Genomic DNA, 54,958 nt, shown 5'->3' on the forward strand with positions numbered 1-54,958 from the left:
ACGGTGAAGCCGTACGGATTGGCGAGCATCCGGGACGCCACGTCCTCGCCCGGCTCGACCTGCTTGGCGGTGAGCAGCGCGTACATCGACTCGGCGAGATGGCGCTGGCCCTCAAGGGCGCCCTCCCTGCCGTTGACCATGTCGTTCAGGGCGGTGACCAGGCCGGGGCCCTGCTCGTCGGCGAACCCGTAGAGCCGGGCCAGCACCCGGACCGGCAGGAGCATCGCGTACTGGCCGACGATGTCGGCGGTGGTGCCGGTGCACAGGGCGTCGATGAGCTCGTCCGCGAACCGCTCGGCGTGGCTGCGCAGTTCGAAGGGGTCGACGGCCTCCAGGGCATCGGAGACCATCGCGGCGCGCTCGCGGTGGCGCTCGCCGACCGTGTACAGGATCGACGGCTGCTTGCGCCCGATCATGGGGAGCAGCGGCCAGTCGGCGGGGATGCGGTCCCACTGGTTCCACAGGTCGGAGTCGCGTGAGAACAGCATCGGGTCGCTGGTGACCTGGTGCAGCTCGCGGTAGCCGAGGACCAGCCAGGCCGGGACGTCACCGTCGAGGACGACGGGTGCCACGGCGCCGTGGTCGCGCCGCATGTCCCGGTACAGCGCGTTCGGTTCGGTCTGGAACCGGGGCCCGCTCAGCGGGACGGGGGCGGGAATGGGGCACGTCACGGTATGAGCTCCGGTGCCTTCTGCAGGCGTGCGAGATGTTCTACGAGGGTGATGAGGACGGACTTGCTGGACTGGCGGGACCGGGCGTCGCATCGCATCAGCGGCACCTCGGGGGGCAGGTCGAGCGCCTCGCGGACCTGGGCCTCGGTGTGCGGGGGCCCACCGAAGTCGTTGCAGGCCACGACGAACGGCGTGCCGTGGTGTTCCAGGCGGTCGATGGCGTACCAGGAGTCCGCGAGGCGGCGCGTGTCGACGAGGACGACCGCGCCGAGCGTGCCCGCGAACAGCCGGTCCCACAGGAACCAGAACCGCTCCTGGCCGGGCGCGCCGAACAGGTACAGGACGTTGTGCGCGTCCAGCGTGATGCGGCCGAAGTCGAAGGCGACGGTGGTGGCCGACTTCGTGCCGACGCCGTCGAGGTCGTCCACCGCCTCGCCGGCCTTGGTCATGGTCTCCTCGGTGTTCAGCGGACGTATCTCGCTGACCGAGCGCACCATGGTCGTCTTTCCGACGCCGAAACCACCGACGACGACGATTTTCAGGCCGTTGTCCGCGGTTCTCGCCAGGGCGGGCCGTTCAGAGATTTCGGAGGCCAACGAGCACCTGCTCCAGGATGTCGGAATCGGGAAGGCGGTGGGCCGAGCGTGGATGGCGGGCGCTGATCGCGCCGGTGGCGTGCAGGTCGGCGAGCAGGATGCGCGCCACCGTGACGGGCAGGCCCAGCTCGGCCGCGATCTCCACGACCGCCGTGGGGAAGCGGCACATGCGCAGGATCGCCACGTGCTCGGACTGCATGCCGGGCGCCGGATCTGACTCGGTGACCACCAGGGTGACCAGGTCGAAGGCGTCCGAGCCGGAGCGGCTGCGGCCGCCGGTGAGGGTGTAGAGCCGGTCCGGCGAGTCGTCCCGGCCCGGCCTGCTCATGCCCGCGGCTCGGCGCTGAGGTATTCGCCGAGCTGCTCCACCAGCTCGGACATGTTGTGTCCGACGAGCCCGGCGTCCGCGTCCTCGGCGGCGACCACCGCGAGGTGCGCGCCCTCGCCGGCCTCGACGATGAAGAGGATGCCGCCGTAGAACTCGGCCATCGCGGAGCGCACCCCGCCACTCCCGTCGCCGAACTCCATCGACGCCCCGTGCGACAGGCTCTGGATGCCCGCGGCGATCGCGGCGAGCTGGTCGGCCTGGTCGACGGAGAGCTCCGGCGTGCGGCACAGCTTGAGGCCGTCGCGGGACAGGACGAGCGCGTGGCGTGCGCCGGGCGTGCGCTGGAGCAGGTTCTCCAGGAGCCAGTTGAGCTTCTCGTCGGTGGTGGTGCCGGTCATTCGGGGGTGCCTTCCGGGGTGGGTGATTTCGCGCGTACGGCCTGGCGGAAGCTGCTGAAGCGGGCGGCCGCCCGGGATGCGGCGTCCGATGCGGGGGCCGGGGCCGCCAGGGCGTCGGGACCCTCGGGGTGGGCGGCGGCCAGCGCCCGGCCGCGCTTGCGCTTGGGCAGCCCGCTCTCGCCGAACTGCGGGAATTCGCCACTGGTTTCGGCGCTGGGTTCGGCGGGGGACCCGGAGCGCGTCGCGGCGGCGCCCTGGGCATCGGACGCCGGTTCGTGGGCGGCCTCCGGCTCGGGTGCCGCCTGCGGTGCCTGCGACTCGCGCGGTGCCTGCGGCGCCTGTGGCTCGTGCGGTACGACGGTGGCGGGCGCGGCCGGAGTGGTGGCGACGTGGGTGATCAGTTCGTGCGGGAGCAGCATCAGCGCGCCGGTGCCGCCGCGCGCGGACGGCCGGAACGACACCGTGAGGCCGTGCTTGCGCGCCAGGCGGCCGACGACCGCGAGGCCGAGCCGTGTTCCGGAGAGCCCGGCCAGGTCCGTGGACTGGCCGGAAACAGCCTGCTCGGCGCGGCGCTGCTGCACCTCGCTCATCACCAGACCGCTGTCCTCGACCGTGATGATCACCCCGGCCGGGACGTCCTCCACGTACACGTGGACCTCGGCGCTCGGCGGCGAGAAGTTGGCCGCGTTGTCGAGGAGTTCGGCCAGGGCGTGCATGACGCCCTCGGCGGCGTGCCCGGCGACGGCCGCGTCGCTGGTGGAGTGCAGCCGGACGCGCTGATAGCCGCCGATGCGCCCCATGGCGCCGCGCAGGATGGATTCCATGACGATGGGCTTGGCCCAGCGGCGCCCCGAACGCGCCCCGGTCAGTACGGCGATGGAGTCCGCGAGGCGGCCCGCCTGGGCGGTGCGGTGGTCGAGGTGGAGGAGGTCGCCGAGCACGTCCTCGTCGGCGTGCCGGTGCTCCATCTCGCGCAGGTCGGCGAGCATGCCGGTGGCCAGCGCCTGCATGCGGCCCGCCGCGTTGGCGGTGGCGGCGAGGGCGGCGGCCCGCGCCGACTCGGCGCGGCGCAGCTCGGCGGCGTGGGCGGCGAGCATGGCCTTGCGCTCGGCGGCCTGCGCGGCGTCCAGGCGTACCGCGTCGGCGCTGCGCCGGGCGGCGTTGGCCTCCTGGGCGCTGATCTGGTGGTTGAGGTCGGCGAGCCGGGAGCGCAGGACGCGGTTGCGCAGCACGGTGTGCGTCACGGCATAGGCGCCGGCGCTCAGCAGTGCCGCCGCACCGCCGAGGCTCCAGCCGAGTACGGCGCGGGAGCCGGGCGCGGCCGCGACCACCGCCACCGTGCAGAACACGCCGGTGACCACCGCCGTGATCAGCAGGGCCAGCGTGGAGGGGCGGGTGGTGGAGGGCGACGCCGTCATCGATCAATGCCTTACAGCGCTAATGGCGGGCGAAACGGAAGGAAGTGTTCCTGGAGGGGGCCGGTAATGAGGGGTAACTATAGGAGAGTTGGTGAGCGAAATGGATAGTTCTTGGTGAAGATTGCGGCTCATTGTGGTCGCTGAAGGGCCTCGGAGAGCCATATTCCGGCCATCTGAGGCTGTATCAGGACAGGGCGGCAGCGCCGCGCCCGGCTCGCGAGCGGCCGGTCTCGGGCCCGGAACCGGCCCGCGCCGGGGCATCCTGGGCCCATGGAGGATGGCGCGCAGAACACCGGACCCGAACGCGAGCTGGAGCGGGAGCTGTTGCGGGTGGTGCGCGGCCGGGTGGACTTCACGGCCACCGCCCGCGCCCTGACGACGATGGACGCCTCGAACTACCGCCGGGTACCCCTGGGCGTGGTCGCCCCGCGCGACGCGGACGACGTGGCGGCCGTCCTTGAGGTCTGCCGGACGTACGGGGTGCCGGTGGTGTCGCGCGGTGGCGGCACCTCGATCGCGGGCCAGGCGACCGGCACCGGGGTCGTGCTCGACTTCACCCGCTTCATGCGCTCACTCGTCTCGGTCAATGCCGAGGAGCGGACTGCCGTGGTGCAGCCGGGAGTTGTGCTCGACGTACTGCGCGAGGCGGTCGCCCCGTACGGGCTCACCTTCGGGCCCGATCCCTCGACGCACAGCCGGTGCACGCTGGGCGGGATGATCGGCAACAACGCGTGCGGATCGCACTCGGTGGCCTGGGGGACGACGGCCGACAACATCCGTGACCTCGGCGTCGTCGGCGCCCAGGGCACGTTTCACCACCTTGCGCAGGGCTGGCGGAACTCGACGGCGCCTGCCGGACTGAGCGATTTCGTCAGCCGTCATCTGTCGATCCTGCGCACCGGCTACCCCCAGGATCTGCCGCGCCGCATCTCCGGCTACGCCCTGGACGCCCTGCTCCCCGAGCGCGGCGCCGATCTCGCGCGGGCGTTCTGCGGCAGTGAGGGCACGCTGGGGGTGGTCACCGAGGCGACCGTCCGCCTGGTGGAGCCACCGCCCGCCCTCGCCCTCGCCGTGCTCGGCTACGCGGATGAGAGCGCGGCGGCCGAGGCGGCCCCCGGGCTCCTCCGGTACCGCCCGCTGACCGTGGAGGGCATGGCCGCCGACCTCGTACGGGTGCGCGGCGAGGTCGGACTGCCGCGCGGCGGGGCCTGGCTGTTCGTGGAGAGCGGTGGGGCGACGGAGAGCGAAGCGCGGGCGCGCGCCGCGGAGCTGGCGCGCGCGGGAGACGCGCTCGCGACCGCCGTGGTGAGCGACCCGGCCGGGATGCGCGCGCTGTGGCGGATCCGCGAGGACGCCGCGGGCACCGCGACCCGGATGCCCGACGGCACCGAGGCCTGGCCCGGCTGGGAGGACTGCGCGGTGCCGCCCGCCCGACTGGGCACGTATCTGAAGGAGTTCCGCAACCTCCTCTCATCCCACGAGCTGCGCGGCGCCCCGTACGGGCACTTCGGGGACGGCTGCATTCATGTCCGCATCGACTTCGACCTGTTGACGCCCGCCGGTATTGCGCGCTTCAGGGACTTCTCCGAGGACCTGGCCGGCCTGGTCGTCGCGCACGGCGGCTCGCTCAGCGGCGAACACGGCGACGGGCAGGCCCGCGCCGAGCTGCTCCCGAAGATGTACGGGAGTGAACTGGTCGGCGTCTTCGGCGAGTTCAAGGACCTCTGGGACCCGGCCGGGATCCTCAACCCAGGCATCCTCGCCCGGCCCGCCCGGCTCGACGAGAACCTGCGCTTCGAGGTGCTGCCGCGGCGGCCGGTGGACGTGGCGTTCGGCTACCCGCACGACGGGGGCGACTTCACGGCGGCGGTCCGCAGATGTGTGGGCGTCGCCAAATGCCGTACGGAGAAGGGGAGTTCAGCCGATGTGATGTGCCCGTCCTTCCGGGCCACCGGGGAGGAGCAGCATTCGACGCGGGGCCGGGCCCGGCTGCTGCACGAGATGCTCGCGGGGGAGGTGGTCACGGACGGCTGGCGCTCCGAGGAGGTGCGCGACGCGCTCGATCTGTGCCTGTCCTGCAAGGGCTGCCGCAGCGACTGCCCGGTCGGCGTGGACATGGCCACGTACAAGGCGGAGTTCCTGCACCAGCACTACCAGGGGCGCCGCCGTCCCGCCGCCCACTACGCGATGGGCCGGCTCCCCGAGTGGCTGCGGGTGGCCGCGCCGCTGGCCCGCCCGCTGAACGCGGCGGCCCGCGTCCGCCCGCTGGCCGCCCTCGCCAAACAGCTCGCCGGGATCGCGCCGGAGCGGACGCTCCCGGCTCTCGCGCCGCGCACCTTCCTGCGCGCCGTGCGGAGCAGGCCGGCACCGCCGGACCCGGACGTGATCCTGTGGCCGGACACCTTCACCAACCACCTCTCCCCGCAGGTGGGCCGGGCGGCTCTGCGCGTCCTGGCGGACGCGGGGGTGGACGCGGCACTCCCGGCGGGCCGCGTCTGCTGCGGCCTCACCTACGTCTCCACCGGACAGCTCGACCGCGCGCGGACGGTCATGCGCCGCACCCTGGACGTCATGGACCCGCTCCTGGGCGAGGCGGGCCTGTCCGTCGTCGTACTCGAACCGAGCTGCGCGGCCGCCCTGCGTACGGACCTGCCCGAGCTGCTCCCCGCCGATCCGCGGGCCGCCCGCCTCGCGGCCGCGGTGCGCACCTTCGCGCAGGCCGTCGAGGAGCGCGCGCCGTACTGGGACCCGCCGCGGGTCGACCGCCCGGTCGTGGGGCAGACCCACTGCCATCAGCACGCGGTGCTGGGGGACGCCGCCGAGCGCCGGCTGCGCGAGAAGGCGGGCCTGACGGGCGGGCTGAGCGGGGGCTGCTGCGGGCTCGCCGGGAACTTCGGGTTCGAACGCGGCCACTGGGAGGTGTCGGTGGCCTGCGCGGAGGAACAGCTGCTCCCCGCGGTACGGGACGCTCCGCCCGGCACCGAAGTGCTGGCCGACGGCTACTCCTGCCGTACGCAGCTGGCCCAGTTGGCCGGTCGCAGGGCCCGGCACCTCGCCGAGGTGCTCGCGGAGCGGCTGGACGGTGAGGGGTAGGAAGCCGAAGCGCCGCTTACATTAGATGGAGGGCACCCTTCCGTTTGATCCGGGAAGGCTGTTGCGCTCGCGAGGTGCAGTGCAACATAGTGGATGCGATAGTTCATCAAGATGGACTGCCGTTCCCGGGGGCTCTCCCGCGGCCGCTTTCGTTGCCGCGGAACCTTCGAGCCCTGGGCTGATCTGTGAGGGGAGTGCCGGTGAATCCGGTCAACAGCGCACGTGCGGCGGAGCCGGTCGCGGCGGCCGCCGTCGCCGTGCCGGAGGCGGCCGGTGCGCTGAAGCGTGGCGGGGGCGGCCGGCGGGCCGGGCTCGGGCCGGTCGCGCTCGTGGTGGCGGGCGGCATATCCGTGCAGTTCGGCGCCGCCGTGGCGGTGACCCTGATGCCGAGGGCGGGCGCCGCGGGAGTCGTCACACTGCGCCTCGCCGCCGCGGCGATCGTGCTCATGCTGATCTGCCGTCCGAAACTGCGTGGACACTCGCGGGCCGACTGGGGCACGGTCGTCGCGTTCGGCACCGTGATGGCCGGCATGAACGGGCTGTTCTACCAGGCCGTCGACCGCATCCCCCTCGGCGTCGCCGTCACCCTTGAGGTGCTCGGCCCGCTCACCCTCTCCGTGATCGCCTCCCGCCGCCTCGTCAACCTCCTGTGGGCGGGTCTCGCGCTCGCCGGGGTCGTCCTGCTCGGCGGCGGCGGCTTCGACGCCCTGGACCCGGTGGGCGCCGCCTACGCGCTGGGGGCGGGTGCGTGCTGGGCGGTGTACATCCTGTTCAGCGCGCGCACCGGGCGGCGTTTCCCGCAGGCCGACGGGCTGGCACTCGCGATGGCGGTGGCGGCGGTGCTCTTCCTGCCGATCGGCATCGCGCAGGCGGGAAGCACGCTGCTCGTCCCGTCGACCATGGCGCTCGGCGCGGCCGTGGCGGTGCTGTCCTCGGTGCTTCCGTACACCCTCGAACTCCTCGCCCTGCGCCGCCTGCCCGCGTCCACCTTCGCGGTCCTGATGAGTCTCGAACCGGCGATCGCGGCGACGGCGGGTTTCCTCATCCTGGGCCAGGCGCTGTCCTGGCTTCAGGCGCTGGCGATCGCGCTCGTGATCGGGGCGAGCATGGGGGCGGTGCGGACGCAGGTCGGGGCGGTCTCGGGATAGCGCCGAGCGGCCCCGGCCCGGCCGTGTCGGGGTCAGCCGCCCTGGCCGGCGCTGCCGATCGGGCCGACCTTCACCGGGGAGTCGCCGCCCTCCGTGACGGGCAGCGTGGCGGCGCCCGGCCAGGCGAGGGTGACCGACTTCGTCTCGCCCGGCGGGGTCACCACGAGCCCGGTGACGCGGACGCCGGAGCCGCCCGAGTTGTTGGCCGGGTAGTTGATGCCGAAGAAGACCGACTTCCCGTTCTTGAGGGTGTACGGGCTGGCCGACTGCCCCGTGCGCTTCGCCGACAGCGACCCCGAGTTCGTCTTCAGGTCGACCCCCGCGAACCCGGAAACCGAGCAGTCGTGACCGCTGACGTTCTTGAACTCCACCGCGACGGTGCGATCCGCGTCGCCACCGACGGTGCTGTCCGTCGCCGTGATCTTCAGGTCGCCGGTGCGGCACTTGCCGCCCTTGGCGCTCCCGGCGGAGCCGCCGGAGCCGGTCCCGGCGGTCGTGCCCTTCCCGCCGCCCTGATCCGAACCGGAGGAGCCCGAACCGCCGCCCGAGGCGGACGCGCTGGACGCGGCCGACGGGTCGCTCGGCGCCGGGGAGCCGTCGTCGCTCTGGCAGGCCGTGAGCGAGAGACCCGCGGTAACGGCCAGGGCTGCGAAGGTGAGACTGCGAAGGCGCATCGGTTCTTCCTCGGTATCGGTTGGCGGTACGGGCCGCTCGGTACGGGTCGGTACGAGCGAACGTTGTGACCATCAGGACCGGTCCGGCCTGGTGAATCGTTCCGCCCAACCACCGCCCAGGACATTCCTGTTACACGCACAGCCGACGCACAGCGCGCACCTGCCACCGGGCGCACCCCGCCGGGCCATGCCGCAGGCTGGTCGGGACGGCGGTCCGCGCCCCCGCTCCGCACCGGTTCGCGGCCGCCGCCGCTGGGACAGACCCGTAACCCGGCGGATCTTGACGGCGATTGGTGGCGTGCTCTCCCCAACCCTTCCCCACCCCTCCCGTCCCGCCCGGTCGGGCTGGCGAGAAACAAGGCCGGAAATAAATGCAAGCACGCTTGCTTGTTTCTGGTGCCGGTGCCATGCTCCACCGCACACCCGCTGTCCCGGAGGGGAGCGCACCGTGTCCCAAGCGTCCGGCCCGACCGACGCCGTTCTTGCCGTACTTGACGATCTGCGCGCCGAAGGCGGTGAACTCGACGTCCTGATTGGCGAGTTGAGTCCGGCCCGGTGGGCCACGCCCACCGCCGCCCCCGGGTGGACCATCGCCCACCAGATCGCGCACCTCGCCTGGACCGACACCGCGGCGCTGCTCGCCGTCACCGACCCGGACGCGTTCGCGGCGGAGGTCGAGAAGGCCGTCGAGTCGCCGGACACCTTCGTGGATGACGGCGCCGAGGCGGGGGCCCTGCTTCCGCCCGCCGAGCTGCTCTCCTGGTGGCGCGACAGCCGCGTACAGCTGCAAGACGCGCTGCGGGCGGCCCCGGCCGGGGCGCGGTTCCCCTGGTACGGGCCGCCGATGTCCACCGCGTCGATGGCCACCGGCCGCCTCATGGAGACCTGGGCGCACGGCCAGGACGTGTTCGACGCGCTGGGCCGCACCCGCAGGCCCACCGACCGGTTGCGCCACGTCGCCCACATCGGCGTCCGGGCCCGCGACTACGCGTTCTCCGTACGGGGGTTGACGCCGCCCGCCGAGGAGATCCGGGTCGAGCTGACCGCCCCGGACGGCGCCGGGCTGTGGACGTACGGACCCGAGGGCGCCCAACAGCGCGTCACCGGGCCCGCGTTGGACTTCTGTCTGCTGGTCACCCAGCGCCTGCACCGCAGCGACACCGCCGTGCGCGCCGAGGGCGCCGATGCCGACCGCTGGCTCGACATCGCCCAGGCCTTCGCCGGGCCGGCGGGACCCGGCCGCCCGCCCCGTACGCCCGAGGGCACCTGATGGACCGGGCCGGACGAATACTGCGCATCGGCAATGCCTCCGGCTTCTACGGCGACCGCTTCGACGCGATGCGGGAGATGCTGACCGGCGGCCCGCTCGACGTGCTCACCGGTGACTACCTCGCCGAACTCACCCTGCTGATCCTCGGCCGGGACCGGCTGCGCGATGCCCGGCTCGGCTATGCCAAGACGTTCCTGCGCCAGCTGGAGGAGTGCCTCGGCCTCGCCCACGAGCGCGGGGTGCGGATCGTCGCCAACGCGGGCGGCCTCAACCCGGCCGGACTCGCCGGTGCGGTGCGGGAGTTGGCGGACCGGGTGGGCGTACCGGTACGGGTCGCCCACGTCGAGGGCGACGGGCTTTCGCTGCCCGAGGGCGTGCTCACCGCCAACGCCTACCTGGGCGGCGGCGGCATCGCGGCCTGTCTGCGCGGTGGAGCCGACATCGTCGTAACGGGGCGGGTGACGGACGCGGCCCTGGTCACCGGGCCGGCCGCGTGGTGGTTCGGCTGGGGCCCCGAGGAGTACGACGCGCTCGCGGGCGCGGTCGTCGCCGGGCACGTCCTGGAGTGCGGAACCCAGGCCACCGGCGGGAACTACTCCTTCTTCACGGAATTCACGGGTCAAGGCCTGCGAAGGCCCGGCTTTCCCCTCGCCGAGCTCCACGCCGACGGGACGGCCGTCATCACCAAGCACCCCGGCACCGGCGGAGCCGTCGACACCGGCACGGTGACCGCGCAGCTCCTGTACGAGACGTCCGGCGCCCGGTACGCGGGACCCGACGTCACCGCGCGGCTCGACACCGTACGCCTCGAACCGGACGGTCCCGACCGGGTGCGCGTCACCGGCGTACGGGGTGAGGCGCCGCCGCCCACGCTCAAGGCCGGGCTCACCCGCATCGGAGGCTGGCGCAACGAGGTCGTGTTCGTACTGACCGGCCTTGACATCGAGGCGAAGGCCCAGCTGGTGCGGGAGCAGATCGAGGACGCCTTCGCCCGCGCCGAGCAGCGTCCCGCACACGTGGGATGGGAGCTGTCCCGCACCGAACGGCCCGACGCCGACACCGAGGAGTGCGCGAGCGCGCTACTGCGGCTGGTCGTCCGCGACCCGGACCCGGACGCGGTGGGCCGGGTGGTCAGCGGCGCCGCCGTCGAACTCGCGCTCGCCAGCTACCCCGGCTTCCACGTCACGGCCCCGCCCGGCAAGGGCGCGCCGTACGGGGTGTTCGAGGCGGCGTACGTGGCCGCGGGCTCGGTGGAGCACGCGGCTGTCCATGCGGACGGCGTACGGGAGTCGATTCCCCCGCCCGCGCGTACGGCGGTCCTCGCGCCGGTTGTGGAGCCGGGGCTGCCGCCGTTCGATCCCGTGGAGGCGACTCGGCGGGTGCCGCTCGGGCTGGTGGCGGGGGCGCGGAGCGGGGACAAGGGCGGGGACGCGAATGTGGGGGTGTGGGCGCGGTCGGATGCGGCGTGGGGGTGGTTGGCGCATGTTCTGACCGTCGACCGGTTCCGTCAACTGCTGCCTGAGACAGGCGAGTTGAAGGTCACCCGGCACCTTCTGCCGAATCTGCGGGCGCTGAACTTCGTGGTGGAGGGGCTGCTCGGGGAGGGGGTCGCGTCCCAGGCCCGTTTCGACCCCCAGGCGAAGGGACTGGGGGAGTGGCTGCGGAGCCGGGAGGTGGCGGTGCCGGTGTCGTTGCTGGAGTGACCTTCGCCCCTGCCCGCCCCTTCCGAACCGGCGGCACTGCCCCGGCCCCCGGTCCTCAAGCACCGGACGGGCCTGACTGCGGGCTGAGGTCCGCCGCAGGCGCCCACCCTCAGGAGCCTCCCATGCCCACCCTCCCCACCGCCCTCGATCCCGCCGCCCCCGAGTACCGCGCCGCCCGCGCGGCGATGCTCACCAAGCTCGCCGAGCTGGACGCCGAGCACGGCAAGGCGCTTGCCGGCGGCGGTGCCAAGTACAGCGAACGCCACCGCGGGCGCGGCAAACTCCTGCCCCGCGAGCGCATCGAGCTGCTGCTCGACCCGGACACCCCCTTCCTGGAGCTGTCCCCCCTCGCCGCATGGGGCAGCGACTACCCGGTGGGCGCCTCCATGGTCACCGGCATCGGCACCGTCGAGGGCGTCGAATGCCTGATCACCGCCAACGACCCCACCGTGCGCGGCGGCGCGTCCAACCCCTGGACCCTCAAGAAGGCGCTGCGCGCGAACGAGATCGCGTACACCAACCGGCTGCCGTGCATCAGCCTCGTCGAGTCCGGCGGCGCGGACCTGCCCAGCCAGAAGGACATCTTCATCCCGGGCGGCGCGATCTTCCGGGACATCACGCGGCTGTCCGCCGCCGGGATACCCACGATCGCCGTCGTCTTCGGGAACTCCACGGCGGGCGGCGCGTACGTCCCCGGCATGTCCGACCACACGGTCATGATCAAGGACCGGTCGAAGGTGTTCCTCGGCGGGCCGCCGCTCGTCAAGATGGCGACCGGTGAGGAGAGCGACGACGAGTCGCTCGGCGGCGCCGAGATGCACGCCCGCACCTCGGGTCTCGCCGACCACTTCGCCGTGGACGAACAGGACGCGATCCGTCAGGCGCGCCGCATCGTCGCCCGCCTCAACCACCGCAAGGCGCACCCGGATCCGGTGACGATCGCGGCGCCGCCCAAGTACTCCGAGGACGAGCTGCTCGGCATCGTGGCCGAGGACCTGAAGACCCCCTTCGACCCGCGCGAGGTCATCGCCCGGATCGTGGACGCCTCCGACTTCGACGAGTTCAAACCGCTGTACGGGCCGAGCCTGGTCACCGGCTGGGCCGAGCTGCACGGCTACCCCGTCGGGATCCTCGCCAACGCCCAGGGCGTGCTCTTCTCCGCCGAGTCCCAGAAGGCCGCCCAGTTCATCCAGCTCGCCAACCAGCGCGACATACCGCTGCTCTTCCTGCACAACACCACCGGCTACATGGTCGGCAAGGAGTACGAGCAGGGCGGCATCATCAAGCACGGCGCGATGATGATCAACGCGGTGTCCAACTCCCGCGTACCGCACCTCTCCGTCCTCCTCGGCGCCTCCTACGGCGCCGGTCACTACGGCATGTGCGGCCGCGCCTACGACCCGCGCTTCCTGTTCGCCTGGCCGAGCGCCAAGTCCGCCGTCATGGGCCCCCAGCAGCTCGCCGGCGTCCTGTCGATCGTGGCCCGCGCCTCCGCCGAGGCCAAGGGCCGGCCGTACGACGATGACGCGGACGCCGCCCTGCGCGCGATGGTGGAGCAGCAGATCGAGGCCGAGTCGCTGCCGATGTTCCTGTCCGGGCGGCTGTACGACGACGGGGTCATCGACCCCCGCGACACCCGGACCGTCCTCGGGCTCTGCCTGTCCGCGATCCACACCGCCCCCGTCGAAGGCGCCCGCGGCGGCTTCGGCATCTTCCGGATGTGAGGGCCATGATCAAGTCCGTACTCGTCGCCAACCGGGGCGAGATAGCCTGCCGGGTCTTTCGCACCTGCCGAGACCTGGGCATCGCCACCGTCGCCGTGTTCTCCGACCCCGACGCGGGCGCGCTGCACGTACGCGAGGCCGACACCGCCGTACGGCTGCCCGGGGCGACGCCCGCCGAGACGTATCTGCGCGGCGACCTCATCGTGCGGGCCGCGCTCGCGGCGGGGGCCGACGCCGTGCACCCCGGGTACGGCTTCCTCTCCGAGAACGCCGACTTCGCGCGGGCCGTCGCCGACGCCGGACTCACCTGGATCGGCCCGCCCCCCGCGGCCATCGAGGCCATGGCCTCCAAGACCCGCGCCAAGGAGCTCATGGGCCTGCCACCCCTGAACCTGGCCGACGTCACCCCCGCCGACCTCCCCCTGCTGATCAAGGCGGCGGCGGGCGGCGGCGGGCGCGGCATGCGCGTCGTACGCCAACTGGGCTATCTGGACGACGAGTTGACGACAGCCCGCGCCGAAGCGCTTGGCGCGTTCGGTGACGGCGACGTCTTCGTCGAGCCCTACATCGAGGGCGGGCGCCACATCGAGGTGCAGATCCTCGCCGACGCCCACGGCACCGTCTGGGCGCTCGGCACCCGCGACTGCTCGCTCCAGCGCCGCCACCAGAAGGTCATCGAGGAGGCCCCGGCGCCCGGTCTCGGCCCGGATGCGACCGCGGAACTCCACGCCCTGGCCGTCCGCGCCGCGAAGGCGACCGACTACCGGGGCGCGGGCACCGTCGAGTTCCTGGTCGCCGACGGGAAGGTCCACTTCCTGGAGATGAACACCCGCCTACAGGTCGAACACCCCGTCACCGAGGCCGTGTTCGGCATCGACCTGGTGGCCCTCCAGATCCGCGTCGCCGAGGGCGACGCCCTCCCGCACGATCCGCCCGCCCCGCAGGGTCACGCCATCGAGGCCCGGCTCTACGCGGAGGACCCGGCGGCCGACTGGGCCCCGCAGACCGGAACCGTCCACCAACTGGACGTGCCCGGCGTCCGGCTGGACAGCGGCTTCCGTACCGGCGACACCGTCGGCGTCCACTACGACCCGCTGCTCGCCAAGGCCATCGCGCACGCTCCGACCCGCGCCGAGGCCGCCCGCAAACTCGCCCGCGCCCTCCAGCGCGCCCGCATCCACGGCCCGGCGACCAACCGCGACCTGCTCGTACGTTCGCTGCGCCACCCGGACTTCACCGAAGCCCGTCTCGACACCGGCTTCTACGACCGCCACCTCGCCGAGCTCACCGAACCCGGCCCCGGCGCGCACCACGCGGCCCTCGCCGCCGCCCTCGCCGACGCGGCCTCCCGAGCCGGCCGATTCGGCGGCGGCTGGCGCAACGTACCCTCGCAGCCACAGGTCAAGCGGTACGGCGAGCACGAGGTCCGCTACCGCCTCACCCGCCACGGCCTCGAAGTCGACGGCTGTCCCGAGGTACGTGTCGAACGAGCCGATCCCGGCCGGGTACGGCTCGAAGTGGACGGCGTACAGCGGGAGTTCACCGTCACGCGGCACGGCGACACCGTGTATGTCGACACCCCGTCGGCGGGATACGCCCTCACCGCCCACCCCCGCTTCACCGACCCCAGCGACCTCGTCGCACCCGGTTCGCTGCTCGCCCCCATGCCGGGGGTGGTCGCGCGGGTCGCCGACGGCGTCGAGGAAGGCTGCCGCGTCCGCGCGGGACAGCCGCTGCTCTGGCTGGAGGCCATGAAGATGGAGCACCGCATCACCGCTCCCGCCTCCGGCACGCTCACCGCGCTCCACGCCGCCCCCGGCCGCCAGGTCGAGGTCGGCGCCCTGCTCGCCGTCGTCCAGGAGGCTGACCAAGCATGACCAGCGTCATCGAGAGCCAGGAGAACAAGGATCTGCGCGCCGCCGTCGCCGCGCTCGGCGCCCGCCACGGGCGCGGATTCGACCGCGCGGCGCTGTGGGCGGAAGCCGCCAAGCTCGGCTACCTCGGCGTCAACCTGCCCGAGCAGTACGGGGGCGGGGGCGGTGGAATGGCCGAACTGTCCATTGTTCTTGAGGAGTTGGGGGCGGCGGGCTGCCCGCTCCTGATGATGGTCGTCTCGCCCGCCATCTGCGGCACGGTCATCGCCCGCTTCGGCACCGAGCTCCAGCGGCGAAAGTGGCTGCCGGGCCTCGCCGACGGCACGCTCACCATGGCCTTCGGCATCACCGAACCCGACGCGGGCTCCAACTCGCACCGCATCACCACCACCGCGCGGCGCGAGGGCGACGGCTGGGTCCTGAGCGGCCGCAAGGTGTTCATCTCCGGCGTGGACATAGCCGACGCCACGCTCATCGTCGGCCGCACCGAGGACGCGCGGACCGGCAGCCTCAAGCCCTGCCTGTTCATCGTCCCGCGCGACGCCCCCGGCTTCCGGCGCTCGCAGATCGACATGGAACTCCAGGCCGCGGAGAAGCAGTTCGAGCTCGTCCTCGACGATGTGCGGCTGCCCGCCGAGTCCCTCGTCGGCGACGAGGACGCCGGTCTGCTCCAGCTCTTCGCCGGGCTCAACCCCGAGCGCATCATGACGGCCGCGTTCGCGATCGGCATGGGCCGCTACGCGCTCGCCAAGGCCGTCGACTACGCGACGACCCGGCAGGTGTGGAAGCACCCCATCGGTGGTCACCAGGCCATCGCGCACCCCCTCGCCCAGGCCCACATCGAACTCGAACTGGCCCGGCTGATGATGCAGAGGGCCGCCGCGCTGTACGACGCGGGCGACGACGCCGGGGCGGGCGAGGCGGCCAACATGGCCAAGTACGCGGCCGCCGAAGCCTGTGTGAAGTCGGTCGACCAGGCCGTCCACACCCTCGGCGGCAACGGCCTGACCCGCGAGTACGGGCTCGCATCGCTCATCACCGCCGCCAGGGTGGCCCGGATCGCGCCGGTCAGCCGCGAAATGATCCTCAACTACGTGTCCCACCAGTCCCTTGGGCTGCCCAAGTCGTACTAGGCGCTTCGCTGGAGGTGCGGTTGTTCGGCCGCGGGCCCGGCGTGGCTGGTCGCGCAGTTCCCCGCGCCCCTGAAGGGGCTGCGGCCCCCGGGACCTCGACAAATCCGCTCAGTCGTACTAGGAGACCCCTCCATGGACTCCCCTTCCGTTCCCGCACCCCGCGTCCACCGCAGCGAGTACGCCGACGTGGCCGTCGTCGACGAGCCCATCCACGAGGCGGTCCTCGGCCGCTCCACCGCCACGCACCCGGACGCCGTCGCGCTCATCGACGGCACGGACCCGAGCGGAGCCACCTCCATCACCTACGGCCAACTGGACGTCCGCCACCGCAAGTTGGCGGCGTCCCTGGCCGCGGCCGGAGTGCGCAAGGGGGACGTGCTCGCGCTGCACAGCCCCAACTCCATCCTCTACCCCGTCGTGTTCTACGGAGCCACCCGGGCCGGCGCCGCCGTCACCACCGTCCACCCGCTGTGCACCGCCGAGGAGTTCGCCAAGCAGCTCGCGGACTCCTCGGCGCGCTGGATCGTCACCCTCTCGCCACTCCTGGAGACCGCCCGCCGCGCCGCCGAACTCGTCGGCTGCATCGAGGAGATCTTCGTCTGCGACCGGGCTGAAGGACACCGCTCGATCGTCCACGACCTGCTGACGGCCGACGCGCCCGAACCGGCCGTGGCCATCGACCCCGGCGAGGACATCGCCGTACTGCCGTACTCCTCCGGCACCACCGGCGTCCCCAAGGGCGTCATGCTCACCCACCGCAGCATCGCCACCAACCTGGCCCAACTGCACCCGCTGATACCGATGGTGCCCGGCGAACGCATCCTCGCGGTGCTGCCCTTCTTCCACATCTACGGCATGACGGCCCTCCTGAACGCGCCGCTGCGCAGCGGCGCCACGGTCGTCGTGCTGCCGCGCTTCGACCTCGGCCAGTTCCTCGGCGCGATCGAGAAGCACCGCATCACCGGCCTGTACGTCGCCCCGCCGATCGTCCTCGCCCTCGCCAAGCACCCGGCGGTCGCGCAGTACGACCTGTCGTCCCTGGAGTACGTCGTCAGCGCCGCAGCCCCCCTCGACTCCCGCCTGGCAGCGGCCTGTTCGGCCCGCCTGAAGCTGCCGCCGGTGCGGCAGGCGTACGGCATGACGGAGCTCTCGCCGGGCACCCACACCGTGCCGCTGGCCGCTGTGGATCCACCCGCGGGCGCGGTCGGCAAGCTCCTGCCGTCCACCGAGATGCGCATCCTGCGCCTGGACGATCCGGCCCGCGACGCGGAGCCCGGCGAGGAGGGCGAGATCGCGATCCGCGGCCCGCAGGTCATGAAGGGCTACCTCGGCCGCCCCGACGCCACCGCCGCCCTGATCGACGCCGACGGCTGGGTCCACACCGGCGACGTCGGCCGCGTCGACGAGAACGGCTGGCTCTACGTCGTCGACCGGGTGAAGGAACTCATCAAGTACAAGGGCTTCCAGGTCGCCCCCGCCGACCTGGAGGCCCTGCTGCTCACTCACCCCGCCATCGCGGACGCCGCCGTCATCGGCGTGTACGACGCGGACGGCAACGAGGTGCCCAAGGCCTTCGTCGTACGCCAGCCGTCCGCGCCCGACCTCGGTGCGGACGAGGTGATGGCGTATGTCGCCGAACGCGTCGCCCCGTACAAGAAGCTCCGCAGGGTGGAGTTCGTCGGGCGGGTGCCCCGGGCCGCGTCCGGCAAGATCCTGCGGCGCGAGCTGCGCCAACGAGAGAAGGACGAGGCGTGACACACATCCGGACGGCCCACGAGCGGGGCATCACCACCATCGCCCTCGACTCGCCCGCCAACCGCAACGCGCTGTCCGCGGCCCTGGTGGCCGAACTGGGAGCCGAACTGTCGCGGTGCGGCGGCGACCCCGGGGTGCGGGCCGTGCTGCTCACCCACACCGGCGGCACGTTCTGTGCGGGCGCCGACCTGAAGTCGCCGCCCGACCCGGCGGGCTTCGTGACGCTGATGCGCACCGTGGTGGAGCTCCCCAAGCCCGTCGTGGCGCGGGTCACCGGACACGTCCGCGCGGGCGGCCTAGGCCTGCTCGCCGCGTGCGACATCGCGGTGGCCGGCCCCGCGTCGTCGTACGCGTTCACCGAGACCCGGCTCGGCCTGGCACCGGCGGTGATCTCCATGCCGGTGCTCGCCCGCATGGAACCGCGCGCCGCGAGCCGGTACTTCCTGACGGGCGAGCGGTTCGACGCGGCGGAGGCGGCCCGCACGGGACTGGTGACGCTGGCCGCGGACGACGTGGACGAGGCCCTCGGGCCGGTCCTCGACGGACTGCGCAGGTCGGCGCCGGGGGGCCTGGCCGCGTCGAAGGCTCTGCTGACGGCTACCGTGGCGGAGGCATTCGACCGCTGGTCGAAGGAGCTGACCGCCCGCTCGGCGTCCCTCTTCGCCTCCGCCGAGGCGCGGGAGGGAGTGACGGCCTTCCTCGAACGACGGGACCCCGCATGGGTGTTGTGACCCCACCGAAGACCCCGAAGCAGGACCGCAGCCGGGCCACCCGGCAGCGCCTGCTGGAAGCGGCCGTCGCCTGCCTGGCCGAGCACGGCTGGGCGGGGTCCACCGTGTCGGTGGTCGCCGAGCGCGCCGGGGTCTCACGGGGCGCCGCCCAGCACCACTTCCGGACCCGGGAGGACCTGTTCACGGCGGCCGTCGAGTACGTCGCCGAACAGCGCTCCTCGGCCCTGCGGGCACTGGACCGCACGGACCGCAAGGAGGTCGTCCGCGCGCTGGTCGGGCTCTACACCGGACCGCTGTTCCGGGCCGCGCTGCACCTGTGGGTCGCCGCGTCCAACGAAGCGCAGCTACACGCCCGGGTGACCGAACTGGAGGCCAGGGTGGGCCGCGAATCCCACCGCATCGCGGTGGACCTGCTCGCCGCCGACGAAGCCGTGCCGGGGGTACGTGAGACGGTGCAGGGCTTCCTCGACATGGCCCGGGGGCTGGGCCTGGCGAACCTGCTCACCGACGACGCGGCGCGCCGGGAGCGGGTCGTGGCGCAGTGGGCGGTGCTGCTCGACGAGGCCCTGCGCTGAGCGACGGCCCAGCGCGGTGGGCACCGCCGCGGTGAGCGTGCCCACCGCGCCCCGACAGCGGAAGGCCGGCCCCGGGTGACCGGGGCCGGCCGTCGTTCAGGCAGCTCAGCTGCTGTCGGCGCCGTTGTTCGAGAGGACCGGGATCTGGTCCAGGGAGTGCGAGAGCGGCTCGTCGCCCTTGGCCTGGGTCGAGTTCTCGGTGCACTGCTGGTTCTGCGGCGCGGACAGGACCGGCACGTCCTGGAGCACGGAGACGGGCACGACGCCGACGATGGACGCGGCGTTGACCTTGACCGGAACACCGGCGCAGAGCTTGTTCAGGGAGCCCTGGACCAGGGTCATCTGGGGGCTCATGTCGCCCTCGGTCTTCGAGTTGCCGAAGGCCTGCTTGGCCCCGTTGCCGCTGAGCGACGTCGGGCCGCTGTGGTTGCCGATCGCCATCGCGTGCGGTGCGGCCATCATCGCGACCCCGGACACGGCTGCGGCGACGGCTGCGGCCGACCACAACTTCTGCATGTCTACTCCTGTTGGTCTGATTCCACTGACGGGTATCTGTGAAGACAAACGGTAAGAATCTCTTTTGGTTCCGCTCTGTCCCCCGTACAGAGCATTTACGGAATCGACTCCGCCCGGCCGTGGTATTAGGCAGTAACCGCGAACCGATGGTGAGGAAACATGACGGAGACGCACGGTGCCTGGCACCGGCAGACTTTCATCCCGATCACCCGGCAGCGATTCGAGAGCGAGGCGGCGGCCGAACCCGTATATGCGGCTCTGGTGCGTTCCTGGGCCGCCGAGGGCCGAACGCTTCCGGGGCGGCCCGACTGGGAATGGAACCAGCTCGTCAACGGCCCCTCCTGGCCTTCTTGATTTGCCGGACTTTCTGATTCCGCCGCCCGGTTCCGGGCACGGAAAAGCCGGACCGCCGGGGGAAGCCCGGTGATCCGGCCGGTGGAAAACAGGATGCCGGACCGCCGAAGGGATGGGCAGAGGTCCGGCTGTCCTGGCGAAAGCTTGGCTCAGCGCTTGTCGGCACCGTTGCTGGAGAGGATCGGGATCTGGTCCAGGATGTGCGAGAGCGGCTCGTCGCCCTTGGCCTGAGTCGAGTTCTCGGTGCACTGCTGGTTCTGCGGCGCCGAGAGAACGGGCACGTCCTGGAGCACGGAGACCGGCACGACGCCGACGAGGGACGCGAGGTTGGCCTTGGCGGGCAGGGCGATGCAGGGCTTGTTGAACGAGCCCTGGATCAGCGCGATCTGCGGGCTCATGTTGCCGTACGTTGCGGAGTTCCCGTACGACTGCATCGCACCGTTGCCGCTGACCGAGGTCGCGCCGTCGTGGTTGCCGATCGCCATCGCCTGCGGCGCCATCGCCGCGGACACGCCGACGACGGACACGCCGACGGCTGCTGCCGCCATAGCCTTCTTGATCACGCTGGTCCCTTTCTGGTGAATGCCCCATACGTGGCTGCCCCATACGGAGCCACCTGACCAACGGGCTCCCTTGCGGATTGGTTTCTGCCCTTCACTCCTTCGGCCGTACGAAAATGAGACCTACGGCCTGTTCCGTCGACTGGGCGTCCAACTCCCTTTTATCGGTTTGGATTATATGGAGATCCGATGCCACCTTTCGGGGGCCCTTGAAACGTGGCGTTCGGTATCTCTTTCGAATCGCTGGGGAACCATTCGGGTGAAGCGCCGGAACCAATCCGGTGTGGCGAAGTTGACAAGTCAGTAGTACGGCGCGGTGGATTTTGAGCGCGGTACTGCACATGCTCTCCACCAAGAAAAGGGAAGACCATGCTCAAGAAGGTTATGGCCGCTTCCGCTGCCACCGTTTCGCTGGTCGGCGCCTCGGCCATGCTGGCCCCCCAGGCCATGGCCATCGGCAACCACGACGGCTCGACCTCGTTCAGTGGCAACGGCGCGAAGCAGGCCTTCGGCAATTCGAAGACCGAGGGCGACATGAGCCCCCAGCTCTCCCTGGTCCAGGGCAGCCTGAACAAGCCCTGCCTCGGCGTTCCGGTCAAGGGCAACGCCGCGGCCATCGTCGGTTTCGTGCCGGTCTCCGTGCTCCAGGACGTGCCGGTCCTGTCCGCGCCGCAGAACCAGCAGTGCACCGAGAACTCGACTCAGGCCAAGGGCGACGAGCCGCTCTCGCACATCCTGAACCAGATCCCGATCCTCTCCAGCAACGGTGCCGGCAGCAGGTGATTCGGGTCAGCCGGCAGCTCGGGCTGCCGCGGTCCCTTCGGGCCGCGGCAGCCCGAGTTCTTTTGTTCGCCAAATGCCCCGTGGGCGTGGTGTCTGGACGCAGGGCTGCCTTTCTGGCGTATGGGTGAGGAACTCGGGACGGCTCTTCCCATTCGGTTTCCTTTCCCTGACTCATTCGTTACCCAGTCGTCAGCGGCACCTTGGGCGAAAGCTCTGGCAACACGCCGTGAGCAACGACTGGTTGCGTGACGTTTTGACTGAGGGAAGGAAAACCACGTGAAGTACATGAAGACTGCGACGGTTCTGGCCGGTCTGGTCGTCGCCGCTGGTGGTGCCGCTCCTGCGTTCGCCGACGCCGGGGCCGAGGGTGCCGCGGTCGGCAGCCCGGGTGTTCTGTCGGGCAACCTGCTCCAGGTTCCGGTCCACGTTCCGATCAACGTGTGCGGCAACACCGTTAACGTCATCGCGCTGCTGAACCCGGCGTTCGGCAGCGCCTGCGTCAACAAGTGACGTAGCCGCCAGACCCTCCACTCCGATTTTGGGGCGTGCCGTCCGCACGCCCCAAATTCGGTTTCCCCGCTTTTTCACCGCGATACGGAAGACAGCCCATTGCGCCAGGTCATCAGCAAGTCCCTTTTCACTGCCGTGGCAGCCACGAGCGTGATTTCGATGAGCGGTAATTACGCTCAGGCGGCCGGCACCGACGCCGAGAGCACGGGGTCGCCGGGCCTGCTGTCGGGGAACACGATCTCTGCGCCGCTGGACATCCCGGTCCAGGCCTGCGGGAACACGGTGGACCCGGCCGGAGCCCTCAACCCGACCTTCGGCAACCGCTGCGCCACCGTCTCGCCGAAGAAGGGGAAGGGGAAAGGGAAGGGAAAGGGGGAGCAGGAGAGCGGCGGACAGGACGCGGGCCGATACGGGGAGGAGCACGGCTCCGAGGTCGGATACGGGTCCGAGGACGTTTCTCGGGACGAGCGTGAGTACGCCGCCGAGTACGGGTTCGGCCCCCACCCCCGCGGCGCGGCCGGCCAGGCGCACTCCGTGACGAGCGACTCCCCGGGAGCCCTGGCGGGCAACTCGGCCGCCGCACCGCTGGACGTCCCGGCACAGGTGTGCGGGATCACGGCGAACGTCGTGGGCCTGCTCAACCCGGTGATGGGAAACCACTGCACCACCGGGCCGACGGGCCCCTCGCACCACGCAGCCCACCACGCGCCTCCGGCCCACCACGCACCGCCCGCGCACCACGCGCCTGCTGCCCACCACGCGCCTCCTGCACATCACATGCCTCCCATGCACCACGTGCCTTCGAGCCACCACACACCCCCTGCGCACCACGGTCCGTCGGTTCACCACGCTCCGCCCGTGCATCACGCACCCCACGTGCACGAGGCCCCGCCGGTCCACCACATGCCGCCGGTTCATCACGCGCCTCCGGTGCACCAGAGCCCTCCCATGCACCATGTACCTCCCGCCCATCACGCGCCGCCTGCGCACCACGTGCCGCCCATGCACGAGGTTCCGCCGATGCGCCACGTACCTCCGGTGCACGAGGTCCCGCCCATGCGCCACGTGTCCCCGGTGCACGAGGCTCCGCCTGTCCGCCGCGTGCCGTCGGTGCACGGGGCCCCGCCCTTGCACCACGTACCTCCGGTCCATCACATGCCGCCCGTGTACGAGGCTCCGCCCGCGCGCCACATGCCCCACGACGTCCCGCACGCTCCCGTGGTGCCGCGCGTTCCGCAGGCCCGGAACGCCATGCCCGCCCCGCACGCGCAGTCCGCGCCCCGGGTCGTCATGCCGGCCACGCAGGCTCCCGCGGCCGCTCACCTCGCCGAGACCGGGGCCGACCCGGCGCTGCTCGCGATCGCCGGCGGGGCCGCCGCCGGGCTCGTGTTCGGCGGGGGCGTCCTCTACCGGCGTGGCAGGGCGCTGGCCCAGGCCTGACCCGGCGGGTCCGCCGACGCCCCCACTCGCGGCAAGTGACGGCCGAGGCGGGCACCCGGGGAAGCCGAGATGGCCGGACAACTCCCGTAATAGTGCGGTCAGTTGAGGGTGCTCGCCGAGAGGCCATCAAGAAGCAGACAGGGCAGGACTCGCCCGCGTCGCCAAGGGCCCGGTTCCTTTTCAGGAGCCGGGCCCTTCGGCGTGCCGTGCGGCGTGGCGTGCTCGACTGGCCCTGCCGCGTACGCCCGTTCGGGGGTCTTGGGGCGCAGGGCTGCTTATCCTCCCGATCGGCGTAATAAGAATATTTTCCAACCGGGAACCCGGGGAGAGGCCTCAGAACCAGGGAGCGCACATGCGTCAGCGGCGTCATCGGGCGGCCACCTTCACCGCGAGTGTTCTGACAGCCGGTGCACTCTTCAGTCTGGCCCTGGCACCGGGCATCGAAGTCAAGCCACCCGGCAAAGGCGATGACCCCCCGGCGCGGCAGCCCTCCGCGCTGAATTTCGGCGCCTTCCTGGATTCCGGCGCCCTCGGCGTCAAACAGATCGCCGGGCTGGAGAAATGGCTCGGCGGGACCGACATCAAAGTGGGGCACACCTATCTGCCCGGGGACAGCTGGTTGGACATCGAGGGGGGCGCGGGCTTCCTCGACCCCTGGGCCGCCTGGCGCAGGGAGCGGCCCGACCGCACCCTCGTCCTGAACGTCCCGATGCAGGCCCTCAACGAGGTCGAGGTACCGGACAACAGGGTGCGCAGACTGTTGGCGCGGGGCGCCCGGGGCCAGTACGACGAGCACTTCAAGAAGCTGGCCGAGCGGCTGGTCGAGCTCAAGATCCCGGACACGATCATCGTGCTCGGCTGGGAGATGAACGGCACCACGTACACCCACCGCTGCGGACCGGACCCGGCCGCGTGGAAGAAGTACTGGCAGAACGCGGTCGCCGCGATGCGTTCCGTCCCGGGGCAGAAATTCCGTTTCGATTTCGCGCCGAGTCGCGGGCGGGACGCCGTGCCCTGGACCGAGTGCTATCCGGGCGACGACGTGGTCGACATCATCGGAATGGATTCCTACGACCAGCCACCGGCCCGGAATTTCGACGAGGAGGTCAAGGAGCCGTACGGACTTCAGCAGCAGGTGGACTTCGCCGCCGCGCACAAGAAGCCGATCTCATATCCGGAGTGGGGGCTTTTCCGCAACGGGGACAATCCCGAATACATGCGGCGCATGCTGGCCTGGATGGATCTGCACAAGCCGGTCTACAACACCATCACCGACTACTGCCCGCACGGTGTGTGGGGCTGTGCCGAGAACCCCCGCTCCTCCGAGGTCTACCGCTCGCTCCTGCACGGTCAGACCGTGCCCACCCCGCAGCAGCCCACCCCGACTTCGCCCGCGCCGGCCACCCCGGTGAGCCCGCAGCCCGCCACATCCCCACAACCCTCCACGCCCCCGAAGCCCGCCACACCCCCACTGCCCGCTACGCCCCCGCTGCCCTCCATGTTGACCAAACCGGTCGCGCCCGTCGCGCCGAAGCCGCCCGAGAACTGCTCTCCGGTCGACCTCGGCTCGTGGGTCGAGTACTGGATGGGCGGCAAGCTCTGCGTCCGGTTGGACTGGTACTCACGCCGGTCCTGACGGCTCAGGGGCGGGGCGGCTTCGGCCGTCCCGCCACTGCCGCAGCGACCGCAGCGCGGCGCCCGCCCTGCGGCGCAGCCGCGCGTGCAGCGCGCTGGCCCACAGCAGCGGGGCGGTGCGCCGCCTGGCCAGCAGGAACCGCTGGTTGACCCGTACCTCGGGGCGCCAGTGCTGTTTGTACGGTTCGTTGCCGCGCAGCATGCTCAGCGCGGCCCGGCCGCTGCCGTCGATGCGCTGCGCGCAGGACCGCAGCAGCATCGTGGCCACGTCCACCTTGCGGCCGCGCAGGCCCGGATGCGCCCCGTACAGATAGCCGCCGGCCAGCGCGGGGGAGAGCAGGGTGAGGTCGGCCGCAACCACCTCCCCGTCGAGCCGGAACTCGGTGACCACCGCCTCGCCCTGCCGGGTCATCTCGCCCACCGCGCGCGCCAGGTGCTCCTCGAACCGGCTGCGCAGGTGCTCGCGCGTCACCCCGCGCCCCTGCCACTGGAGCCCGTGCAGGTCGAGCAGCGTACGCAGCGCGCCCGGCACCTCCTCGGGCGGCACGTCGCGCTGCTCGATGCCCAGCGCGTCGATCTTCCGGAGCTTGGCGCGGGCCCGCTGGGCGCGGTTGGAGGGGAGGCGCCCGAGGAGTACGTCCATCCCCTCGGCGGGCAGTTCGAGGCAGCGCGAGTCCGCCAACTGCCGCCGCTGGCCGGGCCAGTTGGCGTGCAGGCGCTCGGCGCCACCGCCGGGCCTGACCTCCCCGAGGTCGATCAGCGCGCCGCGCGCCGAGCTCATCAGCGCGCCGGTGAGCGCGTCCGCGGCTTCCTGGGCACAGGAGTCGTCCAGGAGTACGTCCGCGAAGTCGCTGATCGTGCCGCCGAGCGGGACCAGCGCCGGAAGCGGCCGCAGCACCCGCATCAGCGGGGCGGCCCCGATCAACTCGCCGTCCCGGTACACCACATGGACCCGCAGCCGCCCCGGCATCCCGTACGAGAGCCACCACGAATGCAGCCAGGCGTGACTCTGGAAGGGGGTCGCGGTTCGGCAACGGCTGTGCAGGCGGCGCCAGTCGGGGGCCAGCTCCGCGAAGCGGGCCTCGTCCGTGCAGACCTCGACGATCACCCCGGTCTTCACCCGACCTCCTGCGGCGCGGGCACCGCCGAGGCGGGGGCCGGCACCGCGACCCCGGCCCCGGCGTCGGTTCGGCGGCGCGGGCGGGCCAGCAGGGCGAGCCCGCCGATCAGTCCGCCCGCGCAGCCGCCCACCAGGGAGGTCAGCGATGCGGAGGGGGAGGCGGGGGCCAGGGGTTTGGCCGCCCGCGAGAACTGCACCACCCGCACCCCGGTGTCGGCCTGGGTGTGCGTGCCGTTGAGGGTGAGGGCCCGTGCCACCGCGTTGGCGATGCCCGCCGCGTCCCCGGCGCGCGCCGAGGTGGCGGTGATCGCGATCATCGGTGCGTCGGGCGAGGTCGCCGTCTGCACGCTGCGCCGCAGGGTGTCCGCGCTCACCCCCGCCCACACCTGGGCGTCGCCGATGACGGCGACCTCGGTGGCGACCCGGCCGTACGCCTGCGCGAAGCCCAGGGCGACCGACGGATCGGACTTCACGGTGGGGGTGACCACCACGTAGCTGGTCGCGCTGTACTCCGGGGTTCTGACCTCGCCGTACGCACCGCCCGCCGCCGCGCCGAGCAGCGCGCACACCGGCAGCGGCCACCAGCGGGGCAGCGGACGGCGGATGCCCTGACGCCGCCGCTGGACGGAGAATCTGCTCATCGGGACTCTTCTTTCTCCGAGATGTTCGTGTTCGTGAGGGAGCGCGGCCGGGCCGTGACCGAGCGGGGAGCCGAGCCGGGAGCCGGGACAGGCGCCGGGACAGGCGTGCTGCCCGAGGCCCGGCGGGGCAGCGTTGTGCGGGCCGCGGCCGCCTCGTACACCCGGACCAGTTGGGCCGAGGTCGCGGTGACGCAGTAACGGCGCACCGCGTCGGGGACGGGGTGCCGGACGGGGCCCGCCTGCCGAAGCGCCCGCAGGGCGTCGGTGAACGCGGCGGCCGGCCGGCCCGTGCGCAGCGCGCCCGGCGCCGCCGCGGGCGGCAGGTCGTCAATGGCCGGGCAGGTCACGTACGCCACCGGTAGCCCGGCCGCCAGGGCCTCCACGACGGCCAGGCCGAAGGCCTCCTCGTCCGACGGCGAGGCCAGGCAGTCCACCGCCGAAAGCAGGCCCGGCAGGGTGGGGTGGTCGCCCAAGGCGGCCGGGCCTTCCTGGGCGCACTCGCCCGCGAAGACCACCCGCCCGGCCACGCCGAGCCGCTCGGCGAGCGCCCGCAGGGGCTGTTCCTGCGCGCCGGTACCCGCGAACACCAGCCAGCTGTCCGGGAGTTGGGCGATCGCCTCGACGAGTACCCGAAACCGCTTGCCCGCCGCCAGTCTGCCGACCGCGCCGACGACGAACGCGCCCGGCGGGAGGCCGAGTTGACGGCGTACCCGATCGCGGGCGCGGGGGCTGAAGGCGAACTGTGCGGCATCGATCCCGTTCGGGACGACCTGGATGCGGCGCTCCGGTACGCCCCAGCGGGCCAGCCGCCCGGCGATGGTGGCGGACACCGCGACGGTCGTGGTGCCGAGCCGCTCGCTCGCCAGGTAGAGGCCGCGTACGCCGGGACCGAGCGGCCGTCCCTCCATGCGGGACTCGCCCAGGGAGTGCTCGGTGGCGACGACGGTGCGCACCCCGGCGAGCCGGGCGGCCAGGCGCCCGTACAGGCAGGCCCGGTACAGATGGGTGTGGACCACGTCGTAGCGGCCGCGGGAGATCAGCCGGGTGAGGCGGGGCAGCGCGGACAGGTCCCGATTGCCCGCCATGGCGAGGCAGCGCACCCGGCCGCCGTCGCGCTCGATGGCGCGGGCCACGGCGCCGGGGTTGGTGAGGGTGACGACGTCGGACGGATAGGGCAAGTGCAGCAGCAGCAGCCGCAGTTGCTGCTCGGCGCCGCCGACGCCGAGCCCGGTGATGACGTGCAGGACCTTCACGGGCCCTCCGGGAGGTCGGCGGGCTCGTACCGGCGCCAGCGGTGCAGGCCCCGTTTGAGGTGCAGCCGCCAGCTGGTGTCGCGCTCCCCGATGTGGACGCGCGGCAGCGCGAAGCGGCCGGTCAACGGGCCCGCGTCGATGGCGCAGGCGTACTGGTACCCGGCCGCGCGCACCGCGTCGATGGCGCGCAGGTCGACGGCCCCGTACGGATAGCAGAAGCCCGCCACCTCGTGGCCGGTGAGGTCGAGGAGCAGCTGCCTGCTCTCGCGCACCTCGCGGTGCAGGGTGTCCTCGTCGGCGTGGGTCAGGTCGAGGTGGCGCAGGCCGTGCGAGGCGATCTCCATGCCCCAGGTGGCGGCCTGCTGGATGCCGCGTTCGTCCAGGAGCGGCTTGCGCGGGCCCAGCGGGTCCCAGTCGTTGGCGGCGCCGAGCAGTCCGGGCAGGACGAACACCGTCGCCGTGCACTCGTAGCGGTGCAGCAGCGCGAGGGCTTCGGCGGTGAAGTCCGCGTACCCGTCGTCGAAGGTCAGGCCCACCAGGCCGCGCCTGGTCCCGGCCGCGCGGGCCCGCAGGAGTTCGGCGACGCCCACCCCCTTCAGGCCGCGTCTTCGCAGCCAGCGCAGCTGCCGTTCGAAGCGTTGCGGGGAGACGGTGACGTGGTAGGGGTCGTGGGTGGTGTGGGTCACCGAGTGGTACATCGCCATCCACAGCGGTGCGGCGGGGCGCGGTCTCGAACCAGTCAGTGGACCCCGTGGGTCGCCGACTGCCGTGTCAACGGGCATGCCAGAGCTTTCGGGTGAGGGGACGGAACAGCAGACAGAACTCCCGGACGCGCAGCAGACGGGCGACCATGGCGAAGGTGACGCAGGCGGCAACGGCGCCAACTGCCAGCGCTGATACGGAATGTGATGAAACCTCAGCTGCCCAGCGGCAGGCGGCGGTCGCGCCGCAGGCAGCCACGCCGAGCCGGGCGAGCTGGCCGCACACCCAGCGGGTGGGCAGTGCCATGCGGCGCCGTCCGCTGCCCCACAGGAGCAGGAGCGCGGTCAGGGTGATGCCGAGCGCGTTGGCGGCGGCGATGCCGGGCGCGCCCCACACGGGTACGGCGAAGACCCCGGCCGTCGCGGTCGTGGCGAGGCCGGCCAGCATCGCGCAGGCCGGGAACCACAGGGGCCGGGCCTCGGAGAAGTACGAGCGGGCGAGCACCCCGACCAGGGTCTGGCCGAGCAGCCCGAGCGCGTACACGCGCATCACCTCCGCCGTCGCCGCGGTGTCGGCCGCGGTGAACGCGCCGCGCTGGAACAGGACGGCGATGATCTGCGGGGCGCACGCCACCACCACCGAGGCGCCGACGAGCACGATGGTGCCCGCCACGATGAGATCGCTCTCCACCCGGCGCCTGGCCCGCTCGGTGTCGCCGGCGGCCAGGGCCCGCGCGATCACCGGGAAGGTGACCGTGCACAGCATGAGCGAGAGCACCATCGGCATCTGCGCCACCTTCTGGGCGTAGTTCAGATGCGAGATGGCCCCGGCGGGCAGCGGCGCCGCCAGGAAGCGTTCGACCAGGACCTGCGTCTGGCGGCTCAGCGCGAACACCACGACCGGCGCGACCAGGGCGAGCCGCAGCGCGTGTGAGGTGCCCCGGTCCGGGTGGCGCGCGGGCGGCAGCGCGGCGGCCGGAACCGGGCTGCGCCGACTGCGCCACAGGGCGGGCAGCTGGACGAGCACCATGAGCGCGCCGCCGAGCGCGACCCCGGCCGCCGCGGCCCGCACCCCCCACGCCCGGCCGAGCAGCACGAGCAGGGCGATGATGCCCACGTTGTACGCCACGTAGATCGACGCGGGCGCCAGGAACCGGCCGTGCCCGCGCAGGGCGGCGCTGCAGTAGCCCGCGAGGCCGAAGGTCAGGGCGCAGGTCGCGGTCAGCCGGGTGCAGTCGACGGCGAGGTCCGCGCGGGGCAGTCCCGGGGCGAGCACCGCGACCACCGCGGGCGCGGCGGCGATCAGTACCGCGGCGCCCGTGGCCAGCGCCAGCATCAGCCGGGGCAGCGTGGCCGCCACCAGGGCGCGTACCGGATCGGGATCCGGACGCCGGGCGCGCTCGACCAGGGCGAGACTGAACGCGGGCACCAGGACGAAGGCGAGCCCGTCCTCGATCAGCAGGGTCGCGGCGACCTCCGGGACCGTCCAGGCGACCAGGAAGGCATCGGTGTCGGTGTCGGCGCCGAAGAAGTGCGCGAAGGCCTGGTCGCGCAGCAGCCCGAGGAGCGCCCCGGCGACGGTGAGGACGGCCGTGAGCAGTGCGGCGCGCGCCAACAGCCGCCCGGACGGGGCGGGGTCGGGGAGGGCGGCGGCCGCCGGGAGGAGGGGGGCGGTGGTCTTCGTCATGGCCGGACCGCCTCCCGCCCGCCGATCGCGAACCAGGCGGCGAGGCCGAGGACGAGCGCGGTCACCAGCGTCGAGGGCCCGCCGATGTCGCCGTAGCAGAAGTCCACGAGCTGCCAGATGAGGAGCCCGTTGGCGACCAGCGCGCAGTCCACGCCCCGGCCCCGCTCGCGCGCGAGGCGCAGCCCACGCAGTCCGGCGGTCAGCAGCGCGGCCCAGCCGCCGACGAGGGTGACCACCCCGAGCAGGCCCTGCTCGCTCAGGACGAGGAGGTACATGTTGTGCGGGGAGAGCAGCGGCTCGCGCTTGAACGCGGCGCCCGCGCCCGCCGTGTCGCTGCCGGAGGACAGCGCGAGCGAGGAGTTCGCGTCGCGGTGCGCCGGGAATCCCTTCAACCCGACGCCGGTGAGCGGAGTGTGACGCCACATCAGACCGGCCGCCGCCCACATCGTGTACCGGTCGGTGACGGACTGGTCGGGGGCGTCGGCGACCTGGGTGATGCTGTCGAGGCGCTCCTGGAGCAGTTGGGTGCCGGCACCGGTCCCGCCGACCACGACCACGGTGAGCGCCGCCGCGGCCGCGGTGACGGCCAGCGCGCGCCGCACCCCGGAGAGCAGCAGCAGCGCGCAGGCCGCGACCGCCGTCGCGATCCAGGCGCCCCGGCTGAACGACAGCGCCAGCGGTACGAGCAGGAGCGCGGCGCAGCAGAGCGCGGCCCGGCGCCGGCCGCGGCCCGCCTCGGGCGCGGGGTCCAGGGCGAGGCCGACCGAGCAGAGCAGCCCGCAGGACACCACGGTCGACATGCCCATGATGTCCACGGCGCCGAAGGTGCCCACCGCGCGGATGTCCTCGCCCATGTAGGAGGCGCCGGTGGCGGTCAGGTACTGGTGGACGCCGACCCCGCCCTCGACCAGGGCGAGCGCCACCACGGCCGCCGCCGCGAGCCGGAAGTCGTCGCGGTCGCGCAGCAGCAGCACCACGGCGAGCGGCACCAGGACGAAGATCTGCAGGTAGCGGCCGAGCCCAGCCACCGCGGTGCCCGGGTCGACGGCGCCCATCGCCGCCACGCAGATCCCGGCCACCAAAAGCCCCATGGCGACCGCCGCCGTACGGGTCAGCGGCCGCGCTCCCGAGCGCAGGACCCGTACCAGCGCCCAGACGACGAGCAGCCCGGAGGCGGCGTCGGCGGCCGTCACCGAGCCCTCGCCGCCCAGTGGGGGAGTGGCGAGCAGGGCGATCACGGCGAGCAGTGGGAACAGGTGCGATGCCCGGCGCAGCGGGGCCGGCAGGGCGACCGGCGGCGTGCGCGGCAGGGCCGCGGCGGCGGACGCCATCAGCTGCCCGTGGGGCGCAGCAGGGAGGCCGCGGTGCGCAGCAGGATGCACAGGTCCTGCCACAGCGACCAGTGGTCGATGTAGTAGTTGTCGTAGCGGGCCCGGTCCTCGATCGAGGTGTCCCCGCGCAGCCCCTGCACCTGGGCGAGCCCGGTGATGCCGACGGGCATCCGGTGCCGGGCCGCGTACCCGGGGTGTGCCTGGCTGAACTGGGCCACGAAATAGGGCCGTTCGGGCCGCGGGCCGACGAGGCTTATGTCGCCCCGGATCACGTTCCACAGCTGGGGCAGCTCGTCGAGCGAGGTACGCCGCATGAAGTGCCCGGCCCGGCTCATCCGCTGGTCGTCCGCGATGTTCCAGCGGGTGGCTGCCTCGTGCGCGGTGTCGGGGCGCAGCGTACGGAACTTGAGCAGGGTGAACGCCTGCCCCCGCAGCCCGATGCGCTCCTGCCGGAACAACACCCCGGGCCCGTCGCTCCAGCGCAGCACCAGCGCGCACACCAGCAGCACGGGCGCCGCGGCGACCAGGGCGGCCACCGTGACGAGCAGGTCGATGAGCCGCTTGAAGAGCAGCCCGGGGCCGCTGGCGACGGCGCTGGTGAGCGGGCGGCAGGGGAAGGCGGCCAGCTCGTCCGGCGCCGGCTGCGGGGCGACGAAGCCGGGCGCGCGCGTGTCGAGCTGCCACAGGGCGCAGCCCAGGGACTCAAGTAGCGGTGGCAATACGGCAGTTGGGGCCGCGGCGTCGTCCGCGTGCGTGAACAGGCAGTCGCGCACCCCGTTCTGGATGACCGCGCGCTGGACGTCCTCCAGGCTGCGCAGCACCGGCACCGGCGAGGTCTCTACGGGCCCCTCGGACGGTGGGACGACGACGCCGACGGGGCGGATGCCGCCGCTCGACTGCCGCGAAAGCGCCGCGCTGACCCGCACCGCCGTGGCCGCCGGGCCCACCACCAGCGTGGGCCGGGGCCTGCGCACCGCCTGCTGGCGCCGCAGCCACAGCGCAGCGCTGCGTCCCGCGCAGCTGACCAGCGTCTGCACGGCGCAGCCGGTCGCGACCGCCGACACCGCGAGCGGCACATCGGCCGACTCGTGGACGAGGGCGGTGCGGTGGGCCAGCACCGTCGACACGACGCACCAGCCGATCAGTGCCCGGAAGAACAGCGCGGGCACGTCGCCGAGCATGCCCCGCACCAGCGTCGGCCGGTAGAGCCCGGCCTGGGTGTTGAGGACCAGCACCGTGGCGACGAGCAGCGCGGCGGGCCCGGCGGGCAGCCCGGCGTACGGCAGCGCGAGCATGCCGAGCAGCGCCGCGGTGCAGTCCACTGCGAGCAGCAGGAACACGAACGGGCGCCCGGGGCGGGGCCGGTGGGCCGACAGAGCGAAGTGGTCCGGCGCCTCGCGGGGCGTGACCACCGAAACGGTTCCCGATGACATCCCGGTGCCGGGGGTCGGCCCCCCGGCCGAAGGGACGATGCTTTCCGCGGTCACTGGCTGATGCGTTCCCTGTGCTCGGAGCGCTGCAGAGCGGCCACGTCGCGGTACACCTCCGCGATGCTTCGGGCCGTCTGCCGCACGTCATGGGTGGTGGATACGTGCGCGTGCCCCTGGCGGGCCAGCGCGGAGCGCAGCGACGCGTCCCCGAGCAGCCCCGCCATGGCGCGCGCCAACTCGCCCGGACTGTCGGGCGGTACGAGACAGGGGCGGGCGTGACCGGGTGCCAGGCTCTCGGCCGAGCCGCCCACGTCGGTGACGACCACGGCCGTGCCGCACGCCATCGCCTCCAGCGGGGCGAGCGCCATGCCCTCCCAGCGCGAGGGCAGCACGACCAGGTCCGCCGCCCGGTACCAGGCGGCGGTGTCGCGAACCGCGCCGACGAAGGACACCGAGGGAGGCGCCGCCGCGCGCAGCGCCGCCAGGTCGGGCCCGTCGCCGACCAGCACCAGGTGCGCGCCGGGCACCTTCGCGCGCACCTCGGGCCAGGCCCGCAGCAGCACGTCCTGGCCCTTTTGGCGGCACAGCCGTCCGACGCAGACCACCAGGGGCGCGTCCCGGGCGGCCGGTGTCTCCTCACCCGCGCGGTAGTGGTCGAGGTCGACGCCGTTGGGGATCACGGAACACTCCGCGAAGACGCCGGCCCGTCGTCCGGTGGCCCGCTCGCCCTCGCTGACGCACACGAGGCGCGAGGTCCAGCGCACGGCCGTGCGCTCCCAGGCCCGGGAGAGGAGCGCGGTGACCCCGCCGACCGCCTCGAACGACCAGGCGTGCGGCTGGAAGACGGTGGGTACCCGGCCGCGTACGGCGAGCCGGGCGGCGACCCCGGCCTTGGCGCTGTGCGCGTGGACCACATCGGGGCGCACCCGCCGGATCAGCCGGGCCGCCCGCAGCGTCTCGCCGAGCAGCGCGGGACTGGGCGAGCGGGTGGCCGGCCAGGGACACACCCGCGCCCCCAGGCCTCTCAGATCGCCGCTCAACGGCCCGTTCTCGGGGCACGCGACGGTGACCCGGAAACCGCTGCGCAGCTGGTCCCGCACCAGGTCCGTGACGACTCTGGCCACGCCCCCCTCAGCGGGCTGGACCAGGTGCAGGACACTCAACTCCCGCGCGGACTCCGGTCCACCGGGCCCGACGGGGATTCTGGCTGGCGACGGCATACGCGGTCACTCCGGTCCTAGCGCTCGAAATGAAAGCTGAATAAAAGCATCCGAGTCGTCTTCAAGGCTGTTCGTACGACCGGCCCGCGCGGCGAATTCCCATTACTGGCGCTCCGGCTGCCGGAGGCCCCCGCATTTTGACGGCCCGGGGACGGGGAGCACTGTAACCGTATTTACGACCCGGTTCCGTCATGAATGCGTACGCCGGAGTGTCCCTTCGAGCGACGGTCCGTATCTCCTTGACACCGGGCTCGTTGTATCGGTGGCCTCATCTTCACTCGAAAGGAAAAGCGATGAATCGAATTGCCAAGTCCGTCGTGTCGGCCGGGGCCGGTGTTGCGGTCGCGATGCTGGGCGTCGGCGTGGCGTCGGCCACGGGCCATGGCGACGGCGCGAGCGCCGAGGGCGTCGCCAAGGGCTCGCCGGGGGTCCTGTCCGGCAACCTGATCCAGGTGCCGATCCACGTGCCGGTAAACGTCTGCGGCAACACGGTGAACGTCATCGGCCTGCTGAACCCCGTCTTCGGCAACGCCTGCGTCAACGAGTAAGTCGCCGGCGCGACGCCCACGGCCCGTGCTCACCAGCCGCGTCCACGGCCCACGGGCGCCCCGGAACCATCCTGTACGGCCACGAAACGCCGGTTCACCCGTTAGGGGCAAAACCGTGTGCTCGGGGCCGCGTTGACCGTAGGTCGAGTGACAACACCCGGTCAGTCAATCTTCTCAACTAGGAGTGCTTCTCCAATGTCGCGTACCGCGAAGGCCATGGTCCTTTCCACCGCTGCCGTTGCCGCCATCGCCGGCGGAGCGGGCGTCGCCGCCGCCGACGCCGACGCGCACGGCGCGGCCGCCCACTCGCCCGGCGTCGTGTCCGGCAACATGGCCCAGATCCCGGTCCACGTGCCGGTCAACGTCTGCGGCAACACGGTGAACGTCATCGCCCTGCTGAACCCGTCCTTCGGCAACACCTGCGTCAACAAGTAGTTCCCGGCCCAAGGCCCCGGCCGCTCCCGCCCAAGGAGTCGCCGGGGCTTCGTGCTGCCCCGGATGGCGGAAACCCGCGTGTGGGCGAGACATCTGGAGTCGTGCCAGCTGGGCGCGCTGCGGCGGGGGCGCCGAACTCACCTGAGGTGAGCACGCGGTTGCGGGGGTTACCAGGCCCGCGCACGGTGAGGGAATCGGCATGTCCCACCGAAGGAGAATCGTTTCATGCGCGTACGCACGCCGCGGCGGCTGGCCGCAGTGGCCCTATCGACCGCGTTGGTCCTCGGTTCCGCCGGAACCACGATGGCCGCCGACTTCCCTCACCAGAGACCCGTACGCGCCGAGGCTCCGGTACCCGGCGCCGACGCCGTGCTCGCGCAGGTCAAGACGCTGGGCGACCTCGGGGGTGCCATCACGCCCGTGACCGACCTGCTGACCGCGGTGCTCAAGGCGGACAACGGCCAGCTGCCCGCGGCCGATCTCCAGTCCCAGGTCGCCAAGATCACGACCGCTCTGGACAAGCTGAAGTCGGCCGCCCCCGCGGCCCCGGCCCTCCCCACCCCGCCCGCCCCGGCGCTGCCCGCCCCGCCCTATCCGTCGTCGGGCGGCTCCGAGACGTCCGCCGCGCCGCTGGACATCAGGGACGACGCCGTCGCCGCGCTCAAGAAGGCCATCGACACCCTGGTCAAGGACGTCACCACGCTCAACGTCGCGGGCCTCGTGCCCCACGCGACCGCGGTGGTCACCGGCCTCGTCGGTGTCGTCGTGGCCACGGTGCTGGGCGGCGGACTGCCGGCGCCGAGCCTGCCGGGTCTGCCGCCACTGCCCAAGCCGCCCGTCTGAGCCGTACCCCGAGGCTGTCCCGCAGCGGTATTCCTGGAAAGCGCCGGCCCCGATCGGGACCGGCGCTTCGGACTGTCCGGCGCCGGGGCCCGGTCACCCTCAACTGTCCGCAGCCGTACCGGAATTCATGGAATGTAATACGAGTATCGGCGGCGCTTCCGCGTTGTGCGCGCGGCCCATAAACCCGCGCCCGAGGAGTTTCCCAACCATCCGGGAGTCGTTACCCAAGGCGACGCAGCGCAATGCATTCAGCGGAAGGAATGATGATGAAGTCGATGAAGGTTGCCGCGGCAGTAGCCGGTTCCCTCGCGGTCGTGGGTGCCGCGGCCCCGGCCTTCGCGGCGGGTGACCTCACTCCTCCCCCCATGAGCCTGAACGCAGGGGTCGACACGCTGGCCCAGCACCTGACCACGTCGCCGATGGCCGATGCCATGCCCCTCCAGACCCACCTGCTCGACCCCAAGTCGAACGACTCGCTGCGCCACACGATGGTGAGCACCGCCCGGGGTCTCCACAAGGTCAAGGGGGCCGCCCCGGCGGGCCAGCACCTCGGCGGCCTTCCGGTGGGGCAGCGGCCGGGTAAGTGAACAGAGCGGTGCGGACGGTGAATTGACGCGTCGTTCGCCCAAGTTCTGCGCTGTACGAGGGAAAGACAATCAACCCGGCGTGTTCGCTTCCGGCGGCTCCCGGTCATTTGCCTACGCTGAGGCAACTCCCCCGAGTGGAAGGTTTCACCATGAACACCGCAAAGAAGACCGCTCTCGCCTTCGCCGCCGCCGGTCTCGCCGCCGGTGCCGCGTCCGGCTCCGCCTTCGCCGACGCCGGTGCGGAGGGCGTCGCGGCGAAGTCGCCCGGCGTTCTGTCCGGCAACCTGGCCCAGGTTCCCGTGCACGTGCCGATCAACGTCTGCGGCAACTCGGTCAACGTCATCGGCGCCCTGAACCCGGCGTTCGGCACCCCCTGCACCAACTCGGACTGACCCACCGCCCGCACAGGGCGATCGAGCGGCTCCGGGGACGGGGGATCCCGGGGCCGCTCCGGCGTGTCCGGGCGCGCCTCGGGTCCGGGGTGCCGGTGAAGGACCGGTTCATCCCCCTGGGTGACAACTGCGCCGGGCTCGGCCCGGAATGTGGCTAGAGTCCCGCCATGACTTCAGCCGCCAGTTCCGTACAGCCCTCCAGGGCCGCCCTGTTGGGCTCGCTCGTCGTCATCGCGTGGAGCGGCGAACACCCCGACGAGTCCGGCGATGTGCCCTTCCTCATGGCGTACTCGCTCGGTGACGGAATCGAAGGGCCCGAGGGCGCCGAAGCCGCCGCGCGGGCGCTCCTCGAAGAGCTGGGCATGCCGGCCGGCAGCGTTCTCGACGAGGCGGCCGGGAGCGCGCTCGCCGTGACCCTCATCGTCCAGGGCGGCCAGGCCGTCCTGACCATGCCGGCTCTGACCGCCCAGTGCCCGGTGCCGCCCGAGTGGCTCGCCGCCGCCGAGCGGCGCGGCAGCGTCCAGTTCGTCTTCGCCACCTGCTCCTGGCCCGGCGGGCGGCCCGGAATCGCCGTCACCGACGAGCAGTTGAGGGCGTTCGCGGGCGACCCGGGCACCATCTCCACCGCCGGTCACTGCGTGCTCCCCGTCAGCCGCCTGCGCGGCTGACCACCCCCGCCGGACGAGAACGGAGACAGCCATGCCCACCCCCGGGACGCTCCAGCCGCCCGCGCCGGTCACCGCCTGCGCCCCGCCAGGAGCGGACGCCACCGGGCTCGACGGCAGCCGGGCCCTGGCCTGGCTGCTCGTGCTCACCGGGGTGGCCGGGCTGGTGGCCTCGTGGGTCATCACCCTCGACGAGTTCGCGCTCCTGAAGGACCCGCACTTCGTACCGGCGTGCAGCCTCAACCCGGTGGTGTCCTGCGGCAACGTCATGAAGAGCGCCCAGGCCTCCGTCTTCGGGTTCCCCAACCCGATGCTCGGCCTGGTCGCGTACGGCCTGGTCGTCTGCGCGGGAGCGAGCCTGCTCGCGGGCGGGCGCTTCGGGCGCTGGTACTGGCTGACGCTGAACGCGGGCGGCCTGTTCGGGGTCTGCTTCGTCAGCTGGCTACAGTTCGAGTCGCTGTACCGGATCAACTCGCTGTGCCTGTGGTGCTGTCTGGCGTGGGCCGCCACGATCGTCATGTTCTGGTACGTCACCTCCTTCACCCTGCGCAACGGGCCGCTGCCCGCGCCCGGTTGGGTCCGGAGCCTGCTGTCCGAGTTCACCTGGGTGCTGCCGGTGCTGCACGCGGGAGCGATCGGGATGCTGATCCTGACCCGCTGGTGGGAGTTCTGGACGGGCTGAAGGCGACCGTGCGGGCACGTTGGGCCGACCGTGTGAATCACCAGCGGGCCGCGACACGTGCCGCATCCGGATGCGTTGACTCCACTGACCAGTCGCATGGTTGAGGACTCCCCGGGCCGTGCAACCAGTACCGGCCCGGGGAGACCACGTCACGGCCACGGCCGTTTCCTGTGGCACCGGGCGTCGTTGAACCCGGCATCGGACAAGGAGAGCGGACGCTTGGACGGGCCCCGGAAACACGCTGGTTTCCGGGGCCTACGCATGTGCCGGACCGGTCCGCGCGAGCGAGCACGAGGGAGACGCCCATGAACGAAGCGACATACTTCTGGCACGCACGGCGGCCGGGCCGCACCCGCCCGCGGGGCCGCGCCCCCGAGCCCACCAGGCCCGGCACGCCCCCGCCCCGCACCAGCTGGCGCATCGCCCGGCGCGGCCTGCTGCGCGCCCTGTTCGCCTCGGCCTCCGTGGCCTTCACCGCAACCGCGCTGTCCCGCATCCGCTCCGCCGAGCCCTACGGCGAGCCCACGGGCGCCTTCGCGCCGCACCCGCCGGCTCCGGGAGCCACCTTCGACGAGATGCACGCCGGACACCGCATCCAGGGCTGGCCGGTCGAGGCGGGCGGCGCCGAGGTCACCGTGTTCGTGGACGGGCGCCAGCTCACCCTGATGCGGCGCGCCGACGGCAGCTACCTCAGCTCCGTCGACCACTACGAGTCGTTCGCCACCGCACAGGAGGCCGCCCGCGCGGCGGCGGTGGCGCTGGGCCCCGCCCGGCTCGCCTCCGTACCCGTGCACGGCGGCCACCGGGGAGGGGGAGCCCGTGGTGTACACGCGTAAGAACCAGCGCGATCTCACGAGTGCCGAGCGCAGGGCGTTCGTCAACGCGGTGCTCGAATTCAAACGGCGCGGCGGATACGACGAGTTGGTGCGCACGCACATCGGCTTCTACGTCTCGGACGGCGACGACGGGCTGCGGGTGGCGCACATGGCGCCGTCGTTCCTGCCGTGGCACCGCCAGTTCCTGCTCCAGTTCGAACGGTCCCTCCAGCAGATCAACCCCCGTGTCACGGTGCCCTATTGGGACTGGACGCGGGACAACTCGCCCGCATCCTCCCTCTGGAGCGACGACTTCATGGGCGGCAACGGGCGCCGCGGCGACCTCCAGGTCATGACCGGTCCCTTCGCGTACGCGAACGGGCACTGGGAGATCCAGGTCAATGTGAGCGAAGGCCGGTTCCTGACCCGGGACATGGGCCGGCCCAACGACCCCATCCGCCTCCCCACGCCCGCCGACGTCAATTACGCGCTCGCCGATCCGGTGTACGACGTAGCGCCGTGGAACTCCACCAGCAGGACCGGCTTCCGCAACAAGATCGAGGGCTGGACCCCGGCGTCGGGCAACGCCAAGTTCCGCAACCACAACCAGGTGCACCGCTGGGTCAACGGCCTCATGCTCGGCGCGGCCGCCGTCAACGACCCGGTGTTCTGGCTCCACCACGCGTTCATCGACTGTCTCTGGTCGCGCTGGCAGGCCGCCCACCCCGGCTCGGCGCGCTACCTCCCGGCCGTACCCCCGTCGCCGGGCGACCCGCAGTACCGCCGGGTGGCCGCGCTCGACGAGCCGATGCCGCCGTTCGACGTGCGGCCGTCGGCCCTGCTCGACCACCGCGGCATCTACCGGTACGCCTGACACGACGACGGCCTCCCGGAGGGAGAAGACCGGGAGGCCGTACGTGCGAACAATGTCGGCCGGGCCGTCGCGAGGACGCCCGGCCGGATGCGGGGGGACTAGTCCCCGTAACCGCCGTTGTTGCCGTGCTGCTCGTGGTCGTCGGCGTTGACGCACTTGTTGCCGAAGGCCGGGTTCAGCGCGCCGATGACGTTGACCGAGTTGCCGCAGAGGTTGACCGGGACGTGCACCGGAACCTGCAGCAGGTTGCCGGAGAGAACTCCGGGAGAGTGCGCCGCGACGCCCTCGGCGCCGGCGTCGGCAGCAGCCATACCCGCACCGGCGAGCGCCACGGCACCTGCACCGGCGACGACGGCGGCCGTCTTCGCGATACGAGACATCAAAGTTCTCCTTGAATGGACATGCGACCACAGACTCGCAGTCGTCATTTCACTTCAACGTGCCGCACCGCCATAAGTAACGGACACCTGCTCCCAAAACGGTTCTGCACTGGTGCCCGGTTTCAGTCCGCGGCTACTTTCCGCGCGAGGACCGACGGGACAGCGCGACCGCCGCGGCCCCCGTGACGACCGCGCCGACACTCAGCGCGCCGAGCAGCGAGGCGTTGGCGTCGGCGCCGGCGCCGGTCTGCGCGAGGTGCGGCGGCGCGGACGGCGGCGCGCTCTCGCCGGGCGTCCAGGGCGGCGGGGTACTCGGCGGGGTGCTCTCCGGGTACGTCGGCGTGGGCGACGGCGTCCAGGTGTCCGGGGGCGAGGACGGGGGCGAGGACGGTTGCTGGGAGGGCGGCTGGGTCGGCGGCGTCCACGTGCTGGTCGACGGGGTCGGCGCGGGCCACGTCGGAGTGCCGGTCGGCGCCGACGAGGTGGGGCTTGCGGACCAGGTGGGGCTCACGGACGAGGTGGGGCCGTGCTCCGGCGGGGTGTCGCACGGTGGGGGCGAGCCAGGGGTTTCGCCGCCGTAGCCGTACTGCTGCTCGGTGCTTCCGTAGCCGGCCGGCCGCTGCTCATCGCCCCCCATGTCCACGCCGGGACGCGGGGCGCGGCCCGTTGCGGCGTGCGGCCGGGGAGCGGGCGCGGGCCCGGCGTGCGAGCCGTCCCCCATCCCCTCCCCGGAGCGGGTGGGCTGCTCGCACGTGCCGTGCGGCGCCGCCGACGCGGGGTGGCCCGCGGCGTACGCCGTGTAGCCCGTGCCCAGCGCGGAGAGCAGACCCGCGACGATGGCGGCCCGCGCTGCGGGACCCGAGAACTTGTACATGCCTGCGACCCTTCAACAGGAAATCCGGAGGGGATCAGATGCTGATACGCATAATTGGGACCCGCCTCCCTGTCGCCGCCCGACCACGCGAGCCGCGCGGGACAGACAACCCGTCCGGCGCAGCCCGCGCCCCCGGACAGCCCAGCACCCGGCGGGCAATCGCCGCACGGCCTCTTCACGGCACGCGAAAGGCCCGCGCCGCCTCGGGATGGCCGCCGCACTCCCACACCCCGTGCGGGCAGTAGTCGGTCAGCGTCTGGTAGACCGGCCGGTGCCTGCGGAACCAGGCGGTCATGCCGCGGACGTACGCCGCGTCGTCCCCGTTGCTGAACAGTCCCCACTCCGGGTACGAGACCGGCTTGCGGTGCCGGCCGGCGAACTCCACCTGGGCGCGCATCCCGTACGGCTCCTCCACCTGCGTACGGAAGGACATGCCCGCGGGCTGGTCGTAGGCGTCCATGCCGATGATGTCCACGAAACGGTCGCCGGGGTAGCAGCGGGTCCACGCGACCGCGTCCCGGCCCCGGTTCGGCGCGAAGTCGAACCGGAAGCGCTGACCCGCCACCGAACGCATCGCCCCGACGACGCGGCGCCAGTACGCCTGCCAGGCGGCGGGGTCGGGGCCGCACCGGTGGGTGTAGGTCGTGCCGTTCATCTCCCAGCCCAACACCACGACGGTGTCCGGGAGTTGGAGGCTCACCAGGCGCTTCGCCAGGAGGAGGAAGTGGCCGTCGAAGTCGCCGCGGGCGCCCTGGCGGAGCAGGCCGCGGACCTCCTCGTCGGGCAGGTGGTCCTCGTTGCGGTCCAGCATCGGCACGTTGAGGACGAACACCCGGTCCAGGCGGCGGTGTTGCCAGTCGGACCAGGGCCCGAGGAGGCCGGGCGGCCCCTCGATCCCGCTCCAGGTGCGGCCCGACAGATAGGTGTGCCCCGCGCGCAGCGGCCCCTGGCCCCGCCACCGCTCCACCGCCGCGAGCCGGCCGATGCCCGCCTCGTCGGAGCCGGTGAACACCCCCGCAGCGGTGACGGCCGGGACCGGTTCGGGGCCGCGGTCCTCGAACGAGGGCCACGGGACCAGCGCCGAGACCAGCAGGGCCAGCGCACACAGCGCGGCCTTCCACGAGAGCGGCGCGGGCCGGGGCGGCAGAGCCATCGGGGACCTCCAGGGTCGGCCCGCTCGAATGTCGGCGCGGCTCGGCGGCGAGCGGCGCACCGGGCCGTCAGCGGCGCTGGAGCGCCCCGCCCAGCGAGGCGACGCCGGAGGTGAGCGTCTCGGCGACCTTCCCCTGGCCCCCCAGGACCCTGGGCTGCCCGAATGCGCTGACGCTGCCTTGCCCCGCGGTGCCGTCGGCGGCCGCGACCCCCGGAGCGGCCAGGAGCAGGAGCGATGCCGTAGCGGTGGCGGCCCTGAGGCGGTGACGAGAATTCATGCCCGGTACAACGCGGTTTTCCCGGTGAAGGTACGCGCCGGAGGACGCCCGGGAATTCAGCCCTTGGTCACATCGAAAGCGAAGTGCTGCCTGCGTACGCGGTGGTCGAAATTGGAGGTGCCGAGTTCGGGTGCGCCGAGCGTGCGCAGGACCAGCGGCCGGGTCAGCAGTTCGCACAGAATGGCCTTGATCTCCAGTCGCGCCAAGTGCGCACCCAGGCAATAATGCGGGCCGCCGCCCCCGTACCCCAGATGCGGATTGGGGCTGCGGGTGATGTCGAAGGCGTCCGGGTCGTCGAATACGGACGCGTCGCGATTGGCGGCTGCGTACAGGAGCATCACCTTGTCGCCCGGCAGGAAGGTGTGGCCGCTCATCGTGTAGCGGGCGGTGACGGTGCGGCGGAACTGGATGATGGGCGTCGAATGGCGCACGATCTCGTCCACGGCGCCGTCCGCGTACCGCTCGAAGTCCGAGACCAGCAGGGCGAGTTGGTCCGGATGGCCGGTCAGCAGCGCCAGGGCGTGGGCGATGGCGTTGCGCGTCGTCTCCACCCCGGCGACGAGCAGCAGTGAGAAGAACGAGCCGAGCTGGCGGTAGTTCAGCGCCTGGCCCTCCAGGTCGGCGCACACCAGCGCCGAGATGAGGTCGCCGGTCGGGTGGCGGCGCCGCTCACGGCCCAGCCGGGCCACCGTCAGCTGCATGCGGGCCAGGGCGCGCAGTCCCTTGCCGGGGCTGCGCAGGCGGGCGCCGAGGCCGCGGCTGACGCCGGCGTGCTCGGAGGCCCGGTCGATCTGCCGGGCGATCCTGCGCCGGTAGGCGTCGGGCACGCCGAGCATCGCGCAGATGACCTCGAACGACATCCGGGAGGCCACCGCCGACACGAACTCGCCGGGCCGCTCGGCGACCATGTCGTCGACGATGCGTACCGCCAGCTCGCGGATGCTCAGCTCGGTGGCGGCGAGCAGGCGCGGGGTGAAGGCCTGCGAGACGATGCGCCGCAGCCGGGCGTGGTCGGCGCCGTCCAGGTTGACCATCGAGTCGCCGAACACCGCGCGCACCCAGCGCGCCGGCTCGGGCGAGGTGACCCCGGGGGCGCTGGCGAACACCTGCGGCAGCCGGCTCGCCTTCAGGACGTCGGCGTGCCGGACCAGGGCGTAGAAGCCCCGCTCGGGGCGGCGGCCGGTGGCCCCGCGTTCCACGAAGTACGCCGGGCGCGGCTGCTCGCGCAATCGGGCGAAGCCCGCCAGGCGCTCTGCCGGAGGAAGCTTCCAGAACTCCGGGTCAGCGAGGTCGGGGGCAGGGTGGTGCCGGGGGTCTGTCACGCTCGCACCGTCCTGGCCGCCGTGGGGAGATCGGGGTGGGGAATGCGCTGCCGGGGCGGTCAGCTCACCAGGGCGCGGCCGGCCCGCACCGCGTCATTGGCGGCCGTCACCGCTTCGGTCCCGGCCTTGACGCCGTTCTTCACGGCGGCCACCTTCTGGCTCACCTTGTCCCCGACGACGGTCTCGGCGGCGGGCTTGACCTGGGTGCCCGCGGCGGTCGTGGTCCGGGCCGCACCGCTCAGGGCGTTACCGAGGTCGAGAGCGTGCGCGGAAGGGGACAGGGCGGCGGCGAGCGCGGTTCCGGCTGCTGCGGCGGCAAGGTATCGACGTACGTTCATAACGCCTACAACGCACGAGCCGCGCGGAGGGCACGCCCGGTCGATACGCGCACCCCGTATTGACTTCGCGTTGCTGCAAGCAGGGGAACTTTGCAGTGATCCAGGTCCCGGGGTCGTTCTTCAGGCGACACGGCCGAATCGGCCGGGGAAGGAACAGAACATCCATGGGAATCACCTCACGTGCGGGACTGGCGAGCGTCATGGCGTGCATGGCGACCGCGGCGGCGGTGGCGCCGGCCGTGGCGGCCCCGACCGTTCCGGTCACCGTCCCCCTCTACGGCCTGAACGCGGTCCTTCCGTTCGACGCACCCACCCTGGACTCGGGCGTGCCGCTCCCCATTCCGGGGGCGCCGAAGGGCCCGCGCTATGTGAAGGGCAACATTCTGCCGAAGAACATGGTCCCGACCATCCCGGTCGACTCCGCGCTGCCGGCCACCGAGATCGGTGCGCCGCTGCCCAACCCGCTGAGCCCGGACCTGATCGGCACCGCCCGGCTCGCCAGCCCCAGCTCCCCGCTGCACGCCACGACTCCGGGCGCCGACATCGGTGCCCCGATCAGCCGACCGCGCTCGCCGGGGCTGCCCTCCCTCGTGATGCCGGAGGCCGGCCTGGCCGCGCCCGCGCTCCAGGGCGACCCCGCCACCATCGCCAGCCTCTGAACCCCGGCGGGCGCCACGGAAGGTCAACTACCGCTCCAGGGATGTCAGTTGACGCGCTGATCCGGTGCGGCGCCCGTACCGTCGGCCCATCCTCTTCGTACGTCCAGGAGTCCGCATGCCCCGTACGCCCAGGAACGTCCTCGCCGCTCTGCTCGCCGTCGCCGCCGTCGCGGTGCTCGGGGCCGGGGGTGCGGCGGCGGCGCCGGATCCGCGCGACCTGGGCGGCGAGCAGAGCGGTCCGCCGCCGTGGCCCGCGCCCGCGGACCCGTCGGCCGCGGTGCGCGAGGCCGGGCTGGAGATGCTGACCGCAGAGGGCGTGGTGCAGCACACCCACACCCACCTGGACATCCTGGTTGACCGGCGGCCCGTCACCGTCCCCGCCTCGATCGGCATCGACGAGCCGGGCGGCCGCATCAGTCCCGTGCACACCCATGACACCAGTGGCGTGATCCACGTCGAGTCGCCGCGCACGGCGGTGTTCACGCTCGGCCAGTTCATGGCCGAGTGGCGGGTGCCGCTCACCGCGGACCGGATCGGCGGCCTGCGGGCCGGCAAGGGCAGTCGTCTGACGGCGTACGTCAACGGCCGCAAGGTCGGTGGGAATCCCGGGGCGATCGTGCTGCGCGGGCACGACGAGATCGCCCTGGTCTTCACCCGGGGCGCCGCCACCGGGCCCGTACCGAGCGGCTACGACTGGCCGCAGGGTCTCTGACGGGGTGGCCGGGGCTGGGGGCAGCACCGGCAGAACGTTTCTCCGCACGGATCGTTGGACCGCGCGGAACAGAATCCGTGTCCCGGCACGGACCGCGGACCGCAGCTCCCCCCGGGGTTCTACTCCCCCCGGGCGGGAGCTGCGCTCTGTTCCGGCGCCGCCGGGTAGGCCTGTCGGGTGAGAGCGGGGGGCGGCCGTGTCCGTCCGCGGCGCGCCACGTTGTGCAGGCGTGATCTCAACACGACGAATCGCCACAGTCCTTGCCGTCGCAGCCGGCCTCTCGGGTCTCGGCGCCTCGGCGGCGAGCGCCGCCGGGCCGCTCGACCACCTGGTCAAGCCGGTGAGCCCGATGAGCGAGCTCGACGCCATCGCCACCAGCGGCATCCCGGCCGAGCACCGCGCCGAGATCCCCACCGTCAAGAGCCAGCTCAGCGGGCTCAACCACCTCAACGACCTGGGCCAGCTGCACCAGCTCACCGACCAGGGCGCCCCGGTGCTCAACCTGGTTCCCGCGGTGGACTGACGTAGACCGGTTCTGTACGTGGCAAGGGCGCGCGCCCGGAACACATCGTTCCGGGCGCGCGCCCATACCGTACGGATCGGCCCTCGGTCAGAGGATGCCCAGACCCAGGCCCAGCAGGCCGTGGCGGTGGTGCCATCGGTGGTGCCAGCCGCCTCCGTGGTCCTTGTCGAGGTGGCTCGGAGTCGCCGCGACGCGCGGTACTGCCTGTGCGGTCGCGGCGGCGGGAACTATCACTGCGGCGGATAGCGCGACCACAAGGGCGACGCGTCGGACGATGCTCACGGTCGACTCCACTTTTCGGTGGACGGATCTGACAATCCGACGCTAGGCCGACCGTGCGGAGCTGTCGCGCCGAGCGAGGGCGCGGTACTCCACGCGAGTGCGCCGGGCCGCCCCGGTCAGCCCGCGAGGTCCGAGATGTCTGAGTAGCCCTCAATCTCGTGCGGGTTGCGCGAACCCGGGCCCACATAGCGGGCCGACGGGCGCACCAGGCGGCCCGTGCGCTTCTGCTCCAGGATGTGCGCCGACCAGCCCGCGGTGCGCGCGCAGGTGAACATCGACGTGAACATGTGCGCCGGGACCTCCGCGAAGTCCAGCACGATCGCCGCCCAGAACTCCACGTTCGTCGCCAGTACGCGATCGGGCCGCCGCGCGTGCAGCTCGTCCAGGGCCGCCTTCTCCAGGGCCTCGGCCACCTCGAAGCGCGGCGCGCCCAGCTCCTTCGCGGTGCGGCGCAGCACCCGGGCGCGCGGGTCCTCGGCGCGGTAGACGCGGTGCCCGAAGCCCATCAGGCGCTCGCCGTTGTCGAGGGCCTGTTTCACGTACGCCGTCGCGTCGCCGGTCCGCTCGATCTCCTCGATCATGCCGAGCACCCGCGAGGGGGCGCCGCCGTGCAGCGGGCCGGACATCGCGCCGACCGCGCCGGACAGCGCGGCCGCCACGTCGGCGCCGGTGGAGGCGATGACGCGGGCGGTGAACGTCGAGGCATTCATGCCGTGTTCGGCGGCGCTCGTCCAGTACGCGTCCACCGCCTTGACGTGCTTGGGGTCCGGCTCGCCGCGCCAGCGGATCATGAAGCGCTCCACCACCGACTGCGCCTTGTCGATCTCCCGCTGCGGCACCATCGGCAGGCCCTGCCCGCGCGCCGACTGGGCGACGTACGACAGCGCCATGACGGCGGCCCGCGCGAGGTTGTCGCGGGCGGTCTGCTCGTCGATGTCCAGGAGCGGCTTGAGCCCCCACACGGGCGCCAGCATGGCGAGGGCGGACTGCACGTCCACCCGGATGTCGCCGGAGTGGACGGGGATCGGGAACGGCTCGGCCGGCGGCAGGCCGGGGTTGAACGCCCCGTCGACCAGCAGTCCCCACACGTTCCCGAAGGAGACGTGACCGACCAGGTCCTCGATGTCGACGCCCCGGTAGCGAAGGGCGCCGCCCTCCTTGTCCGGTTCGGCGATCTCCGTCTCGAACGCGACGACTCCCTCAAGTCCGGGTACGAAGTCGGACATCAGGCGGCTCCTCATGATGGGTACGACGGGCTGCGGGCGGGCGGTGCCGCCCCGGGTCCCTCGGTGATGCCCCGTACGGCAGGTGGAAACCCACCGCGGGTCCACCGCGTGTGTATGGAGGCCACAGTGGCCCAGCGGAGAGTTTGGCGGGTCCCGACGACGCGGGGAAGCGTGACATCCGGCACACTGCCCCAATTCGTCGCCGGACGGTTAGTGCCCCGCCGCCGCGGGCAGACTGCACCCCCGCCGGGCGGGGGACCGAGGTGCGGCAGGATGGTCGCCGTGACCGACCTGGACCCCGCAGCGATGCGCGAGCAGTACCGCACGACCCTCCTGGCCGAGGAGGAGCTGGCCGCCACGCCCATGGAGCAGTTCGGCCGCTGGTTCAAGGAGGCCGTGGCCGGCGGGCTGCACGAGCCCAACGCGATGGTCGTCGCCACCGCCGACGCGGACGGCCGCCCCTCCACCCGTACGGTGCTCCTGAAGTCCTACGACGAGCGCGGGTTCGTCTTCTTCACCAACTACGCCTCGCGCAAGGCGGCCGAACTGATGGCGAACCCGCAGGCCTCCCTGCTCTTCCCCTGGCACCAGCTGGCCCGCCAGGTCATCGTCACGGGCGGCGCGTCCCGCGTCGCGCGCGAGGAGACCGAGGCCTACTTCCGCACCCGCCCGCACGGCTCCCAGCTCGGCGCCTGGGCCAGCGCCCAGTCGACGGTGATCGCCTCGCGGGCCGAACTGACCGCGCGCTACGAGGAGTTGGCGGCCCGCTACCCCGAGGGCAGCGAGGTCCCGGTGCCCGAGCGGTGGGGCGGCTTCCGGGTCGCGCCGGAAGCCGTCGAGTTCTGGCAGGGCCACGAGAACCGGCTCCACGACCGGCTGCGGTACGTGGTGGACGGGCGCGGCTGGCGCGTGGAGCGACTCGCGCCCTGAGGGCGGCGGGTGCGCGACGCGGACGGCGGCCGTGCCCCGGAGGCAGCGGCCGGGGGCGCCGAAACCCGCGGAACGCAGAAACCTGCGGAACGCAGAAACCTGCGGAACGCAGAAACCTGCGGAACGCAGAAACCCGCGGGCTCGGGTTCCTCCGGAGAGGAGCCGGCCGGACGTACCGGCGAGCCCGCGGGTCGGTGACTGCTTGGGAATTCGGCCGACGACATGCCGGCCGGCACAGAGTGCGACGGCAGGCCGTTAGCCCGCAGTCACCTCACGCGTCCGGTTTGCATACATCTGTCAAACCACCTCCCTTCTCGTGTGCACCACACACTAGGAGGCCGCCCGGGGGCCCTCAAGCGAATTAATTCCGGATGCGCGCCCGCTCCTCGGCGCTGCGCTCCACGCAGAACTCGTTGCCCTCGATGTCGGCCATCGTGGCCCACCCCGTGCCGTCCGGGCGGCGGTGGTCGCCGACGAGGGTGGCGCCGAGCGACAGGAGGCGCTCGACCTCCTCGTCGCGGGAGCGGTCCTGCGGCTGGAGGTCGAGGTGCACGCGGTTCTTCACCGTCTTGGCGTCGGGCACCTTGATGAAGAGCAGCGAGACCCCGCCCGCAGTGACGGTCGCCTCCGGGTCGCCGTCCTCGTCGTCCTCGGCGAGGGTGCCGCCCAGGACCTGTGCCCAGAAGGTCGCGAGCCGGTAGGCGTCGGCGCAGTCGATCGTCAGATGGCGCACGAGAGATGTCATGGACGCCACTATGCACGCCCCGCGGAAGGTGCGTCCGGCGGCTGGTAACTGCCGTAGGGGACAGGAGATTTCGGGGAACCAGGTGTGTGCTGCGTCACGTTCGAGTTGAATGATCCGACGTGCGTAGTCCGCGCGTCAGCCGTGTGATGCGGCGACCACGTCCTGCAGGGGGTCCAGGATGACTGCTTCCCGGAGCGAGACCGCCAGTGCGCCGGTTCCGGACGGGTCCGGTACCGGGCCCGCGGACCCGGCTGCCCCGGAACCCGGCGGGGACCTCCTCGCCGCGCTGCTCGACGGGATGGACGCCGCGCTGTGCGCGTTCGACGCCGAGGGCGTGGTCACCCACTGGAACCGCGAGGCCGAGCGCATCCTCGGCTGGGGTGCCGACGAGGCCGTCGGGCGGCGGGGGTTCGCGGGCTGGGCGGTGCGCGCCGCCGACGCCGACGAGGTGCAGGGCCGGCTGATGGCGGTGATGGCCGCGCCGGGCCGCCAGGTGCACGAGTTCGCCCTGCTCAGGAAGGACGGCAGCCGCGTCCTGGTCCGTACGCAGTCGGCGGGCGTGCGGGGAGCGGACGGCGCCGCGGCCGGGGTGTACTGCGCGTTCAGCGAGGTGCACGCGCAGATCGACCTGGAGCGGTCCATCGCGCTGAGCGAGGCCCTGTCCGAGGACGGCTCCTGGGGGGTGATCCTGGTCGACGTGGACCTGCGGCCCACCGTCGTCAATTCCTACGCGGCCCGCGCGCTCGGCACCGGGCGGGCGGCCCTGCTCGGACGGCCGCTGGGCGACCTGGTCGTCCAGGGCGTCGAGGAACTGGAGGGCGCCCTCCACCACGTACTCGCCGAAGGGACGCCGACCAGTCCCGCCGAACTGTGGGTGACGCTGCGCACCGCGGAGGGCGAACGGCGGCGCTGCTGGCGCAGCGGCTTCCTGCGCCTGTCGTCACCGCTCGCGGAGGAACCGGTTCCGCTCGGGGTCGGCTGGCTGTTCCGGGACGTGACCGACGCGAAGCTCGCCGAACAGGACGCGGACCGGCTCCGGTTCCGCTCCAACCAGCTGCACCGCGCCTCGCGGACCGCCGCCGAGTGCGAGGACCCGATGGAGGCGGCGACCTCCCACCTGGACTTCGCCCTGGCCGGTTTCGCCGACCACGCGCTGGTGGACCTGTTGGTGGGGGAGCGCCTGGTGCGGGCCGCGGCCACCCCCTCCGGCGCGCCGGGCCCAGTCGCGCCGGTGACGGGCGGCGGCATCCCGGTCCGCTATCCGGCGGGCCACCCGGCGCTGCTCGCGGTGGACCGGACCGGCCCCGTACGGGACAGCGCGGGAGCGGCGGGCGCGCCCTGGGCGCGCGAACGCCAGTGGCCCCCGGACGCGGCGCACGCCTTGTGCACGGTGCTGCGCAGCCGCGGCAGGACCCTGGGGGTCCTCACCTTCCTGCGCGGCCCGTCCCGCCCGGCCTTCGAGCGCCCGGACGCGGAGTACGCGGAGAGCGTGGCGGTACGGGTGGCGGCGGCGCTGGATCTGGCGCAGCAGTGCCGGACCAGCCCCTGGGGCGGCTGAGCGGCGGGGACCCGGGCGGAGCCTCAGTACGTCGGCGCCGGCGCCCGCCCCCGGCTCAGTGCCGGAAGAAGATCCGGTCCCGGTTCTCGTTCATCACGCGCCCGTTCCACTCGTGGCCCCCGTCCACGTTCCCCGAACGAAGCAGCGGCGGCTCGACGCCACGGGAGACCAGCGCCTCGACGGCCGCGGCCATCGTCGCCTGCATCAACGCGCTGGTCACCACGGTGGACGCGGGAGCGAACGGCGCCTCGATCCCCTCGTGGGAGAGCTCCGCGTCCCCCACCGCGATCTTGCTGTCGAGCACGACGTCGCAGTGGTCCCGCAGGAACGTCCCCGAGACGTGCCGGGATTTCATCCCTTCGGCGTAGGCCACCGAGGTGACCCCGATGACCTTGAGTCCGAGCGCCCGCGCGTTCATCGCCATCTCCACGGGCAGCGCGTTGCGCCCGGAAAGCGAGATGATCACGAGTACGTCACCAGGCCTGGCGGGGCTGGAATCGAGGACCGCCCCGGCGAGGCCGTCCACCCGCTCCAGGGCCGAGCCGAGCGTGGCGGGCATGACGTCGACGCCGACCACTCCGGGCACCGCGAGCAGGTTCATCAGGGCGAACCCGCCGGCCCGGTAGACCACGTCCTGGGCGGCGAGGGAGGAGTGCCCGGCGCCGAAGGCGAAGAGCCGGCCGTCCGCCTCGACGGTGTCGGCGACGAGGGCCCCGGCGGCCGCGATGCTGAGCGCCTCCTCGTCCCGTACCCGCTGGAGAAGGCCGATCGCCGCGTCGAAGAACTGACCGGCCAGCTTGCTCTCGCTCATCGCCGAGGACCCTTTCCGGGGTGGGGTAACGACCGTGCGCGCTCACGGTGCGGTCCGGACCTTTCCCCTGTCAATACGCGGCCGGGGGCGCTCGGTCAAGATGGGGCCCGGCCGCCGCGGGACGGTTGTCAGTGGCATGCGTCAGAATTGGGTCAGGGCCAGCGGTACGACGTTTTTTGTCAGAGCATCGAGGGGCACGAATGTCCGGACTGATCGACACCACGGAGATGTATCTCCGCACCATCCTCGAGCTTGAGGAGGAGGGTGTGGTCCCCATGCGCGCCCGCATCGCCGAGCGCCTGGACCAGAGCGGGCCGACGGTGAGCCAGACGGTGGCGCGCATGGAGCGCGACGGCCTGGTGCAGGTCGCGGGCGACCGTCACCTGGAACTGACCGACGAGGGGCGCCGCCTCGCCACCCGCGTCATGCGCAAGCACCGCCTCGCGGAGTGCCTGCTCGTCGACGTCATCGGCCTGGAATGGGAGCAGGTGCACGCCGAGGCGTGCCGCTGGGAGCACGTGATGAGCGAGGCGGTCGAGCGCCGCGTCCTGGAGCTGCTCCGCCACCCGACCGAGTCCCCGTACGGAAACCCGATCCCGGGTCTTGAGGAGCTGGGCGAGAAGGCCGAGGCGGATGCCTTCCTGGAGGACGGCATCATCAGCCTCGGCGAGCTCGACCCGGGCCCCGAGGGCAAGACGGTGGTCGTGCGCCGGATCGGTGAGCCGATCCAGACCGACGCCCAGCTGATGTACACGCTGCGCAGGGCGGGCGTGCAGCCCGGCTCGGTGGTCAGCGTGACGCAGTCGCCGGGCGGGGTGCTGGTGGGCAGCAGCGGCGAGGCCGCCGAGCTCGGTGCGGACGTCGCCTCGCACGTCTTCGTCGCCAAGCGCTGACCGCGCACCGGGCAAGGGCGGTGACGTTCCGTCATCGCCCTTGTCTGTCAAGGCAGTTGGCGCCAGTCCGTGATGGTGTGGAGATGCTTGCGGGGAAGGCCGGTTTCCGGCTGGAATGGCAGCGGCCGGGCGGATCGCGTGCGAGGCTGTGGCTTGAGGCTTATGACCCGAGAGGCGCGGGCAGGGGAGGGGGGCGGCGGCATGAGGCCGTTCGGACCACTCGCACCACCTTCGGCGCCCCGGCCTGCCCGTACGCCTGCGGACTTTCGCCTTCGTCGCAAAGACCAGGGCCCCGGCGCCTCGCGGCGCCGGGGCCTGTCCTCCCCGGTGTCGACCCGGAGCCCCGAGCTCCCAGGGTCGACCCCCGCAGACCGTCTTCCCCGAGCGGCCCGCCTCCCGGAGAAGATCTCCCCTCGGCAGAGGGCATCAATCCTTGAGCGTGGTCACTCGAACGAGGGGTGTTGCGCAAGAGACGCGAGTTTTCGAATAGAGGTTCGATACTCTGCCGGGAACTGACCACTCGGGAGCTGTCGGGGGCTGAAGGGGGTGCCAGACACATGGTGCGGCGCATCGATGTGACAGGGACCGGCGGGGTGCGCCTCGCCGCCTGGGAGTTCGCGGAGCAGCCCAAGGCCCGCGCGGAGAGCGATCCGGCTCCCGGGGTGTTATTGCTCCACGGGCTGATGGGCCGGGCCTCGCACTGGGCCGCCACCGCCCGCTGGCTCGCCGAGAAGCACCGGCCGGTCGCCATCGACCAGCGCGGCCACGGCCGCAGCGACAAGCCCGCCGACGGTCCGTACACCCGCGAGGCCTACGTGGCCGACGCCGAGGCCGCCGTCGAGCAGCTGGGCCTGGCCCCCGTCACCCTCATCGGCCACTCGATGGGCGCCCTCACCGCCTGGCAGCTCGCCGCCAAACGTCCCGACCTGGTCCGCGCCCTGGTCATCTGCGACATGCGGGCCTCGGCGCTCGGCGCTGCCTCGCAGCGCGAGTGGGTCGACTGGTTCAAGTCCTGGCCGGTGCCGTTCGCCACGCTCGCCGACGTCCGCAAGTGGTTCGGCGAGGACGACCCCTGGGTTGAGCGGCCCAGCCCCGCGCGGGGCGAGTTCTTCGCCGAGGTGATGGCCGAGCGGGCCGACGGCTGGCGCCCGGTGTTCTCCCGCCGCCAGATGCTGACCTCCCGCGAGACCTGGGTGTACGACGCGCACTGGGAGGAGCTCGCCCAGGTCGACTGCCCCTCCCTCGTGGTGCGGGGGCTGGACGGCGAGCTGGGCCGCGCGGAGGCCCAGGAGATGGTCCGGGTCCTGCCGCGCGGCCAGTACGCCGAGGTGGCCGACGCCGGCCACCTCGTCCACTACGACCAGCCGGAGGGCTGGCGCACCGCGATCGAGCCGTTCCTCGACGGGGTGCTCACACCATGAGCGCACCGCTCACGCCGTGAGGGCGAGCTCGCTCACCCCGTGCTGACCGCCGTGAGGATCTCCGGCAGCCGGGACGCCGCGCGGGGCGCCGCCACCTTCAGCCCCGCCCAGCCGATGAGCACCCCGTACACCGCCCCCAGCGGCAGCAGCAGCCACAGCGCACCGTGGGTTCCGGACACATGCAGCCAGATCGCCAGCGCGATCACCGGCGCGCACAGCACCGCGCTCACCACCATCCCGCCCAGGATCGACAGGAACGCGATGCCGCCCTGTCCCGGCGCCACGTTCTTGCGGCTGTCCTGCGGAATCGAGTACGCCAGCGTCGCCGACGCCACCGAGCCGGTCGCCATCATCGCGCCGAGCAGCGCGAGCGCGAGCCCCATGACCTCGGGCAGCTTCGGCCAGTCGCCGAGCATGGCGGCCGTCACCCCGGTCACGAGCAGCGTGTACGGAAGCGTCACAAGGAGCAATGCCAACGCCCGTGCGCGCAGCTCCAGATAGGCGTCCCGGGTCGAGGAGATGGTCAGGAGCACCATCCAGAACGCCGAGGTGTCCTGTCCGAACTGGTTGTACATCTGCATGCCGAGCATGCCGGTCGCGAAGCACGCGAAATAGACGGTGCCGGCGCCCTGGAGGGCGTTGAAGACCGGCACGATCAGACCGATGGCGAGCGAAGTGATCCACGCCGCCTTGGTCTTGGGGTCCCGCCAGGCGTAGCGCAGCGTACGCAGCATGACGGTG

The 54,958-nt window shown here is 72.4% G+C and carries 58 protein-coding genes (2 of these 58 cut by a window edge); 31 read left to right on the forward strand and 27 right to left on the reverse strand.

Annotated elements, in window-relative coordinates; translation table 11 throughout:
- The 5 genes in view from OG522_RS21100 to OG522_RS21120 are tightly spaced (each overlapping or abutting the next) and all read right to left on the reverse strand, a layout consistent with a single transcriptional unit that may run on beyond the window.
- Nucleotides 1-764, reverse strand: the 5' portion of a protein-coding gene (locus tag OG522_RS21100) for a cytochrome P450 (protein ID WP_443074724.1). 559 nt of this gene lie to the left of the window's left edge; only the first 764 of its 1,323 coding nucleotides appear in the window; the start codon lies at nt 762-764; the stop codon falls past the left edge of the window.
- Nucleotides 668-1,267 (reverse strand): GTP-binding protein, encoded by a 600-nt coding sequence (locus OG522_RS21105; RefSeq protein WP_329464546.1) that lies wholly within the window; start codon nt 1,265-1,267, stop codon nt 668-670. The genes OG522_RS21100 and OG522_RS21105 overlap by 97 nt, the downstream gene beginning before the upstream one ends.
- The gene (locus tag OG522_RS21110; protein ID WP_329464547.1) at nt 1,248-1,595 is read right to left on the reverse strand and encodes a DUF742 domain-containing protein; all 348 of its coding nucleotides are present in this window, start codon (nt 1,593-1,595) and stop codon (nt 1,248-1,250) included. The genes OG522_RS21105 and OG522_RS21110 overlap by 20 nt, the downstream gene beginning before the upstream one ends.
- The gene (locus tag OG522_RS21115) at nt 1,592-1,993 is read right to left on the reverse strand and encodes a roadblock/LC7 domain-containing protein (RefSeq protein WP_100573913.1); all 402 of its coding nucleotides are present in this window, start codon (nt 1,991-1,993) and stop codon (nt 1,592-1,594) included. The genes OG522_RS21110 and OG522_RS21115 overlap by 4 nt, the downstream gene beginning before the upstream one ends.
- Entirely contained in the window at nt 1,990-3,411 is a 1,422-nt protein-coding gene (locus OG522_RS21120) for a sensor histidine kinase (protein ID WP_329464548.1), read from the reverse strand. Before OG522_RS21120 ends, OG522_RS21115 begins: the two co-directional genes overlap by 4 nt.
- Nucleotides 3,412-3,681: 270 nt before the next feature.
- Between OG522_RS21120 and OG522_RS21125 the strand changes: the two genes are divergently transcribed.
- Entirely contained in the window at nt 3,682-6,504 is a 2,823-nt protein-coding gene (locus tag OG522_RS21125; RefSeq protein ID WP_329464549.1) for an FAD-binding and (Fe-S)-binding domain-containing protein, read from the forward strand.
- A gap of 200 nt (nt 6,505-6,704) precedes the next feature.
- Nucleotides 6,705-7,652, forward strand: a complete 948-nt coding sequence (locus tag OG522_RS21130) for an EamA family transporter (RefSeq protein ID WP_329464550.1) — start codon at nt 6,705-6,707, stop codon at nt 7,650-7,652.
- A 32-nt stretch (nt 7,653-7,684) separates the two neighbouring features.
- Here OG522_RS21130 and OG522_RS21135 read toward each other — a convergent pair whose 3' ends face one another.
- A complete protein-coding gene (locus tag OG522_RS21135; protein ID WP_329464551.1) occupies nt 7,685-8,326 on the reverse strand; it encodes a DUF4232 domain-containing protein in 642 nt (213 codons plus the stop codon).
- A gap of 448 nt (nt 8,327-8,774) precedes the next feature.
- Here OG522_RS21135 and OG522_RS21140 point away from each other — a divergent pair, with 448 nt between their 5' ends.
- The 8 genes from OG522_RS21140 (at nt 8,775) to OG522_RS21175 (ending at nt 19,091) form a co-directional block, all read left to right on the forward strand.
- Complete coding sequence (locus OG522_RS21140; RefSeq protein ID WP_329464552.1) at nt 8,775-9,596, forward strand: TIGR03084 family metal-binding protein; 822 nt, start codon at nt 8,775-8,777, stop codon at nt 9,594-9,596.
- Nucleotides 9,596-11,299, forward strand: a complete 1,704-nt coding sequence (locus OG522_RS21145) for an acyclic terpene utilization AtuA family protein (protein ID WP_329464553.1) — start codon at nt 9,596-9,598, stop codon at nt 11,297-11,299. Before OG522_RS21140 ends, OG522_RS21145 begins: the two co-directional genes overlap by 1 nt.
- A 122-nt stretch (nt 11,300-11,421) precedes the next feature.
- Complete coding sequence (locus OG522_RS21150; RefSeq protein ID WP_329464554.1) at nt 11,422-13,023, forward strand: acyl-CoA carboxylase subunit beta; 1,602 nt, start codon at nt 11,422-11,424, stop codon at nt 13,021-13,023.
- Between the two features lie 5 nt (nt 13,024-13,028).
- Entirely contained in the window at nt 13,029-14,900 is a 1,872-nt protein-coding gene (locus OG522_RS21155) for an acetyl/propionyl/methylcrotonyl-CoA carboxylase subunit alpha (RefSeq protein WP_329464555.1), read from the forward strand.
- The gene (locus OG522_RS21160) at nt 14,897-16,030 is read left to right on the forward strand and encodes an acyl-CoA dehydrogenase family protein (RefSeq protein WP_329464556.1); all 1,134 of its coding nucleotides are present in this window, start codon (nt 14,897-14,899) and stop codon (nt 16,028-16,030) included. The genes OG522_RS21155 and OG522_RS21160 overlap by 4 nt, the downstream gene beginning before the upstream one ends.
- A gap of 132 nt (nt 16,031-16,162) precedes the next feature.
- On the forward strand, nt 16,163-17,785 hold the full coding sequence (locus tag OG522_RS21165; RefSeq protein ID WP_329464557.1) for a 4-coumarate--CoA ligase family protein: 1,623 nt from the start codon (nt 16,163-16,165) through the stop codon (nt 17,783-17,785).
- Nucleotides 17,782-18,516, forward strand: coding sequence for an enoyl-CoA hydratase family protein (locus tag OG522_RS21170; protein WP_329464558.1), 735 nt, complete (start codon nt 17,782-17,784; stop codon nt 18,514-18,516). The genes OG522_RS21165 and OG522_RS21170 overlap by 4 nt, the downstream gene beginning before the upstream one ends.
- Complete coding sequence (locus OG522_RS21175; protein WP_329464559.1) at nt 18,504-19,091, forward strand: TetR/AcrR family transcriptional regulator; 588 nt, start codon at nt 18,504-18,506, stop codon at nt 19,089-19,091. The genes OG522_RS21170 and OG522_RS21175 overlap by 13 nt, the downstream gene beginning before the upstream one ends.
- A 105-nt stretch (nt 19,092-19,196) precedes the next feature.
- Here the strand turns inward: OG522_RS21175 and OG522_RS21180 are convergent, their stop codons facing one another.
- Nucleotides 19,197-19,607, reverse strand: a complete 411-nt coding sequence (locus tag OG522_RS21180) for a rodlin (protein WP_329464560.1) — start codon at nt 19,605-19,607, stop codon at nt 19,197-19,199.
- 159 nt (nt 19,608-19,766) lie between these two features.
- Between OG522_RS21180 and OG522_RS21185 the strand changes: the two genes are divergently transcribed.
- The gene (locus OG522_RS21185; RefSeq protein WP_329464561.1) at nt 19,767-19,961 is read left to right on the forward strand and encodes a hypothetical protein; all 195 of its coding nucleotides are present in this window, start codon (nt 19,767-19,769) and stop codon (nt 19,959-19,961) included.
- Between the two features lie 149 nt (nt 19,962-20,110).
- Here the strand turns inward: OG522_RS21185 and OG522_RS21190 are convergent, their stop codons facing one another.
- On the reverse strand, nt 20,111-20,524 hold the full coding sequence (locus OG522_RS21190) for a rodlin (RefSeq protein WP_329464562.1): 414 nt from the start codon (nt 20,522-20,524) through the stop codon (nt 20,111-20,113).
- Between the two features lie 366 nt (nt 20,525-20,890).
- Between OG522_RS21190 and OG522_RS21195 the strand changes: the two genes are divergently transcribed.
- The 4 genes from OG522_RS21195 to OG522_RS21210 all read left to right on the forward strand — a co-directional run bounded on the left by OG522_RS21195 (nt 20,891) and on the right by OG522_RS21210 (nt 24,890).
- Complete coding sequence (locus OG522_RS21195; RefSeq protein ID WP_329464563.1) at nt 20,891-21,304, forward strand: rodlin; 414 nt, start codon at nt 20,891-20,893, stop codon at nt 21,302-21,304.
- Nucleotides 21,305-21,589: 285 nt separating this feature from the next.
- A complete protein-coding gene (locus OG522_RS21200; RefSeq protein WP_329467668.1) occupies nt 21,590-21,814 on the forward strand; it encodes a chaplin in 225 nt (74 codons plus the stop codon).
- Nucleotides 21,815-21,973: 159 nt separating this feature from the next.
- Nucleotides 21,974-23,254, forward strand: coding sequence for a chaplin family protein (locus tag OG522_RS21205; protein ID WP_329464564.1), 1,281 nt, complete (start codon nt 21,974-21,976; stop codon nt 23,252-23,254).
- A gap of 352 nt (nt 23,255-23,606) precedes the next feature.
- The gene (locus tag OG522_RS21210) at nt 23,607-24,890 is read left to right on the forward strand and encodes a glycoside hydrolase family 26 protein (protein ID WP_329464565.1); all 1,284 of its coding nucleotides are present in this window, start codon (nt 23,607-23,609) and stop codon (nt 24,888-24,890) included.
- Here OG522_RS21210 and OG522_RS21215 read toward each other — a convergent pair.
- The 8 genes from OG522_RS21215 to OG522_RS21250 all read right to left on the reverse strand — a co-directional run bounded on the left by OG522_RS21215 (nt 24,876) and on the right by OG522_RS21250 (nt 34,176).
- Complete coding sequence (locus OG522_RS21215) at nt 24,876-26,009, reverse strand: GNAT family N-acetyltransferase (protein ID WP_329464566.1); 1,134 nt, start codon at nt 26,007-26,009, stop codon at nt 24,876-24,878. The two genes, OG522_RS21210 and OG522_RS21215, sit on opposite strands and share 15 nt — an antisense overlap.
- Nucleotides 26,006-26,650 carry a lipopolysaccharide biosynthesis protein gene (locus OG522_RS21220; protein ID WP_329464567.1) on the reverse strand — a complete coding sequence of 215 codons (645 nt, stop codon included), beginning with the start codon at nt 26,648-26,650 and terminating at the stop codon, nt 26,006-26,008. The genes OG522_RS21215 and OG522_RS21220 overlap by 4 nt, the downstream gene beginning before the upstream one ends.
- Nucleotides 26,647-27,903, reverse strand: coding sequence for a glycosyltransferase (locus OG522_RS21225; RefSeq protein ID WP_329464568.1), 1,257 nt, complete (start codon nt 27,901-27,903; stop codon nt 26,647-26,649). Before OG522_RS21225 ends, OG522_RS21220 begins: the two co-directional genes overlap by 4 nt.
- Nucleotides 27,900-28,607: a polysaccharide deacetylase family protein gene (locus OG522_RS21230; RefSeq protein ID WP_329464569.1), complete on the reverse strand. Its 708-nt coding sequence runs from the start codon at nt 28,605-28,607 to the stop codon at nt 27,900-27,902. The genes OG522_RS21225 and OG522_RS21230 overlap by 4 nt, the downstream gene beginning before the upstream one ends.
- Nucleotides 28,608-28,674: 67 nt before the next feature.
- Nucleotides 28,675-30,291, reverse strand: a complete 1,617-nt coding sequence (gene murJ, locus OG522_RS21235) for a murein biosynthesis integral membrane protein MurJ (protein ID WP_329464570.1) — start codon at nt 30,289-30,291, stop codon at nt 28,675-28,677.
- Entirely contained in the window at nt 30,288-31,622 is a 1,335-nt protein-coding gene (locus OG522_RS21240; RefSeq protein WP_329464571.1) for an O-antigen ligase family protein, read from the reverse strand. Before OG522_RS21240 ends, murJ begins: the two co-directional genes overlap by 4 nt.
- Entirely contained in the window at nt 31,622-33,055 is a 1,434-nt protein-coding gene (locus tag OG522_RS21245; protein WP_443074838.1) for a sugar transferase, read from the reverse strand. Before OG522_RS21245 ends, OG522_RS21240 begins: the two co-directional genes overlap by 1 nt.
- A 50-nt stretch (nt 33,056-33,105) precedes the next feature.
- Nucleotides 33,106-34,176, reverse strand: a complete 1,071-nt coding sequence (locus OG522_RS21250) for a glycosyltransferase (RefSeq protein WP_329464573.1) — start codon at nt 34,174-34,176, stop codon at nt 33,106-33,108.
- Nucleotides 34,177-34,565: 389 nt separating this feature from the next.
- Between OG522_RS21250 and OG522_RS21255 the strand changes: the two genes are divergently transcribed.
- The 9 genes from OG522_RS21255 to OG522_RS21295 all read left to right on the forward strand — a co-directional run bounded on the left by OG522_RS21255 (nt 34,566) and on the right by OG522_RS21295 (nt 40,113).
- Nucleotides 34,566-34,820, forward strand: a complete 255-nt coding sequence (locus tag OG522_RS21255; RefSeq protein WP_329464574.1) for a chaplin — start codon at nt 34,566-34,568, stop codon at nt 34,818-34,820.
- A 195-nt stretch (nt 34,821-35,015) separates the two neighbouring features.
- Nucleotides 35,016-35,255, forward strand: coding sequence for a chaplin (locus OG522_RS21260; protein ID WP_329464575.1), 240 nt, complete (start codon nt 35,016-35,018; stop codon nt 35,253-35,255).
- A gap of 225 nt (nt 35,256-35,480) precedes the next feature.
- Nucleotides 35,481-36,098, forward strand: a complete 618-nt coding sequence (locus OG522_RS21265; RefSeq protein ID WP_329464576.1) for a hypothetical protein — start codon at nt 35,481-35,483, stop codon at nt 36,096-36,098.
- Nucleotides 36,099-36,463: 365 nt separating this feature from the next.
- Complete coding sequence (locus tag OG522_RS21270; protein WP_329464577.1) at nt 36,464-36,685, forward strand: hypothetical protein; 222 nt, start codon at nt 36,464-36,466, stop codon at nt 36,683-36,685.
- Nucleotides 36,686-36,834: 149 nt separating this feature from the next.
- On the forward strand, nt 36,835-37,077 hold the full coding sequence (locus tag OG522_RS21275; protein WP_329464578.1) for a chaplin: 243 nt from the start codon (nt 36,835-36,837) through the stop codon (nt 37,075-37,077).
- Nucleotides 37,078-37,244: 167 nt separating this feature from the next.
- Nucleotides 37,245-37,745, forward strand: a complete 501-nt coding sequence (locus OG522_RS21280; RefSeq protein ID WP_329464579.1) for a DUF5949 family protein — start codon at nt 37,245-37,247, stop codon at nt 37,743-37,745.
- 31 nt (nt 37,746-37,776) lie between these two features.
- Nucleotides 37,777-38,424, forward strand: a complete 648-nt coding sequence (locus OG522_RS21285) for a vitamin K epoxide reductase family protein (protein WP_329464580.1) — start codon at nt 37,777-37,779, stop codon at nt 38,422-38,424.
- Nucleotides 38,425-38,729: 305 nt separating this feature from the next.
- Nucleotides 38,730-39,260 carry a tyrosinase family oxidase copper chaperone gene (locus OG522_RS21290; protein WP_329464581.1) on the forward strand — a complete coding sequence of 177 codons (531 nt, stop codon included), beginning with the start codon at nt 38,730-38,732 and terminating at the stop codon, nt 39,258-39,260.
- Nucleotides 39,244-40,113 carry a tyrosinase family protein gene (locus OG522_RS21295; RefSeq protein ID WP_329464582.1) on the forward strand — a complete coding sequence of 290 codons (870 nt, stop codon included), beginning with the start codon at nt 39,244-39,246 and terminating at the stop codon, nt 40,111-40,113. The genes OG522_RS21290 and OG522_RS21295 overlap by 17 nt, the downstream gene beginning before the upstream one ends.
- A gap of 98 nt (nt 40,114-40,211) precedes the next feature.
- On the opposite strand, the gene OG522_RS21300 is transcribed toward OG522_RS21295, so the two are convergent.
- From OG522_RS21300 to OG522_RS21325, 6 genes are all read right to left on the reverse strand, one after another.
- Complete coding sequence (locus OG522_RS21300) at nt 40,212-40,493, reverse strand: chaplin (RefSeq protein WP_329464583.1); 282 nt, start codon at nt 40,491-40,493, stop codon at nt 40,212-40,214.
- Between the two features lie 133 nt (nt 40,494-40,626).
- Entirely contained in the window at nt 40,627-41,367 is a 741-nt protein-coding gene (locus OG522_RS21305; RefSeq protein WP_329464584.1) for a hypothetical protein, read from the reverse strand.
- Between the two features lie 175 nt (nt 41,368-41,542).
- Entirely contained in the window at nt 41,543-42,520 is a 978-nt protein-coding gene (locus OG522_RS21310; RefSeq protein WP_329464585.1) for a glycoside hydrolase family 26 protein, read from the reverse strand.
- Between the two features lie 67 nt (nt 42,521-42,587).
- On the reverse strand, nt 42,588-42,797 hold the full coding sequence (locus OG522_RS21315; RefSeq protein WP_329464586.1) for a hypothetical protein: 210 nt from the start codon (nt 42,795-42,797) through the stop codon (nt 42,588-42,590).
- Between the two features lie 56 nt (nt 42,798-42,853).
- The gene (locus OG522_RS21320) at nt 42,854-44,119 is read right to left on the reverse strand and encodes a cytochrome P450 (protein WP_329464587.1); all 1,266 of its coding nucleotides are present in this window, start codon (nt 44,117-44,119) and stop codon (nt 42,854-42,856) included.
- Between the two features lie 59 nt (nt 44,120-44,178).
- A complete protein-coding gene (locus OG522_RS21325) occupies nt 44,179-44,457 on the reverse strand; it encodes a hypothetical protein (RefSeq protein ID WP_329464588.1) in 279 nt (92 codons plus the stop codon).
- Nucleotides 44,458-44,621: 164 nt separating this feature from the next.
- Between OG522_RS21325 and OG522_RS21330 the strand changes: the two genes are divergently transcribed.
- The 3 genes from OG522_RS21330 to OG522_RS21340 all read left to right on the forward strand — a co-directional run bounded on the left by OG522_RS21330 (nt 44,622) and on the right by OG522_RS21340 (nt 46,351).
- Nucleotides 44,622-45,116 (forward strand): hypothetical protein, encoded by a 495-nt coding sequence (locus OG522_RS21330; protein WP_329464589.1) that lies wholly within the window; start codon nt 44,622-44,624, stop codon nt 45,114-45,116.
- A gap of 115 nt (nt 45,117-45,231) precedes the next feature.
- On the forward strand, nt 45,232-45,828 hold the full coding sequence (locus OG522_RS21335; RefSeq protein ID WP_329464590.1) for a hypothetical protein: 597 nt from the start codon (nt 45,232-45,234) through the stop codon (nt 45,826-45,828).
- A gap of 229 nt (nt 45,829-46,057) precedes the next feature.
- Nucleotides 46,058-46,351 (forward strand): hypothetical protein, encoded by a 294-nt coding sequence (locus OG522_RS21340; RefSeq protein WP_329464591.1) that lies wholly within the window; start codon nt 46,058-46,060, stop codon nt 46,349-46,351.
- A gap of 87 nt (nt 46,352-46,438) precedes the next feature.
- On the opposite strand, the gene OG522_RS21345 is transcribed toward OG522_RS21340, so the two are convergent.
- Nucleotides 46,439-46,633 carry a hypothetical protein gene (locus OG522_RS21345; protein ID WP_329464592.1) on the reverse strand — a complete coding sequence of 65 codons (195 nt, stop codon included), beginning with the start codon at nt 46,631-46,633 and terminating at the stop codon, nt 46,439-46,441.
- A gap of 116 nt (nt 46,634-46,749) precedes the next feature.
- On the reverse strand, nt 46,750-47,859 hold the full coding sequence (locus tag OG522_RS21350) for a citrate synthase 2 (RefSeq protein WP_329464593.1): 1,110 nt from the start codon (nt 47,857-47,859) through the stop codon (nt 46,750-46,752).
- Between the two features lie 273 nt (nt 47,860-48,132).
- On the opposite strand from OG522_RS21350, the gene pdxH reads away from it, so the two are divergent.
- The gene (gene pdxH / locus OG522_RS21355) at nt 48,133-48,789 is read left to right on the forward strand and encodes a pyridoxamine 5'-phosphate oxidase (protein ID WP_329464594.1); all 657 of its coding nucleotides are present in this window, start codon (nt 48,133-48,135) and stop codon (nt 48,787-48,789) included.
- Nucleotides 48,790-49,150: 361 nt separating this feature from the next.
- On the opposite strand, the gene OG522_RS21360 is transcribed toward pdxH, so the two are convergent.
- The gene (locus OG522_RS21360; protein WP_329464595.1) at nt 49,151-49,534 is read right to left on the reverse strand and encodes a VOC family protein; all 384 of its coding nucleotides are present in this window, start codon (nt 49,532-49,534) and stop codon (nt 49,151-49,153) included.
- Between the two features lie 178 nt (nt 49,535-49,712).
- Here OG522_RS21360 and OG522_RS21365 point away from each other — a divergent pair, with 178 nt between their 5' ends.
- Nucleotides 49,713-51,092, forward strand: a complete 1,380-nt coding sequence (locus OG522_RS21365) for a PAS domain-containing protein (RefSeq protein ID WP_443074725.1) — start codon at nt 49,713-49,715, stop codon at nt 51,090-51,092.
- Between the two features lie 55 nt (nt 51,093-51,147).
- Here OG522_RS21365 and OG522_RS21370 read toward each other — a convergent pair whose 3' ends face one another.
- Nucleotides 51,148-51,903, reverse strand: a complete 756-nt coding sequence (locus OG522_RS21370; RefSeq protein ID WP_329464596.1) for an SIS domain-containing protein — start codon at nt 51,901-51,903, stop codon at nt 51,148-51,150.
- Nucleotides 51,904-52,103: 200 nt separating this feature from the next.
- Here OG522_RS21370 and OG522_RS21375 point away from each other — a divergent pair, with 200 nt between their 5' ends.
- Both OG522_RS21375 and OG522_RS21380 read left to right on the forward strand, forming a co-directional pair.
- Nucleotides 52,104-52,796: a metal-dependent transcriptional regulator gene (locus tag OG522_RS21375; protein ID WP_329464597.1), complete on the forward strand. Its 693-nt coding sequence runs from the start codon at nt 52,104-52,106 to the stop codon at nt 52,794-52,796.
- 557 nt (nt 52,797-53,353) lie between these two features.
- Nucleotides 53,354-54,217, forward strand: coding sequence for an alpha/beta fold hydrolase (locus OG522_RS21380; RefSeq protein WP_329464598.1), 864 nt, complete (start codon nt 53,354-53,356; stop codon nt 54,215-54,217).
- Nucleotides 54,218-54,249: 32 nt separating this feature from the next.
- Here the strand turns inward: OG522_RS21380 and OG522_RS21385 are convergent, their stop codons facing one another.
- Nucleotides 54,250-54,958, reverse strand: the end of a protein-coding gene (locus OG522_RS21385) for a transporter (protein ID WP_329464599.1). 899 nt of this gene lie beyond the right edge of the window; only the last 709 of its 1,608 coding nucleotides appear in the window; the start codon falls outside the window, past its right edge — the gene reads right to left on this strand; it ends in the stop codon at nt 54,250-54,252.

This window comes from Streptomyces sp. NBC_01431 (genome assembly GCF_036231355.1).
GTDB lineage: Bacteria > Actinomycetota > Actinomycetes > Streptomycetales > Streptomycetaceae > Streptomyces.

Bases quoted from the DNA above. Each gene is read 5' to 3' on its own strand.
- OG522_RS21110 (WP_329464547.1), bottom strand. From the start codon at position 1,595: ATGAGCAGGCCGGGCCGGGACGACTCGCCGGACCGGCTCTACACCCTC.
- OG522_RS21115 (WP_100573913.1), bottom strand. From the start codon at position 1,993: ATGACCGGCACCACCACCGACGAGAAGCTCAACTGGCTCCTGGAGAAC.
- OG522_RS21120 (WP_329464548.1), bottom strand. From the start codon at position 3,411: ATGACGGCGTCGCCCTCCACCACCCGCCCCTCCACGCTGGCCCTGCTG.
- OG522_RS21125 (WP_329464549.1), top strand. From the start codon at position 3,682: ATGGAGGATGGCGCGCAGAACACCGGACCCGAACGCGAGCTGGAGCGG.
- OG522_RS21135 (WP_329464551.1), bottom strand. From the start codon at position 8,326: ATGCGCCTTCGCAGTCTCACCTTCGCAGCCCTGGCCGTTACCGCGGGT.
- OG522_RS21145 (WP_329464553.1), top strand. From the start codon at position 9,596: ATGGACCGGGCCGGACGAATACTGCGCATCGGCAATGCCTCCGGCTTC.
- OG522_RS21150 (WP_329464554.1), top strand. From the start codon at position 11,422: ATGCCCACCCTCCCCACCGCCCTCGATCCCGCCGCCCCCGAGTACCGC.
- OG522_RS21155 (WP_329464555.1), top strand. From the start codon at position 13,029: ATGATCAAGTCCGTACTCGTCGCCAACCGGGGCGAGATAGCCTGCCGG.
- OG522_RS21160 (WP_329464556.1), top strand. From the start codon at position 14,897: ATGACCAGCGTCATCGAGAGCCAGGAGAACAAGGATCTGCGCGCCGCC.
- OG522_RS21165 (WP_329464557.1), top strand. From the start codon at position 16,163: ATGGACTCCCCTTCCGTTCCCGCACCCCGCGTCCACCGCAGCGAGTAC.
- OG522_RS21175 (WP_329464559.1), top strand. From the start codon at position 18,504: ATGGGTGTTGTGACCCCACCGAAGACCCCGAAGCAGGACCGCAGCCGG.
- OG522_RS21180 (WP_329464560.1), bottom strand. From the start codon at position 19,607: ATGCAGAAGTTGTGGTCGGCCGCAGCCGTCGCCGCAGCCGTGTCCGGG.
- OG522_RS21185 (WP_329464561.1), top strand. From the start codon at position 19,767: ATGACGGAGACGCACGGTGCCTGGCACCGGCAGACTTTCATCCCGATC.
- OG522_RS21195 (WP_329464563.1), top strand. From the start codon at position 20,891: ATGCTCAAGAAGGTTATGGCCGCTTCCGCTGCCACCGTTTCGCTGGTC.
- OG522_RS21200 (WP_329467668.1), top strand. From the start codon at position 21,590: ATGAAGACTGCGACGGTTCTGGCCGGTCTGGTCGTCGCCGCTGGTGGT.
- OG522_RS21205 (WP_329464564.1), top strand. From the start codon at position 21,974: ATGAGCGGTAATTACGCTCAGGCGGCCGGCACCGACGCCGAGAGCACG.
- OG522_RS21210 (WP_329464565.1), top strand. From the start codon at position 23,607: ATGCGTCAGCGGCGTCATCGGGCGGCCACCTTCACCGCGAGTGTTCTG.
- OG522_RS21220 (WP_329464567.1), bottom strand. From the start codon at position 26,650: ATGAGCAGATTCTCCGTCCAGCGGCGGCGTCAGGGCATCCGCCGTCCG.
- OG522_RS21230 (WP_329464569.1), bottom strand. From the start codon at position 28,607: ATGGCGATGTACCACTCGGTGACCCACACCACCCACGACCCCTACCAC.
- murJ (WP_329464570.1), bottom strand. From the start codon at position 30,291: ATGACGAAGACCACCGCCCCCCTCCTCCCGGCGGCCGCCGCCCTCCCC.
- OG522_RS21240 (WP_329464571.1), bottom strand. From the start codon at position 31,622: ATGGCGTCCGCCGCCGCGGCCCTGCCGCGCACGCCGCCGGTCGCCCTG.
- OG522_RS21245 (WP_443074838.1), bottom strand. From the start codon at position 33,055: ATGTCATCGGGAACCGTTTCGGTGGTCACGCCCCGCGAGGCGCCGGAC.
- OG522_RS21255 (WP_329464574.1), top strand. From the start codon at position 34,566: ATGAATCGAATTGCCAAGTCCGTCGTGTCGGCCGGGGCCGGTGTTGCG.
- OG522_RS21260 (WP_329464575.1), top strand. From the start codon at position 35,016: ATGTCGCGTACCGCGAAGGCCATGGTCCTTTCCACCGCTGCCGTTGCC.
- OG522_RS21265 (WP_329464576.1), top strand. From the start codon at position 35,481: ATGCGCGTACGCACGCCGCGGCGGCTGGCCGCAGTGGCCCTATCGACC.
- OG522_RS21270 (WP_329464577.1), top strand. From the start codon at position 36,464: ATGAGCCTGAACGCAGGGGTCGACACGCTGGCCCAGCACCTGACCACG.
- OG522_RS21275 (WP_329464578.1), top strand. From the start codon at position 36,835: ATGAACACCGCAAAGAAGACCGCTCTCGCCTTCGCCGCCGCCGGTCTC.
- OG522_RS21280 (WP_329464579.1), top strand. From the start codon at position 37,245: ATGACTTCAGCCGCCAGTTCCGTACAGCCCTCCAGGGCCGCCCTGTTG.
- OG522_RS21285 (WP_329464580.1), top strand. From the start codon at position 37,777: ATGCCCACCCCCGGGACGCTCCAGCCGCCCGCGCCGGTCACCGCCTGC.
- OG522_RS21290 (WP_329464581.1), top strand. From the start codon at position 38,730: ATGAACGAAGCGACATACTTCTGGCACGCACGGCGGCCGGGCCGCACC.
- OG522_RS21300 (WP_329464583.1), bottom strand. From the start codon at position 40,493: ATGTCTCGTATCGCGAAGACGGCCGCCGTCGTCGCCGGTGCAGGTGCC.
- OG522_RS21305 (WP_329464584.1), bottom strand. From the start codon at position 41,367: ATGTACAAGTTCTCGGGTCCCGCAGCGCGGGCCGCCATCGTCGCGGGT.
- OG522_RS21310 (WP_329464585.1), bottom strand. From the start codon at position 42,520: ATGGCTCTGCCGCCCCGGCCCGCGCCGCTCTCGTGGAAGGCCGCGCTG.
- OG522_RS21315 (WP_329464586.1), bottom strand. From the start codon at position 42,797: ATGAATTCTCGTCACCGCCTCAGGGCCGCCACCGCTACGGCATCGCTC.
- OG522_RS21325 (WP_329464588.1), bottom strand. From the start codon at position 44,457: ATGAACGTACGTCGATACCTTGCCGCCGCAGCAGCCGGAACCGCGCTC.
- OG522_RS21330 (WP_329464589.1), top strand. From the start codon at position 44,622: ATGGGAATCACCTCACGTGCGGGACTGGCGAGCGTCATGGCGTGCATG.
- OG522_RS21335 (WP_329464590.1), top strand. From the start codon at position 45,232: ATGCCCCGTACGCCCAGGAACGTCCTCGCCGCTCTGCTCGCCGTCGCC.
- OG522_RS21350 (WP_329464593.1), bottom strand. From the start codon at position 47,859: ATGTCCGACTTCGTACCCGGACTTGAGGGAGTCGTCGCGTTCGAGACG.
- pdxH (WP_329464594.1), top strand. From the start codon at position 48,133: ATGGTCGCCGTGACCGACCTGGACCCCGCAGCGATGCGCGAGCAGTAC.
- OG522_RS21360 (WP_329464595.1), bottom strand. From the start codon at position 49,534: ATGACATCTCTCGTGCGCCATCTGACGATCGACTGCGCCGACGCCTAC.
- OG522_RS21365 (WP_443074725.1), top strand. From the start codon at position 49,713: ATGACTGCTTCCCGGAGCGAGACCGCCAGTGCGCCGGTTCCGGACGGG.
- OG522_RS21370 (WP_329464596.1), bottom strand. From the start codon at position 51,903: ATGAGCGAGAGCAAGCTGGCCGGTCAGTTCTTCGACGCGGCGATCGGC.
- OG522_RS21375 (WP_329464597.1), top strand. From the start codon at position 52,104: ATGTCCGGACTGATCGACACCACGGAGATGTATCTCCGCACCATCCTC.
- OG522_RS21380 (WP_329464598.1), top strand. From the start codon at position 53,354: ATGGTGCGGCGCATCGATGTGACAGGGACCGGCGGGGTGCGCCTCGCC.